General features: G+C 49.8%; 58 protein-coding genes, 1 pseudogene and 1 riboswitch. Of the genes and pseudogenes, 24 read left to right on the top strand and 35 right to left on the bottom strand.

What is annotated here, in order from left to right; translation table 11 throughout:
- The coding region (locus AC6R0L_RS03280) for a tetratricopeptide repeat protein (RefSeq protein WP_500628204.1) at positions 1-745 on the top strand (745 nt) is incomplete at its 5' end.
- Here the strand turns inward: AC6R0L_RS03280 and gloA2 are convergent.
- Positions 742-1,128 (bottom strand): SMU1112c/YaeR family gloxylase I-like metalloprotein, encoded by a 387-nt coding sequence (gene gloA2 / locus AC6R0L_RS03275; RefSeq protein ID WP_487902759.1) that lies wholly within the window; start codon positions 1,126-1,128, stop codon positions 742-744. The genes AC6R0L_RS03280 and gloA2 overlap by 4 nt on opposite strands.
- A 233-nt stretch (positions 1,129-1,361) precedes the next feature.
- Here gloA2 and AC6R0L_RS03270 point away from each other — a divergent pair, with 233 nt between their 5' ends.
- Positions 1,362-2,018 carry a nitroreductase family protein gene (locus tag AC6R0L_RS03270; RefSeq protein WP_500628203.1) on the top strand — a complete coding sequence of 219 codons (657 nt, stop codon included), beginning with the start codon at positions 1,362-1,364 and terminating at the stop codon, positions 2,016-2,018.
- 9 nt (positions 2,019-2,027) lie between these two features.
- On the top strand, positions 2,028-2,324 hold the full coding sequence (locus tag AC6R0L_RS03265) for a putative quinol monooxygenase (protein WP_500628202.1): 297 nt from the start codon (positions 2,028-2,030) through the stop codon (positions 2,322-2,324).
- A 97-nt stretch (positions 2,325-2,421) separates the two neighbouring features.
- Here AC6R0L_RS03265 and AC6R0L_RS03260 read toward each other — a convergent pair whose 3' ends face one another.
- Both AC6R0L_RS03260 and AC6R0L_RS03255 read right to left on the bottom strand, forming a co-directional pair.
- Positions 2,422-4,128, bottom strand: coding sequence for a solute:sodium symporter family transporter (locus tag AC6R0L_RS03260; RefSeq protein ID WP_500628201.1), 1,707 nt, complete (start codon positions 4,126-4,128; stop codon positions 2,422-2,424).
- A 142-nt stretch (positions 4,129-4,270) separates the two neighbouring features.
- Positions 4,271-6,376, bottom strand: coding sequence for an alpha-galactosidase (locus tag AC6R0L_RS03255; RefSeq protein ID WP_500628200.1), 2,106 nt, complete (start codon positions 6,374-6,376; stop codon positions 4,271-4,273).
- Positions 6,377-6,575: 199 nt separating this feature from the next.
- Here AC6R0L_RS03255 and AC6R0L_RS03250 point away from each other — a divergent pair, with 199 nt between their 5' ends.
- The gene (locus AC6R0L_RS03250) at positions 6,576-7,637 is read left to right on the top strand and encodes a LacI family DNA-binding transcriptional regulator (protein WP_500628199.1); all 1,062 of its coding nucleotides are present in this window, start codon (positions 6,576-6,578) and stop codon (positions 7,635-7,637) included.
- A 167-nt stretch (positions 7,638-7,804) separates the two neighbouring features.
- On the opposite strand, the gene manA is transcribed toward AC6R0L_RS03250, so the two are convergent.
- The 3 genes and pseudogenes from manA to AC6R0L_RS03235 all read right to left on the bottom strand — a co-directional run.
- On the bottom strand, positions 7,805-8,992 hold the full coding sequence (manA, locus tag AC6R0L_RS03245; RefSeq protein WP_500628198.1) for a mannose-6-phosphate isomerase, class I: 1,188 nt from the start codon (positions 8,990-8,992) through the stop codon (positions 7,805-7,807).
- A gap of 65 nt (positions 8,993-9,057) precedes the next feature.
- Positions 9,058-11,703, bottom strand: coding sequence for a mannosylglycerate hydrolase (gene mngB, locus AC6R0L_RS03240; RefSeq protein ID WP_500628197.1), 2,646 nt, complete (start codon positions 11,701-11,703; stop codon positions 9,058-9,060).
- A 154-nt stretch (positions 11,704-11,857) separates the two neighbouring features.
- Positions 11,858-12,334: pseudogene (locus AC6R0L_RS03235) on the bottom strand (fructose PTS transporter subunit IIA); the annotation flags it as partial.
- Positions 12,335-12,753: 419 nt separating this feature from the next.
- Here AC6R0L_RS03235 and AC6R0L_RS03230 point away from each other — a divergent pair.
- From AC6R0L_RS03230 to AC6R0L_RS03220, 3 genes are all read left to right on the top strand, one after another.
- On the top strand, positions 12,754-14,373 hold the full coding sequence (locus AC6R0L_RS03230; RefSeq protein WP_500628196.1) for a PTS fructose transporter subunit IIC: 1,620 nt from the start codon (positions 12,754-12,756) through the stop codon (positions 14,371-14,373).
- Between the two features lie 212 nt (positions 14,374-14,585).
- Positions 14,586-15,305: a GntR family transcriptional regulator gene (locus AC6R0L_RS03225; RefSeq protein ID WP_500628195.1), complete on the top strand. Its 720-nt coding sequence runs from the start codon at positions 14,586-14,588 to the stop codon at positions 15,303-15,305.
- 75 nt (positions 15,306-15,380) lie between these two features.
- Positions 15,381-15,632, top strand: a complete 252-nt coding sequence (locus AC6R0L_RS03220; protein WP_334553244.1) for a TIGR03643 family protein — start codon at positions 15,381-15,383, stop codon at positions 15,630-15,632.
- Between the two features lie 102 nt (positions 15,633-15,734).
- On the opposite strand, the gene AC6R0L_RS03215 is transcribed toward AC6R0L_RS03220, so the two are convergent.
- Entirely contained in the window at positions 15,735-16,226 is a 492-nt protein-coding gene (locus AC6R0L_RS03215; RefSeq protein ID WP_500628194.1) for a VOC family protein, read from the bottom strand.
- Positions 16,227-16,615: 389 nt separating this feature from the next.
- Here AC6R0L_RS03215 and AC6R0L_RS03210 point away from each other — a divergent pair, with 389 nt between their 5' ends.
- Complete coding sequence (locus AC6R0L_RS03210; RefSeq protein ID WP_487902769.1) at positions 16,616-16,981, top strand: winged helix-turn-helix transcriptional regulator; 366 nt, start codon at positions 16,616-16,618, stop codon at positions 16,979-16,981.
- Between the two features lie 103 nt (positions 16,982-17,084).
- On the opposite strand, the gene AC6R0L_RS03205 is transcribed toward AC6R0L_RS03210, so the two are convergent.
- From AC6R0L_RS03205 to AC6R0L_RS03195, 3 genes are all read right to left on the bottom strand, one after another.
- The gene (locus AC6R0L_RS03205) at positions 17,085-17,624 is read right to left on the bottom strand and encodes a peroxiredoxin family protein (protein ID WP_487902770.1); all 540 of its coding nucleotides are present in this window, start codon (positions 17,622-17,624) and stop codon (positions 17,085-17,087) included.
- Between the two features lie 87 nt (positions 17,625-17,711).
- Positions 17,712-18,368: a DsbA family oxidoreductase gene (locus AC6R0L_RS03200; RefSeq protein ID WP_500628193.1), complete on the bottom strand. Its 657-nt coding sequence runs from the start codon at positions 18,366-18,368 to the stop codon at positions 17,712-17,714.
- 41 nt (positions 18,369-18,409) lie between these two features.
- Entirely contained in the window at positions 18,410-18,994 is a 585-nt protein-coding gene (locus AC6R0L_RS03195; RefSeq protein WP_500628192.1) for an NAD(P)H-dependent oxidoreductase, read from the bottom strand.
- A gap of 652 nt (positions 18,995-19,646) precedes the next feature.
- On the opposite strand from AC6R0L_RS03195, the gene AC6R0L_RS03190 reads away from it, so the two are divergent.
- The 3 genes from AC6R0L_RS03190 to AC6R0L_RS03180 all read left to right on the top strand — a co-directional run bounded on the left by AC6R0L_RS03190 (position 19,647) and on the right by AC6R0L_RS03180 (position 21,169).
- Complete coding sequence (locus tag AC6R0L_RS03190) at positions 19,647-19,964, top strand: hypothetical protein (protein ID WP_500628191.1); 318 nt, start codon at positions 19,647-19,649, stop codon at positions 19,962-19,964.
- Positions 19,965-20,621: 657 nt separating this feature from the next.
- Complete coding sequence (locus tag AC6R0L_RS03185; protein WP_005448240.1) at positions 20,622-20,879, top strand: type II toxin-antitoxin system Phd/YefM family antitoxin; 258 nt, start codon at positions 20,622-20,624, stop codon at positions 20,877-20,879.
- A complete protein-coding gene (locus AC6R0L_RS03180) occupies positions 20,867-21,169 on the top strand; it encodes a type II toxin-antitoxin system RelE/ParE family toxin (RefSeq protein ID WP_487903015.1) in 303 nt (100 codons plus the stop codon). Before AC6R0L_RS03185 ends, AC6R0L_RS03180 begins: the two co-directional genes overlap by 13 nt.
- Before the next feature lie 182 nt (positions 21,170-21,351).
- Here the strand turns inward: AC6R0L_RS03180 and AC6R0L_RS03175 are convergent, their stop codons facing one another.
- From AC6R0L_RS03175 to AC6R0L_RS03140, 8 genes are all read right to left on the bottom strand, one after another.
- The gene (locus tag AC6R0L_RS03175; protein WP_500628190.1) at positions 21,352-21,690 is read right to left on the bottom strand and encodes a cytosolic protein; all 339 of its coding nucleotides are present in this window, start codon (positions 21,688-21,690) and stop codon (positions 21,352-21,354) included.
- A 165-nt stretch (positions 21,691-21,855) separates the two neighbouring features.
- Positions 21,856-22,710, bottom strand: coding sequence for a DMT family transporter (locus AC6R0L_RS03170; RefSeq protein WP_487903013.1), 855 nt, complete (start codon positions 22,708-22,710; stop codon positions 21,856-21,858).
- A gap of 120 nt (positions 22,711-22,830) precedes the next feature.
- Positions 22,831-24,588 carry a bifunctional lysophospholipid acyltransferase family protein/GNAT family N-acetyltransferase gene (locus AC6R0L_RS03165; protein ID WP_500628189.1) on the bottom strand — a complete coding sequence of 586 codons (1,758 nt, stop codon included), beginning with the start codon at positions 24,586-24,588 and terminating at the stop codon, positions 22,831-22,833.
- Positions 24,589-24,637: 49 nt separating this feature from the next.
- On the bottom strand, positions 24,638-25,078 hold the full coding sequence (locus AC6R0L_RS03160) for a YHS domain-containing (seleno)protein (protein WP_500628188.1): 441 nt from the start codon (positions 25,076-25,078) through the stop codon (positions 24,638-24,640).
- A gap of 1 nt (position 25,079) precedes the next feature.
- The gene (locus AC6R0L_RS03155) at positions 25,080-25,838 is read right to left on the bottom strand and encodes an NRDE family protein (protein ID WP_500628187.1); all 759 of its coding nucleotides are present in this window, start codon (positions 25,836-25,838) and stop codon (positions 25,080-25,082) included.
- A gap of 1 nt (position 25,839) precedes the next feature.
- Positions 25,840-26,448 (bottom strand): hypothetical protein, encoded by a 609-nt coding sequence (locus AC6R0L_RS03150; protein ID WP_500628210.1) that lies wholly within the window; start codon positions 26,446-26,448, stop codon positions 25,840-25,842.
- 14 nt (positions 26,449-26,462) lie between these two features.
- The gene (locus AC6R0L_RS03145; RefSeq protein WP_500628186.1) at positions 26,463-27,590 is read right to left on the bottom strand and encodes a D-alanine--D-alanine ligase; all 1,128 of its coding nucleotides are present in this window, start codon (positions 27,588-27,590) and stop codon (positions 26,463-26,465) included.
- A complete protein-coding gene (locus tag AC6R0L_RS03140) occupies positions 27,577-28,173 on the bottom strand; it encodes a DedA family protein (RefSeq protein WP_500628185.1) in 597 nt (198 codons plus the stop codon). The genes AC6R0L_RS03145 and AC6R0L_RS03140 overlap by 14 nt, the downstream gene beginning before the upstream one ends.
- Positions 28,174-28,419: 246 nt before the next feature.
- Here AC6R0L_RS03140 and AC6R0L_RS03135 point away from each other — a divergent pair, with 246 nt between their 5' ends.
- On the top strand, positions 28,420-28,749 hold the full coding sequence (locus AC6R0L_RS03135; RefSeq protein WP_334553205.1) for a DMT family transporter: 330 nt from the start codon (positions 28,420-28,422) through the stop codon (positions 28,747-28,749).
- 104 nt (positions 28,750-28,853) lie between these two features.
- Here AC6R0L_RS03135 and ribB read toward each other — a convergent pair whose 3' ends face one another.
- Positions 28,854-29,510 (bottom strand): 3,4-dihydroxy-2-butanone-4-phosphate synthase, encoded by a 657-nt coding sequence (gene ribB / locus AC6R0L_RS03130; protein WP_500628184.1) that lies wholly within the window; start codon positions 29,508-29,510, stop codon positions 28,854-28,856.
- 95 nt (positions 29,511-29,605) lie between these two features.
- A riboswitch (FMN riboswitch) is annotated at positions 29,606-29,746 on the bottom strand.
- 110 nt (positions 29,747-29,856) lie between these two features.
- On the opposite strand from ribB, the gene AC6R0L_RS03125 reads away from it, so the two are divergent.
- Positions 29,857-30,213 (top strand): VOC family protein, encoded by a 357-nt coding sequence (locus AC6R0L_RS03125; protein ID WP_500628183.1) that lies wholly within the window; start codon positions 29,857-29,859, stop codon positions 30,211-30,213.
- A 49-nt stretch (positions 30,214-30,262) separates the two neighbouring features.
- On the opposite strand, the gene AC6R0L_RS03120 is transcribed toward AC6R0L_RS03125, so the two are convergent.
- Positions 30,263-31,432, bottom strand: coding sequence for an OmpP1/FadL family transporter (locus AC6R0L_RS03120; protein WP_500628209.1), 1,170 nt, complete (start codon positions 31,430-31,432; stop codon positions 30,263-30,265).
- 214 nt (positions 31,433-31,646) lie between these two features.
- On the opposite strand from AC6R0L_RS03120, the gene AC6R0L_RS03115 reads away from it, so the two are divergent.
- Positions 31,647-32,351 carry a DUF445 domain-containing protein gene (locus AC6R0L_RS03115; protein ID WP_500628208.1) on the top strand — a complete coding sequence of 235 codons (705 nt, stop codon included), beginning with the start codon at positions 31,647-31,649 and terminating at the stop codon, positions 32,349-32,351.
- Between the two features lie 105 nt (positions 32,352-32,456).
- Here AC6R0L_RS03115 and AC6R0L_RS03110 read toward each other — a convergent pair whose 3' ends face one another.
- Complete coding sequence (locus AC6R0L_RS03110; protein ID WP_500628182.1) at positions 32,457-33,371, bottom strand: DMT family transporter; 915 nt, start codon at positions 33,369-33,371, stop codon at positions 32,457-32,459.
- 85 nt (positions 33,372-33,456) lie between these two features.
- On the opposite strand from AC6R0L_RS03110, the gene AC6R0L_RS03105 reads away from it, so the two are divergent.
- From AC6R0L_RS03105 to AC6R0L_RS03095, 3 genes are all read left to right on the top strand, one after another.
- A complete protein-coding gene (locus AC6R0L_RS03105; protein WP_500628181.1) occupies positions 33,457-34,368 on the top strand; it encodes a LysR family transcriptional regulator in 912 nt (303 codons plus the stop codon).
- Between the two features lie 179 nt (positions 34,369-34,547).
- Entirely contained in the window at positions 34,548-36,503 is a 1,956-nt protein-coding gene (locus AC6R0L_RS03100; protein ID WP_500628180.1) for an alkyl/aryl-sulfatase, read from the top strand.
- Between the two features lie 9 nt (positions 36,504-36,512).
- A complete protein-coding gene (locus AC6R0L_RS03095) occupies positions 36,513-36,968 on the top strand; it encodes a hypothetical protein (protein ID WP_487903001.1) in 456 nt (151 codons plus the stop codon).
- Positions 36,969-37,159: 191 nt separating this feature from the next.
- On the opposite strand, the gene AC6R0L_RS03090 is transcribed toward AC6R0L_RS03095, so the two are convergent.
- Entirely contained in the window at positions 37,160-38,008 is an 849-nt protein-coding gene (locus tag AC6R0L_RS03090) for a pirin family protein (protein WP_500628179.1), read from the bottom strand.
- 176 nt (positions 38,009-38,184) lie between these two features.
- On the opposite strand from AC6R0L_RS03090, the gene AC6R0L_RS03085 reads away from it, so the two are divergent.
- Complete coding sequence (locus tag AC6R0L_RS03085) at positions 38,185-38,424, top strand: hypothetical protein (protein WP_500628178.1); 240 nt, start codon at positions 38,185-38,187, stop codon at positions 38,422-38,424.
- 38 nt (positions 38,425-38,462) lie between these two features.
- Positions 38,463-38,876, top strand: a complete 414-nt coding sequence (gene arfB / locus AC6R0L_RS03080) for an alternative ribosome rescue aminoacyl-tRNA hydrolase ArfB (protein ID WP_500625438.1) — start codon at positions 38,463-38,465, stop codon at positions 38,874-38,876.
- A gap of 149 nt (positions 38,877-39,025) precedes the next feature.
- Here arfB and AC6R0L_RS03075 read toward each other — a convergent pair whose 3' ends face one another.
- On the bottom strand, positions 39,026-39,262 hold the full coding sequence (locus tag AC6R0L_RS03075; RefSeq protein WP_334553188.1) for an HP1242/YdcH family protein: 237 nt from the start codon (positions 39,260-39,262) through the stop codon (positions 39,026-39,028).
- A gap of 143 nt (positions 39,263-39,405) precedes the next feature.
- Positions 39,406-39,711, bottom strand: a complete 306-nt coding sequence (locus AC6R0L_RS03070; RefSeq protein WP_487902996.1) for a DUF6482 family protein — start codon at positions 39,709-39,711, stop codon at positions 39,406-39,408.
- Between the two features lie 179 nt (positions 39,712-39,890).
- Between AC6R0L_RS03070 and AC6R0L_RS03065 the strand changes: the two genes are divergently transcribed.
- Together AC6R0L_RS03065 and AC6R0L_RS03060 are read left to right on the top strand one after the other, a co-directional pair.
- Entirely contained in the window at positions 39,891-40,370 is a 480-nt protein-coding gene (locus AC6R0L_RS03065) for a fasciclin domain-containing protein (RefSeq protein ID WP_500628207.1), read from the top strand.
- Between the two features lie 202 nt (positions 40,371-40,572).
- Positions 40,573-41,382, top strand: coding sequence for an SDR family NAD(P)-dependent oxidoreductase (locus AC6R0L_RS03060; RefSeq protein WP_500625436.1), 810 nt, complete (start codon positions 40,573-40,575; stop codon positions 41,380-41,382).
- 3 nt (positions 41,383-41,385) lie between these two features.
- On the opposite strand, the gene AC6R0L_RS03055 is transcribed toward AC6R0L_RS03060, so the two are convergent.
- From AC6R0L_RS03055 to yegS, 6 genes are all read right to left on the bottom strand, one after another.
- Entirely contained in the window at positions 41,386-42,342 is a 957-nt protein-coding gene (locus AC6R0L_RS03055; RefSeq protein WP_487902994.1) for a LysR family transcriptional regulator, read from the bottom strand.
- Positions 42,343-42,406: 64 nt separating this feature from the next.
- On the bottom strand, positions 42,407-42,880 hold the full coding sequence (locus tag AC6R0L_RS03050) for a YaiI/YqxD family protein (protein ID WP_500625434.1): 474 nt from the start codon (positions 42,878-42,880) through the stop codon (positions 42,407-42,409).
- Between the two features lie 53 nt (positions 42,881-42,933).
- A complete protein-coding gene (locus AC6R0L_RS03045; protein ID WP_334553164.1) occupies positions 42,934-43,257 on the bottom strand; it encodes a heavy metal-binding domain-containing protein in 324 nt (107 codons plus the stop codon).
- A gap of 55 nt (positions 43,258-43,312) precedes the next feature.
- Positions 43,313-44,194: a LysR family transcriptional regulator gene (locus AC6R0L_RS03040; RefSeq protein WP_334553162.1), complete on the bottom strand. Its 882-nt coding sequence runs from the start codon at positions 44,192-44,194 to the stop codon at positions 43,313-43,315.
- A gap of 96 nt (positions 44,195-44,290) precedes the next feature.
- On the bottom strand, positions 44,291-46,417 hold the full coding sequence (locus AC6R0L_RS03035; RefSeq protein WP_500628206.1) for an alpha-galactosidase: 2,127 nt from the start codon (positions 46,415-46,417) through the stop codon (positions 44,291-44,293).
- A 117-nt stretch (positions 46,418-46,534) separates the two neighbouring features.
- The gene (gene yegS, locus AC6R0L_RS03030; RefSeq protein ID WP_500628177.1) at positions 46,535-47,452 is read right to left on the bottom strand and encodes a lipid kinase YegS; all 918 of its coding nucleotides are present in this window, start codon (positions 47,450-47,452) and stop codon (positions 46,535-46,537) included.
- A gap of 218 nt (positions 47,453-47,670) precedes the next feature.
- Between yegS and AC6R0L_RS03025 the strand changes: the two genes are divergently transcribed.
- Positions 47,671-48,846 carry an MFS transporter gene (locus AC6R0L_RS03025; protein WP_500628205.1) on the top strand — a complete coding sequence of 392 codons (1,176 nt, stop codon included), beginning with the start codon at positions 47,671-47,673 and terminating at the stop codon, positions 48,844-48,846.
- A gap of 94 nt (positions 48,847-48,940) precedes the next feature.
- Here the strand turns inward: AC6R0L_RS03025 and AC6R0L_RS03020 are convergent, their stop codons facing one another.
- Complete coding sequence (locus AC6R0L_RS03020; protein ID WP_334553157.1) at positions 48,941-49,219, bottom strand: hypothetical protein; 279 nt, start codon at positions 49,217-49,219, stop codon at positions 48,941-48,943.
- A 14-nt stretch (positions 49,220-49,233) separates the two neighbouring features.
- Positions 49,234-49,857, bottom strand: coding sequence for a LysE family translocator (locus AC6R0L_RS03015; RefSeq protein WP_500625560.1), 624 nt, complete (start codon positions 49,855-49,857; stop codon positions 49,234-49,236).
- 432 nt (positions 49,858-50,289) lie between these two features.
- On the opposite strand from AC6R0L_RS03015, the gene AC6R0L_RS03010 reads away from it, so the two are divergent.
- Together AC6R0L_RS03010 and nhaD are read left to right on the top strand one after the other, a co-directional pair.
- Entirely contained in the window at positions 50,290-51,594 is a 1,305-nt protein-coding gene (locus tag AC6R0L_RS03010) for a dicarboxylate/amino acid:cation symporter (protein ID WP_500628176.1), read from the top strand.
- Positions 51,595-51,819: 225 nt separating this feature from the next.
- Complete coding sequence (gene nhaD / locus AC6R0L_RS03005) at positions 51,820-53,250, top strand: sodium:proton antiporter NhaD (protein WP_500625430.1); 1,431 nt, start codon at positions 51,820-51,822, stop codon at positions 53,248-53,250.
- Between the two features lie 43 nt (positions 53,251-53,293).
- Here the strand turns inward: nhaD and AC6R0L_RS03000 are convergent, their stop codons facing one another.
- The 3 genes from AC6R0L_RS03000 to AC6R0L_RS02990 all read right to left on the bottom strand — a co-directional run.
- Positions 53,294-53,689 (bottom strand): hypothetical protein, encoded by a 396-nt coding sequence (locus tag AC6R0L_RS03000; RefSeq protein WP_500628175.1) that lies wholly within the window; start codon positions 53,687-53,689, stop codon positions 53,294-53,296.
- Positions 53,690-53,693: 4 nt separating this feature from the next.
- The gene (locus tag AC6R0L_RS02995; protein WP_500628174.1) at positions 53,694-54,191 is read right to left on the bottom strand and encodes a methylated-DNA--[protein]-cysteine S-methyltransferase; all 498 of its coding nucleotides are present in this window, start codon (positions 54,189-54,191) and stop codon (positions 53,694-53,696) included.
- A partial coding sequence (locus AC6R0L_RS02990) for a DNA-3-methyladenine glycosylase family protein (protein WP_500628173.1) occupies positions 54,188-54,942 on the bottom strand: 755 nt, incomplete at its 5' end. The genes AC6R0L_RS02995 and AC6R0L_RS02990, both read right to left, overlap by 4 nt.

Raw genomic sequence — 54,942 nt, 5'->3', positions numbered from 1 at the left:
AATGGAGCGCTATATCCTCGATGAGCTCAAAGCTCTGCGCCAAGACCAACAAGATTTAGAGCGCCGCTTGGTGGTTCAAATTACCGACCGAGAACTCGAAGTGGCCGACAAATCCCTCAACTACGCCAACGTCACCGTGACCTACTTTTTCTACATCATCGCCGGTGTCGCGTCGTTGATTGCCTTTGTTGGTTGGCAATCTCTGCGAGAGTTCAAGCACAACACCAAAGACATGGCCGACAAGCGACTCGATGCGATTGCCAAAGAGTACGAGAAGAAATTCAGTGCATTGGAACGCGATCTAAAACGTAAGACGCGCGTGATCAGTGAAAACAACAAAGAGATTGAAAAGATTAATGAAATCCACAACTTATGGCTAAGGGCGCAAAGTATGCCGACCGCCGAGCAGCGAATTGATGTGTATGATGAGATCTTGACCATGCGACCAGGCGATCTTGAAGCGCTGACCTACAAGGCGGATGCAGCGATGGAAATTCGCGAGTACCACTGGGCGTTGAGTCTATGTAATCGTGTCCTTAACCTCGACAACAATAATGGCCCTGCACTCTATCAGCGTGCTTGTGCCTACTCTCGTTTGGGGATTGAAGAGCAGGCGATTCTGGATTTGGAATTGGCGATTGAATCAAGTCCGTCGATTCGAGAGTTGATCAATACGGAGCCGGATCTAGAGGGGCTACATGGCAACCCACGATTTGATGCCCTGCTCCTCGATGAGCACCACTAAGCTTGATAGATTTCCAGCGGTAAACCATCGGGATCTTGAAAGAATGTGAAGGCTCTACCTGTGAACTCATCCACTCGGATGGGTTCCACCTCCACCCCTTGCTCTGTTAAATATTGCCCATACGCCTCAACGTCATCCACGACAAAGGCTAAATGACGCAATCCACGCGCTTCAGGTCGGGTTGGTCTTTCAGGCGGTGATGGAAAGGAAAAGAGCTCAATTTGACCACCACCAGGCAAAGCCAAATCCAGTTTGTAGGAGGCTCTTTCCGCTCGATAGTTTTCCGCGATCACTTCAAATCCTAACACCTGTGTGTAGAACGCTTTCGACGTCGAATAGTCAGAGCAGATAATGGCGACATGGTGGAACCCTTTGATAGACATCAGTCATTTTTCCTTATTTTTTCAGTGTCCTAGAAAGATTATGGACGATTGCGTCCAAAGTGATTGGACAGGATGACACTTTTTCCATTCCTAGACCGCGCTTATAGTAACGCCATCGCTTCGCTGCCTCAACGCAGCGCAGAAAACCTTTTGATAAGCGGGCCAAGTGATGGTTGACCATTGTGAACATCAGCCCTAGTCATCAGTACAACATAGACAATTTAGGAGCCAACATGACTCACCCAATCATTCAAGATTTGAACTCTCGTTACACCGCGAAAAAATACGACCCGAGCAAACGTATCTCGGCAGAAGATATGGCGGTGATCAAAGAAGCATTGCGTTTATCGGCCTCGTCAATCAACTCTCAACCTTGGAAGTTCATCATTGTTGAGTCTGACGAAGCGAAGCAGCGTTTTCATAATACGTTCGCGAACATGCACCAATTCAACCAACCGCATGCGACCGCGGCCTCACACACCATCTTGTTTGCTTACGATCCTAAGTTCACCAAGGAGAAGTTCGCCAAACGTGTTGACGCTGAAGTCACCTCGGGCCACCTACCTGCTGACATGTACGATGCATTTATGGGTGCCTATGCGTTTGCTGACATGAACACCGATGAGACCGGCTTCAATGGTCACTGGACCAAAGCCCAAGTCTACCTAGCCCTGGGCAATATTCTTCACACCTTAGCTCGCCTTGGCATTGATTCTACGCCAATGGAAGGAGTGGACCCGGCATTGATTGGTGAAGAGTTTAAACAAGAGCTCGACGGTCACGTGGTAGAGGTCGCACTTGCGATGGGTTACCACCTAGACGGTGAAGACTATAACCACGGCTTGCCTAAAGCGCGCTTGGCGCTAGACGATGTAATCACGACGTTGTAAGGCATCAAAATGACTGAACAACCCGTTACTGTCGTCGCCAATGTGATCGCCAAAGCGAACGATATTGAACAAGTAGAAGGCGCTCTGACCAAGTTAGTGACGCAAACTCGCAAAGAAGTAGGGTGTATTTGCTACGATTTACACAAAAACAACGACAATCCTGCTCATTTCGTTGTGTATGAAATCTGGCAATCCGCGCAAGCACTGCAAGCGCACGCCGCCAGCGCGCACTTTCAAGCCTACGGCGCCGAAGTTGAGGGCATGGTGGAGCGTTTCTCCGTCGATAAGATGACGAAAATCGCTTAAGTCGCGCCCAACAAGCAGGCAAATTCAGATAGTAAATACCCCCGCCTATCCATTGATAGGTGGGGGTTTTTATTATTTGCTAACAGTGACGAGGCGGTTACTCTGTTTGAGTGGTTAGCAGCGTCGATTTACGGCGCTTGGCGACTCTCAAAGCGATACCGACCAGCATCACCAAACCACAGACACCGTACACCTGCATTACCGTCGGGTCATTTGAGACAAAACCCACATTCGAGAACATCACATACGCACCCAACACCATGTATAAGATGATCGCTGACGCTTCAAAGCGGAATGCCCACGGTGTCACGTCCATTGACTCGTTGATGGGCATCTCGTACTCGGTGTCACGAGGAGCAAAACGGCCAATGATGAACATCAACGCCGTACAAACAACAAATAGAATGGCCAGTTGGTGCAGGAAGTGAATCGGCGTATCGAACACCAACTGCATGGCCGCGTAGGATGAAACAAACACCACCAATGCCACTTTCGCCGCCAGTGCAGGCACACGTTTAGAGATGTAACCGACAAACACGATAGTAAAGATCGGCACACTAAAGAAGCCCGCAACCATCTGCAAGTATTGGAACAAACCTTCCGGTGCGTACATGATAAATGGCGCGATGCAAACCGAGACGATAGCAATCAACACACCAAATATGCGTCCTTTGCCCACCAGTTCCTCGTCGCTTTTACCTCTGCCAAATAAAGGCTTATAAACGTTTAGTGCAAAAAGCGTGGTTGAGCTATTGAGAACCCCGTTAAAGGTACTCAATATCGCACCAAACATCACCGCAACAAAGAAGCCCACCAATGGCTTAGGCAACACTTCATTGACAAGGCGCGTGTACATTGAGTCTGGATTGCCCGCATCGGCGCCAAACATGTGAAACGCAATGATACCGGGGATGATCAAAAACAGCGGCGAAATGACCTTAATCGCACCGGCCAAAATCACACCTTTTTGACCCTCTTTGAGGTTTTTTGCACCCAATGCACGTTGAATGATCGATTGATCCGTTCCCCAGTAGTAGAGGTTCACCAGCAACAAACCCGTAAATAGGGTTGAGAACGGCAGTGGATCGCTTTCGGTACCGACCGATTGCAGCTTCTCTGGCGCCGCCGTTAGTAGAATATCCAACCCTTCGGCAAAGCTGCCACCACCAAGCACCATCAAGCCAAACACTGGGATCATCAATCCCCCAATAATCAGCCCAACACCATTGATAGTATCGGCAATCACCACCGCTTTCAGGCCACCATAAATGGCATAGAAAAACCCGAGTACACCTATGGTCGCGGAGATTAACGCAATCGAACCAAACTCAGAAATACCGAGCAAGCCTTGCACATCAAATATCTCACCCAATACCACTGCGCCAGCGTACAAGGTGGTCGGGAGAATGTTAATCACATATTGGCAGAGGAAGAGTAAGGTAACGAACTTTTTCACCGACATGTCATAGCGGCTTTCGAGAAAGTCCGGAATGGTGGTAATACCTTGTTTAAGGTATCGCGGGACCAGCAGTAGCGCGATGATCACCAAGGTGACACCGGACGCGACTTCCCACCCCATCACACTCATATTGTGGGTATAGGATTGGGCACTCATGCCGACAAAACTGGTGGCGCTGAGGTTAGTTAAAATCAGTGAGCTAGCAATCAACCCACCGGTAAGGCTTCGTCCACCGAGGAAGAAACCTTCTTCAGAATTGTTCTTATCGTTACGCACTTTGTTGTAGGTAAATACCACCACAAAGCCCGTAAACAGCAAAAACGACAGCAGTACGGTTATAGACATCTTGTTTCCTTCATTATTGAAATATTCTAATTAGCGCTTGGGGATCGCTTTTTCGTTATGTAGGGGATCACGCTAAACCGTGCCGGGGGTCTGCTCAGAAGCTCAGCAGTGCAAAGTCTAGCGTGATGGTAAACTTGTAACGTTAATGGGTCTTTTTCAGATGGACAATCAACGCCGATTCCGGATCTAAAATGGGTAAAGTCACACCAATTTCTTTGAGGTTGTCGCCGCTTAATTTCAGCGTCTTATCCAACCATTTCGGTCTTTGTTTCATCAGTTGGAAGCTGGTTTGCGGCATTTCGACGATCGTCACTTCATAACGCGCGTGTTCATCCACACAACTGACACGCAGCGGCGAAGGTAGCGCGTGATTCGGCATCGCCAATTGACACACCGTCAGCAGCATTTCGTCGCCGTTTTCCACGCCATAGATGTGCTGGCGATCATCAGCAGGGTCGATGCGAAATGATCGGCCGTGATGCAACAAATGGCGATAGCGTTTATGCAAGGCGATATAGTGCGCAAAGGCGGCTTTTTCTTCTTTGCTGACCGACACGGGATCAAGTTCAACCCCCATATGTCCACCCAAAGCAGTCACACCGCGCATATTGATGCTGTGACGACGGTTGGTTGAGTGACACTCAGCCGGGCCAATGTGCGCCCCCATCACCTCCGGTGGGAAAAAGTAGCTCATGCCACGCTGAATGGTTTGACGCTCCAACGCATCGTTGCAGTCTGACGCCCAGAAACGATGGGTTCGTTTTAAGACCTCAAAATCAATTCGTCCACCGCCCGATGAACAAGACTCAATCTCCACCGTTGGATGTGCCTCAAGTAACTTATCCACCAAACGATAAAGCGCCTTGGTTTGACCATGCACCGCCGGTTTGCCTTGATGGCCAGGTTGAACCAATTCACGGTTCATATCCCACTTAAGATAGGTGATATTATAGCGGCTTAACAGATCGTTAAGCCTGTGGTAGAGGTACTCAAAACAGAGCGGATTTTGCAGATCTAGCACATACTGCCAGCGACCTGACGGCTGATGATAGCCTTGTAAGCCCAGAACCCAATCAGGGTGTGCGCGGTAGAGATTGGAATCTTGGCTCACCATTTCAGGCTCCACCCACAAACCAAACTCCATGCCCTTATCATTAACGTGTGCAATCACTGGCTCGAGCCCATCGGGGTATTTGTTTTCGTCCAGATACCAGTCTCCGAGGGCGCTTCGCTCACCGTCGCGGCCCACAAACCAACCATCATCAATAATGAATCGCTCCACGCCCATTTCTGCCGCTTCGCTGGCCATCTGCATGATGTACTCCGGCTTGTGGTCAAAATAGATGCCCTCCCACGTATTCAGATGCACTGGACGAGGCTTGGTTTGAGGGAAACGCACAATATGAGAGCGCACGAACTGATGGAAGCGCTCAGAAATACCGTTGAGACCGGTTTGGCTGTACACGCCATAGAGCCAAGGTGATTGGTAAACGTCGCCGGGCGATAAGCGCATTTCACCAGAGAGCAGCAACTCACCCGCTTGAACAAAACGGCGTCCGTCACTTCGCACATCAGCGCGCATTTGATGGTTGCCACTCCAACCGAGGTGAACACCCCACACCTGACCTTGCTGCTCACTAAAGCCATTGGTTCCGACGAACAAGCCTGGGAAATTCTCGTGAGAGGTGCGTCCACGGCGATTCTCTTGCATAAAACCACCATGTTCAAAGCGCTGACGCTGAGTTTGGAATTCATGACACCAACGGCCGTGGAAGGTCATCAGTTCATTCGCGTGATTCGGCAAGGGTAGGGTCGACGAGAGCTTGCCAAGGTAATAGGTTGATGCGCCAACATTTTTTACCGCAACACGTTTTTGCAGCACATCGCTGACAGGATCCAGTTGCAACTCAATCGTGAGCGCGAGCCCTGCCACATCATCACTGAGCTCAAAGGTTGCGCTGTGATCGCTATGAGAGACTCTCGTCACCTGGAAAACCGGTGCCCAGTCCTCTCCATCACGATGCCCTTCTATACCCGGTGCATTAAAGTGCCCACTACCGAGTTCAGGACACAAGGACAAAGGCACATCGACATCCAGTCGAGCTTGAGATATCGGTCGCTCGGTAGAGAGCAGTAAATCCTCATCGATTTGAGCAATCTTCGCTCCCCAATGAAGAATCTCAGGAACGCGATCTACTTTAATGATCACGCTGTGTTGTTGACTTGATAAATGAATAAATTGGCTCATACACCCTCTTGATGTTTTCGCAAACATAATGAATAGATTCATTGTGCTAATTTTCACTAGCGATACGACAACACCCGCCTATAAATGTGATCAATATTAAGCTAGCACTGACAATACTGTGCACCACTTCAATTTGTTTTCGAAAACAAAATTGTCGTGTTATGATCACATTAAGTTCGTGATATTGGAGTGGTGTTTTATGTCCGTCACCTTTAAAGATGTCGCAAAATTGGCCGGTGTATCAACGCAGACTGTCTCACGTGTCACCAATGGTGCTGACAGTGTCTCCCCTGCCACACGCGATAAAGTCAACGCAGCGATCAAGGCGTTGGGCTACGTGCCCAACAAGGGCGCACAAATGCTCAGCCGAGCGAAAAGTCATATGGTGGGCGTGGTGTCATTGGATCTCTCGTTGCATGGCGTGGCACTGATTGACAGTGGCATTCGCCAACAGGCGCAACAGTTGGGTTATGGCACCGCACTCTCTGTGGTCAGCCAGACAGACATGGACGCGATGAAAAGCGCCATTCGTGAGCTGATGGCGCAGCAAGTGGACGCCATCATTATCAATGCCCCATTAGATAGTGGCCAAGCGGTGCACTTGGTCGACAAGTTCTCGCAGCTTCGCTTAGTCTTTATCGACGTTCCGCCCGATACGCCAGCCCACTCGGTGTGCGCCGCTCACTATGAGGGTGCAAGTCTTGCGGCCCAGCATTTGATTCACTGTGGTCGCGAGCGTTTTGTGCTGATCTCAGGTCCACAAGAGTCCACGGCATCCTCCCTACGCTTACAAGGCTGGCAAGAGACCCTCTCAAATCATCAAGCGCAAGTGGTGCTGTGTGAAACTGGGAACTGGCAGGCTGAGAGCGGCTATTTGGCCATCAAAACCGCCCTTGCAAGGCGTCTCTCATTCGATGCGGTCTTAGTGGCCAGTGACCAAATGGCGCTGGGCGTTCTCTGCGCCCTCAATGAACATGGTATTCGAGTACCCGATAACGTTTCGGTGGTGGGCTTTGATGGTCAACAGGACAGCGCCTATTTCACCCCTGCCCTCACCACTATCGAGCAAGACTTTTTCACCATTGGTCAACAAGCGGTCAAGATCGCGATTGAGAGTGACAACAGAGACCCTCACCAGCGCGCCCAGATCACCGTACCTGTTACCCTCCTCCAACGAGAGAGTAGCGCGATGAAAGTCGCCCAGCCCTTGGACAAGAATGCGATTGTTGCCAAGTTGGAAGAGATAAAAGCGCTGCTTTGAACGCGGAGAATGACCGGAATCCAACACGTAAAAAAACCGCCTTGCGGCGGCATGGTCAAACTGCGTTCGACAGAGTTGTGAGCGACCATCAAACCAATACTGAGCCTAAATAGAACCTATCCGTTTAGGCTCTGGTACCTTTATTACTGACAACCGTCCGGGGGGCACTAGTTGTAAGCACGAGCCAAGATACCGTTCCCTTGATATTGGTAAACGTTAGAATTATGGCTGACAAACACCGACTCTCCTGGACGCAGAGTGACGTGTTCATCATTGGCACTGATGACCGCTTCACCCTCAACACAAAATAAGATTTCTGCGCTGCGCAGGTAGATGGATTTCACTTCATCCGTCGCAGACAGAACATCAAAACCGAAATCATCGACAGGAATCGGATAACTCAACTTGCCCTCTTTAAGTACAGGGTCTAGCTTAATGTGGCGAGGATCAATAGGCTCAAAACGCGTGTTATCTATCAGCTCTGGCACATCAATGTATTTCGGCGTCAGCCCCGCGCGTAGAACGTTATCAGAGTTTGCCATGATCTCCAGCCCTGTCCCTTGTACATAGGCGTGAGGTGTTTCCGCATGTAAGAACATCGCCTCTCCAGGCGCCAACTCAACCGTGTTCAACAACAAGGGTGAGAACAAGCCAATGTCATCTTTATAGTGTTGTTTAAAATCCGCAACGTACTGAAATGCTTCACGTGACATAGCGGTTTTTGCAGGGCGCTCGATCGCGGCATACAGCTCTTCAAGCGCGAACTGCTTCGCAGCGCCCTCGAGTGACATAATCGCGCTAAAAAAGCACTTGAGCGAATCGCTATTGGGTTGCTGCTTAAGCTGCGCCAACTCTTGGCTTAGTGACGATATGTTGGCTTCGTTAAACAGCGCGATGATCTCTGCGATAGGACGAAAACCATTCATGGCTTTGTAGAAGGTTAACGCATACACCAACTCCGGCTTGTGATTCGGATCTTTGTAGTTACGGTTTGGCGCATCTAGGGCAATACCCAAGGCGTTTTCTCTCTCAAAGCCCTGTTGTGCTTTCTCTTTGCTCGGGTGGACCTGTATCGACAACGGCGTTTCTGCCGCCAGTACCTTAAACAGATAGGGCAACTCACCAAAACGAGCAGCCGTATAATCTCCAAACATACCTTTGCTGTCTTTCGCGATCACCTCTGACAACAACTCTCCCGTAGCGGCAATTTTAGAACAGCCATTTGGGTGCGCACCCATCCAAAGTTCCGCTTGCGGCTCATCGTTAGGGTTCTGAATACCAAACAACTTGGAGATGGCATGTTTACTTCCCCAAGCGTAGTTTTGAATGACGTTTTCTAGTTTAAAAATCGACATGATGCTTCTCACAACAGCTTAACAAGAGCCTGCGAGAACGCAGGCTCATTGGGTTCACGACGGAGTTAAAATTTCACTTGGAACGATTTGGCTTGGCAGGCTTGAAGCGTTGCGAATGATTGCATTTCGACTTCGCCCTCTTTCACTTGCTCATCCAAGCCTGTTTCACGCCATGAACGGACTGGACGCGTGAATGACACGCAGTCTTCTATCTCACCGCTCTCTGCTGGGTTATAGACACGCAGAATTAAGGCATCCTCGTCTTCCGCTTTTTTCAACACACTGAGCACCGCACCTTGTTGAGACTTGCTCAGTAGTGAGTAAGTTAACGGCTTGTCTTGCTCACCCACATTCAACTTCATTGCGTTGTAAGGAATCTTGTTGTAGCACTCAATCGGTGTGACGTTATCGCGTGCATGCGCCATGATGTTGGCGTCAATGTGATTGCCCGCAAATCCATACAGCGCGAAATGGCACTCCAACGGTCCACGGGTTTGGGAGTCTGGCGTAGGAATTTTAATGCCTGATGGACGACCAGGACGCAGCAACAGCTCTTCTTTACCCAATACACCCACACCACGAAGCAAGGTGAGCGCGAAAGTGTCACGCTGATCGTCACCTTGGCTTGCGATCACTTCAAACTCGCGCAAACCGTTAGTCATGATGGCCATACCGCCCGCCTGATTTTCCACGGCAGCGAAGTTCATCAATTGATAGACAGGAACAGGCGCTTCCTTCCAACCTTCTTGCTCCCACACCGCCATCGCTGGGTCATTCGTTGGACGAGTAATCAAACCAAACTGGTTGTCAGCCACAACGTGCTCTGAAACAAATGGCGTTGGAATCAACACGCGAACTCGATGGTCGTCGGCTTGATTGTCCACCAGCATGTGCACATCAATACGGCGAGAGCCCTGCGCAAGCACCACTTGGCACTGGACATGCACATAGCCATTTTGACCGCTACGAGCCTCTCGTTCTGTCAAATCTGCGGGTATCGCCATGCGAGTTTCGATGGTTGCAACCGACTGGAATCCTTCATGTTTTACCGACGTGCTGGCATCAAACTCATCAGAATAGAGTAACCACTCTTTGCGCGACGGCGAATAATCGTATTCATCACCATCGTCCGAACCATCTTCAATGCGCAGCACTTGATCAAACGTCATCTGCGTTTCTTTATCAAAAATAGTCAGTGTTCCGTTGGCGTTGACTTGGATGCGGTAAAACTCGTTTTCCATCACCTGCGCCTGATCTGGGGTATCCACACCTTTTTGTGTGCCGGTTTGGTTGGCTTCAATATGCAATGTCGTGTAACCCATTGCAGGAACGGCGTGTTTGATTTGAATGTCATATTCGATGAACGGATCGTAGTTGCCGTAATGAACGATTTGACGGTCAATCTTGCCAGGGTCAATCACACGCTGATCTTGGATGTAGTACTCAACCGGTTTGCCTTGGTCATCAAACAAGTTAAACGCATCGGCACGAATCGTAATCGTGGTGTTGATCACTTCATCGCGCTCATAGGGCGACAAGTTGAATAGCGCAAGCTTGTCACACCCTTCGCGCTCAGGCATGTGATCAACGATTTTGCGCTTGTAGAAGTTGATGAGGTTCGACGCCATATCATCCGCGAGAATATAACGGTTGAGGATTTCCGCATGCACCTTGTCAGAACAACAGCAGCCGATCGAGTCGTGTGCATGGTTCTTCATGCTCTCTTTCCACATCTTTTCAATCAGACCGTGGTGATACTCAAAACCGAGTGTCCATGCGATAGAAGCTAAGGGCTCAAGAATGTTCACAATCTTGTTCTCAACCTGAGCGTGGATCAGTTTGATGTCCATACGCGTCGAAGAAATGGTGCGATGAACACGCATGTACTTTCCATCGTTAAACTCGCCTTTGACGGTATCTAGGTTGTCGCGTTCCTCACGAATGCGGTCAAACACCTCCTCAAAGCGGCTCATCATAAATTCGCGCTCAGGGTAGATCTCACGCAGCTTGTCCATCACCTCAAAGATGTCTTTTTGGATCGGCATCTGGTCATGGCCATTGGGTAACAAAATATCTTTGGTAACTGATGGCTTTTCCAATACCGGGAAGTATTTATCAAGACGCGCACGCAAACCTGCTTCATCTTGAGGTAAGTATTTACCAATCGCGTAACCTAATGGCAGCACTTGTGCCAGAACTTCAGAACCGTCGTTAGACTGCCATACAAACTCAGTCTTGTTGGTCCCATGACGCTCAGAACAACCACGCCAGAACATGGCGGTGTCAATTCCGAAGCCGTTGTAAATCATAGGCAGTTGTGAGCTCATGGAGAATGAATCGGGCAAGTAGCCAATCTTCATTGGCTCCCCTAACGCCAGACAATCACGCATGCCATACAGCATGTTACGAACGATCGATTCACCCGATACTTGCATCGTGTCGGTTTGCGAATACCAAGGACCAATAATCAGTTTGCCCGCTTCTACAAGAGATTGAACGCGCTGTTTGTTCTCCGGCTTGATTGCGAAGTAGTCTTCCAGTACGGCGGTCTGGCCATCCAGTACGTAATACTTATACTCGGGATCGCTCTCCAGACGTTGCATGATTTCTTCCATATTGTTGATCAGAAGAATGCGTGACTCTTCGGTGGTGAAATACCACTCGCGATCCCAGTGCATGTGAGGAGTAATATGAACGCGTGATGTAGTCATTGTGAATGTGCCTTAACCTTAAATAGTGTCGTTGAAGAAGTTCTAACTGAGTGTGTAGCTCTTAAGCGCGTCCAAAAATCTTGGAGACAAATTTGGAAAGCCCTTTTGGCTCCTCTTGCTTAGGCGGCTGTGCATCAGTTGCACGTACAGCATCACTGTCTTCAGCCTGAACCGGTTCTTCATCGCCAAGTAAACGCATAATGTCGTCAACGGTCGTCGCCGCAAGGACGGCTTCTCTGACATCATCATCCACTAAGGTGCTCGTCAGCTCCGTTAGTAGTTGCATGTGAGTGGAACCCGCTTCAGCGTTCGGGATAGCAATAAGGAAGATGAGATTGACATCCTCCTCTTCATCAATACCTTGCCATTTCAAATCGTGCTTTAGGGTAGCAACGGCAAACGCTGCCTCTTTAACCGCATCTGTTTTTCCATGAGGAACAGCCAGTCCTTCGCCCAACGCCGTCGCGCCATGCGCTTCACGATCAAATACCGCTTTCAAATACTCGTCTTTGTCATGAAGTTTGCCCTGCTGATTGAGTTGCTCAGCAAGTACCTCGATCGCCTGATCACGACTTGCAAACGTCGTCTGCAGATTAATGAGAGATGGATTAGTTAGAGTAGTTAAGTTCATAGTCATGCTTCCGTTATCTGTTCATTGGCCATAACTCTGACCAATCGATACATTTATAATACCTATATAATACAAAAAAATGTTGATCCATATCTCATTTAAGAGATTACCTACATATCAGAGCACTATTTGTATTAAAAATCCCTTAATAAACAAAAGTATAAACATCAAAAAAATCACAACACATTGTTTTTATTGAACTTAAATATCAATCAAACAAGCCAAACCAAGAAAATCACGAAGAAAACACTACAACAATACAACTTAAATACATATTTGACATATATGTGAGAAGAATCACAGATGACTGGTTTAATCTAAGCAATAATAAATTCATCGAGCAAATACCATTCAGCTCTAGGCAAACAACAACATTACCAATCCAATAAATGTAGACACGAAGCAAAAAGGGACTACAGATGAAAATCTTAGCGATTACAGCATGTACTGCAGGTGTGGCCCACACCTACATGGCTGCTAAAAACCTAGAAAAGAAAGCCGCCGCTCGCGGTTGGCAAATCAAGGTTGAAAAACAGGGCGCAAACGGCCTTGATGGGCGCATAACAGCACAAGATGTGGCGGAAGCAGACGGAATCATTTTCGCGACAGACGTGGGCGTGGCTGAAGCCGAACGCTTCGAAGGCCTCCCCTCAATCCATGGAAAGGTAAAAGATGGCATCAAAAAAGCGGATGAAATGCTTGATGCTCTCGAGCAAAAGGTGAAGTCCGAGGGCTCAGGTTCAAAAACAAATCAAAGTGCCTTCTCAGAAGAAGCGCAGCAAGTGAGTAATGACAATGTCGTTGTTAAGTTCTTGAAAGATTGGTACAAAGGTGCTCTTTCTGGCGTCTCTCACATCATCCCTTTAGTTATAATCGGCGGCCTTTGCGTAGGTCTATTAAACCTATTTTTTGGCTACGATTACACACACCTTTATGATGAGGCGATACTGGTAGAGTACGCGGGTAAAACCTACGCGGACCTTGGCATAATCAATGCTGCAGAAGGACTCACAAATAGTGACATCGGCGCGATAAAGAAAGAGGTCTACGCGGCCATTGCTGAACCCGAGGCCAAAGCTCAATTTGAGTCCTCACTTCAAGGCATTGTTCACTTTCTCTATTACAGTACCCTAAAAGCGTTCAATCCTTTGCTCGTCTGTGTACTAGCAGCGTTCACCGCTTACGGCATGGTGGGTAAGCCGGGCTTAGCACCGGGCTTTGTAGGTGGCTACGTTGCGATGGGTGGTGGATTTGGCAACATTTCTGTCATGACTGGTGGCTTTCTTGGCGGACTCGTCGCCGGTGCAGCCGCTGCGCTTTTCGTAATGCTGATACGCCAAATCAAAGTACCCGCTGTACTTGAGTCGGTTAAAATGATCATCATTACGCCATTACTCGCTGGTATTTGTACGCTGTTGTTCATGTACGTCGGACCCGGTAAGTTTTTTGCTGAATTAAACTCTGGTCTGGTAGAGTGGCTCACCTCAATGGGCACAAGCAACCTGATGATTCTTGGTTTTATCCTTGGTGCTATGGCCTGTTTCGATATGGGTGGTCCAGTTAACAAAGCCGCATATATGTTCTGTATCGGTGTGGGTACAAGTGGTGATTTTGCTGGAGATGCTTCTATCTTCTACGCAGCGTTTACCGCAGCAAAATGTATCCCTGGTATGTCTTTGGGCATCATGTCTGTATTATTCAAACGCTACTTTGATGAGGAAGACCGTTTAGCTGGCCCATCAACTGCCATCCTCGGTTTCTGTGGTATTACTGAGGGCGCAATCCCCTACGCAGTGAAAGATCCAATGCGGATTATTCCTGCCCATATGATTGGTGGTGGTGTCGCAGCAGGTCTTATTTTATCATCGAAAATTACCATAGGTACGGTTGCTGGCGGCGCGGTATTCATGCTTCCAGTTATCGGCGACCCAACGGCTTGGCTTCTCTATTTCTTGGTGGGCATTGCGGTATCGATTGGATTAACCATTGCATTGAAAGCAGTGGGGAAACGAAATAACCTAGTAACAACAAAAGCGTAATAGTAAGCTTCGTCGATATAAGGCTCTAGTGAAAACTAGAGCCTTATTTGATCTTGTCGACAAAGTCATCTTTCTGCAAATCAATACCATCGAGAAGATAGCGACATTTTCTCAACCGGAAGACAATCATATTGCATTCAATTTGTATTATTTGATGTTAATTCGTATTATAATTGTTTGTCTTTCTTGAAATATTTAACGTAGAGGTATTCATGGCTAGACTGCCGATGTATCGCAAAATTGCTGATGAGATACGTAGTAAAATAAGCAATGGTGAATACAAAGTGGGAGAAGCCCTTCCTACTGAAGCTCAACTACGTCAAGAATTCGACGTCAGTCGAGTAACAGTTCGACAAGCCCTCAAGTTATTGATAGAAAACGAAGAACTTGAGAGTATTCAAGGAAGTGGGACTTACGTTAAAGAGCGTAAAGTAAACTACGACATCTACCAACAGAGTAGCTTCGCAGAAAAGTGGGCGCATTTAGATGGGGTCACTCACAGTGATGTGTTGTCTTTTGAAATTCAAGCCGCATCGCTGACGATGGCTGAACACCTCGACATCAAAGAAGGAGAGCGCATTTTTTATATCAAGCGCGTTCGCTTTCTTGACAACAACCCCATTACCGTCGAAGAGACCTGGATGCCTACCGCCATGTTCCCTGATCTGACCTACCAAGTGATGCAAGGGTCAAAATACGACTATATTGAAAAGCAGAAAGGATTGGTCATTGATCGCAGCGAACAAGAGATCATTCCCGTTTTACCTCCGCAAGATATTGCCGAACTACTGGGCATAAACCCAGCCGACCCCATCATAGAAAAGCGCACACGAGGCTACCTGCTTGGTGATGTCGTGTTTGAGTACAGCCGAAACTACTTTAAGTCGAGTGACTACAAATTTACCTTAGTCGCCAAACGCCATAAAGGTTAAAGCGTTTCACTCGCCAGACTTGAACCAAGGTCCATCTCAACGCGTAGAAGGTCAAAAACCCTCTGCGAGTGATTAATGAATCTATCTCAAGAAATGCAATCCCGAGTCATCGAAATGGCTTGGGAAGACCGAACCCCGTTTGAGGCTATTGAGTGGCAATTTGGTCTCAATGAATCCGCTGTTATTCAGTTGATGCGTCTCCACCTCAAACCACGCAGTTTTAAGCTTTGGAGAGCAAGAGTCAGCGGACGGGCGACCAAACACCTCCAACGCCGAGATCCACGCGTTTCACGGGCCTATTGTCCCACGCAATACAAGCTGCGTTAGCCCAGGCGACACAGACAAGCACCAAACTCATATAGATAAAAAATACCCACTAGAGCAAATCTCTAGTGGGTACGAATATCATCGCTTTAGCAAGTAAACGAATTACTCGTAATCAGACGCGTAAGTGTCTTCATAAGAGTGCGAGTAGAACTCAAATAAGTTACCAAACGGGTCTTCTAGGTACACCATTTGCGCTTGCTTAGAATCATCTTCTGGATGGTAACGGTGAATATCCATTCGCACTTTACCGCCGAATTCTTCTACGCGCTTGATCGCTGGATCAAATTGCTCTTTAGGGAGTTGAAGACAGAAGTGGAAGATACCTAGGCGAGAGAAATCAACCTTGTGGCGCTCTTCACGGTCAACCATTTCAAACAGCTCAACACCGATCCCATCGGTTGTCACTAAGTGAGCAATGTTAAACCCTTTAAATCCTTCACCAAAGACAGCAATACACATACGACCGATCGCAGATTCGCGCTCTTCGATCACTTTGGTGTTGTTCATCACAATGCGAAGACCGAGTGCTTTCGTGTAGAACTCGACCGCTTTGTCCATATCGCCCACCATGATACCAACGTGGTTCATTTTCATAACTTTCTCCAAAAACTGATTTATTTATTGCGTGTTTTGTTTCGATAGGGAGAAGTATATGGATGACAAAAATAAATGAAAAATTATCGATAATTATAAAAATAATAACGAAAGTTTATATATCTGTATTGTCACGAGAAAAGTGAATCGAAATGGCCGAAGAAAAACGCACTCTATAGCCTTCTTATGCAGATTTTCATGTCAGTGGTTACCGCTCGTCATGCACCAGGTTACTAAAAGTATACTGATTGCATTCAATCTCTAGGTAACTAATATATACCGGAATAGACTTACAATTAGGTGCCCACTCGTTCACCTATTCGATGTGGGTCTTCAATCACTATGAGTGACGTTTTTATTATCATTGCTGATAAATGACGCGGGGCTGTATGAAAGCAAAAGTTGAAGTTGACCCAAAAGGGCGTAAGAGCGTTGTTGATGCCTGTACCGAACCTTGTGCGATCGAAAAAGGTATGAGGATTTTGGGCTCCAAATGGAAAGGCTCCATCATCTACCATCTCAAAGATGGCCCAGTGAGGTTTAATGATCTTTCCAGAATGCTGGGCGGCGCAAGTAAGAAGATGGTCGATCAGCGTCTAAAAGAGCTAGAAAGTGAAAACATGGTAATACGTCGTGTGCTCAATGAAAAACCCCTGGCAGTCAGCTACGAACTTACTGAGTTTGGGCGCAGTGCGTTATCGATTCTTGATGAATTGAGAAAATGGTCTGAAAGCAACAATGTGCAACTCAAATAATGAATGTTCCGCTGAAATAGCGAGAGTAACCTTCATCGCTTCCCCTTTATAACGTAGCAAGGCAACCTAAACAGGTTGCCTTGTCGTATCTCGAACTGACGGCTCAGTCGTCTAGCGTGCCACGGATAGGGTAATGGTTATCTGGATTGCGAATCCATGCCAAACCTCGAGTCAGTGCTCCAAGTTCTGGCCTTACAAACGGGTTATTGGATAGATCAACCACGTGTAGGTTGCCGTGTTCATTGACAACAAACAACCCCGGCTCTGCAAAGTTATGGTCGGTTTCAGCTTCGGAGCGTGGTAGCGATATGTAAAGCCCTAATGTCTTCATTTGTTGCTCAGTAAGACCGTAGGCGATTGGGAAACTGATATCGAGCTTGTCTAGGTGTTGCTCCAATTGTTGCTTCGAGTCAGCAGAGACAGCCAGAATATCAACGCCCGCCTCACTAAAGGCTTGTTTATAGGTCTCAATTTCATTCAGATACTTAGTGCAAAGTGGGCAATGTTTACCACGATAGACAAACACCGCTTGCCATGTTGCATCACCTTGAGGCTGGCCTAGCTTGACTGTGGTTCCATCCAGCTTTGTTGCCTCTAATGTAGGAAAAGCGTCACCCGCTTTGAGTTTTTGTGAGTAAGTCATCTCGGCTCCTGGGATTGAAGTCATTACTAACTAGAAAAAACGATAAGATACCAATAGACCAGTTGCAACCAGTATACTTTTAGTAACCTAGCTTTGATTCGTCTGAGCCATTAACTCAGTTAAGATCTGTTTGTAACCTTCCACTGGATGCGCACCAGACACCGCATGTTCTCTGTTGAAAATTACCGTTGGCACACTCGATATGCCCAGTTCTTGCCATTGTTTCTCAGTACTGCGGATTGAGTTACGTCGCTGAACATCATCTAGCCAGCGCATCCCTTCTTCAGGATCTAGGCCTACAGTGATGAGCTCTTGCTTGAGAATCTCACGGTCAGAGACATCTTTCTGTTCACTGAAAAATGCGCTAAATAAACGTATTTTTAGCTCAGTCTGCTTGCCTAAGCTCTTGGCGTAATCGAGTAAAAGGTGTGCATCAAACGTATTTACCATCTTCATGTCATCAAAGTAGTTAAACTTGAAGCCATGTTCAGCGCCAATGCTGGCGATACGAATGCGCGCGTTGTGACTTTCCTCTGCGGTACTGCCATATTTACGAGCAAGGTGATCTCGAAGGTTTTCACCGTCAGCAGGCATATCCGGGTTCAACTCAAAAGGCTGCCACTCGATCTCGATGCGATCTTCAATGCCGAGTTGTTTGATCGCCGCTGTTAAATGGTTGTATCCGATGATGCACCACGGACAGACAACATCACTAACAATATCGAGCTTAATTGTATTATTCATATGGGTCCCCTACTTAAAGCACTGTGCTCAAAACAATCTTCTCAAAAGTGTGCGTCTAAGTGTGCTTCAAAGCGAGCAAAATCGTTCTCAATGTCGGCGTTTTTCATCACGTCGTAGCAAGCAAAGGTTGGCAGTGCAGACATACCAAAGAAACGGAAGTTTGCGTGCATGTGGAACATCAAGTCATCCACACTACGACCTTGGAACAAGTACTCGCTATCATCATTAAATGACTCTTCTGGTGCATTGAATGTGAAAGAGAGCATGTATTTTGTATTGGTACGAGTGCCGCCTGTTCCATAATTTTTCTTTGGCTCTTCCGGCGTTCGACCATCAAAGGCACACAGCGAACCGCCCATCCCCGCCGTGAAGACATCATCCATGTATTTTTTGAAAGACCACGGAATCGTCATCCAGTTGACAGGCGATTGGAGTATTACTCGGTCTGCCCACTCAAAGTTCGCCAGTTGTTCATCCACTACGATGTCATCTTGCATTGTGACAACGCGAACGTCATGACCCTTTGATTCTAACTGGGTGCGAGCTTTCTCTACTAAAGCCGCATTGAGTTTGCCTTCAGAAAATGGAGATGGCTCGTGTGCGTTAATGATTAGAACGTTACTCATGATATTAACCCTTCAATAATTGGCTGTATGACAAAGCGAGCAATAATCTCGCTGTGTTGCGGTTTATTATGGTTACCTACATTGCGAGTGCAATTAGTTAACTTTTAGTAACCACCCTGACGGTTGATAAAAATTACATTAACTACATGTTTAATATGACTTAATTTTTTTGCATTGGAGCAGACATATGAGGGGAAAGGCGACTCTAGGTTATCTCAAGTAGACGAGCTGAAATTATTGGTGGGTTACCGCGGGTTTAGCATCAGGAGATAAAAGCACTGCTAAAAGAGAGAATAGAAAGAAATGAGTAGTCTGTTATCTTGTGACCAGATGTTCCCCCCGCTTTTAATGATTTATGAGCTGCAACTGTGCAATTTTTCGTCGCTCATTGTTGCCTCGCTCCTTCTCAGGACCTGCGAACAGAATACCTGATCAGCACACCAATAGGCCAAGTCAATCTAATCCGTATTTTGATCTCTTATACTACGAAATTTTCCGTAGCTCGCCCCCAAAATTACAAGTCGATTCACACAACAGGCTGATATCAGTTAAGTTTCATAACAAATGGCAGAAAAATATACGGAATTCAAAGGCTGAAAAAGTCCGTCTATAAAGCGTTAGCTGACACCTACATAATTGAGATAGGAGTATTATGAAAGAGGATTTGAGAATATATGCCAAAGGCTTGGCATTTACTGGAGGTAGTTTTAGCCTGCGCTCTCTCGATGTACTTATTTCAAATTATCGAAAAATTCTAGATCAACTCATAGCTGTTAGTTTAGGAAAGTCTAAAGCGGATAGACATATACGTGAACAAATTGACTATCAAGTAGAAATTAAAGAAGGTTCTATTGAGCTGTTGGTTGATTTCGTTATGAACAACAAGGAGCTTTTGCGCCTCTTGCCGCCGACGGTGGTTATCAACTATCCAATACAATTGTTTCATTGTACAAAGACGCTATTGCGTTAAGGGATGCTGTTGCAAAAATCGCGGACAAAGGATTACAAGTAAAAATTAATATATCTAACTGCTTTAATATTGCCAGTATTAATCACAGTAGTAATGTCAGTTGCAACCTGAATGATGGTTCGATCTTAATTGGTGACCCGAAGATTTTACTAGCTGCGCAAACGACCAAATCTGCCGTTGATAATGTCATAAAATCTATAGATGGCTTAAATGTAGAATATGTCGACTTTGGTTCGGGTGTAAATGATCTTCGATTAACTGAAAAAAAATAAGAACTTACTAGGTCGTCGCAAAGAGGAAATACCCACGACACTCAATATTATCGGTCGATTGGATATGATTTCCGTCAGCAGTCACCGAGGTGCAATCGTATCGGATTGTCAGCGTTTTAATGTCACTTGGGATGAAGAGCTTAGGGACAAACTATTGAAAGTTGTTGATGTTGAGGCAACTCAGTTTAAAGCTAGACCCGTAATTGATCATAAATCATTAAGTGACAAAGAAATTGGTTTCCATATCGTCGACTGTTCGCAGTTGCAAATTGACTTAAACGTTTAAGTTAATCAGCTAACAAGTTACTCAAGTGGCCGTCATGGAGCTTGCTATACTCAAAGTGATAGAATAGTATCACTTTTGTATTCCTTTGGAGCAGCTCTCATGAAAGTAGAACTAGTTACATCACTCAAGCGTCAAGCAACTAAGATCCTCGCAGATCTCCACGACACAAAAGAACCAGTGTTAATTACTGAACATGGTAAGCCATCCGCGTATTTAGTTGATGTTGATGATTACGAGTTTATGCAAAATCGTTTGGCTATTCTGGAGGGTATTGCGCGAGGTGAGCGCGCACTAGCTGACGGCAAAGTGGTGAGTCATGATGAAGCCAAGGACAAAATGTCAAAATGGCTGAAATAATCTGGACTGAGCCAGCGTTATCTGACCTCAATGATATCGCTGAATACATAGCACTTGAAAATGTCTTAGCGGCAAAGCAGTTAGTACAAACGATTTTCTCTAAAGTCGAACGCCTAGAAACTTTCCCTGAATCAGGTCGTATTCCGCCAGAATTAGAACATTTAAGTTATCGTGAAGTTGTCGTTAATCCATGTCGTGTTTTCTATAAACAGGACAGTGACAAAGTCTATATTCTGTTTGTTATGCGTGCTGAGCGAGATTTGCGTAAGTTCCTGTTGAGTAAGCAATAACCTTTGGGGATGAGCGCCATACAAGTGTTTAAGGATACAAGATACTTTTCCTCATCTGACCTGATAGCTTTGGGCCGATGAGCTAAGAAGGTTTTGTCCAAATACGCGTTAGCCCAATACAACCCGGCATTGAGATAACCGCAGTGATGGAAAGTCAGTGATGTCAGTGCCCTGATCAAGGCTCAATCTATCCGAGTAATAAACGTCTGCTCGTCATCCACAAACGCGACAAAGCCGCCGTGATAGATAAACACTCGGCCACGTCCCTCTACTAAACAAGCGAGCTGTGGGTTCAGATCTTCTTGGTTGCCTTGGCTTTGAAAAGTCCCGGTGTCGGTGATAACGCCACTGAGCCTAGGCAAATAACCGTACGTGCGCTTAGCTTGATCAATCAAACTCAATTCGCTGGCGGTAGAAAAGCAACGGGGTATCTCACCTGCGTCTTCAATGAATAACGTTTTAAATTCTTCAAAAGCGGTAATCACCAGCCAGTCGATACCGTTTACATGATGGATGAACATAGTGTTTCTCGTTGATTTTGACGCGCGGATCTTATCACTATCAGGGGCAGCAACTCTATAAATAGGTGTTCTTGTTTCAGATGGAGCGTACGCGTGACTCTGATGACATGGCTTTCGAACCAAGAAGAGTCGAACATCGACATCTGCAAATAGTCTTCATCACTTTCACTCCGCCTTCGCCACAAAAATCACCGCAATCCCGCCGAGCACCAAAGCCGAAGCCAATACAGCGCTAAAGGTGATGGACTCACCAAGCCCAATAGAGCCGGCGAGAAAGGCGATCACCGGAACGGCGAGTTGTGCGATGGAGGCCTTGAGCACGGTGATCTGCTTGAGCACTTGATACCAAAGGATATAACCCAATCCTGAGGCGGCGATACCCGAGGCAAGCGCCCACATCACGCCCGAAGAGGTTAGGGTGACATCCATAAGCAGCACCGGGCTGGCGAGCAGTGCGAGGAGGCTGGCGAGAATAAATCCGTGGGTAATCGCAACGGATGCGACACCGCTTTTTTTGCCAAGCACGGTAAACATCGCCCATGCAACGCCAGAGGCCAACATCAAACTCGCTGCGCCAAGGCTCGGTGATTGCGCGGATGGCAGCATTAGAACCACAAAACCTGTCACCGAAGCCAAAATACCGACTTTCTCCAGCCTACTCAGCGCATTGCCTGACGCCACGTGATAGGCAATTAACGTCATTTGCACCATACCAAACAGCAGTAGCGCGCCCGTCCCTGTGCTGAGTTCGGTATAGGCGTACGAGAAACACACCGCATACACAAACAGAGCGATAGCAGACCACCAACTAAGCGACGATCGGAGAAAACCGAGCGACGCCTTACCGTGAAAGTGGCCGCGCATAAACAGCAAAAGGGCCAAAGTGACCGCACCAGAGAAGAGACGCAGCAAGGTGAAGCTGCCCGGGTCAATCGCGCCGCTTGCCAAGGCAAGACGACAAAAAAAGGAGTTGGCGGCAAAGGCGATAAGCGCCAAGCACAAGGTCATCATGTGGGGCATAATGCGAGAAAATCCAATCTAAGAGGGTATGAGCGTCCGTTACGAGAAGCGCCAGTATACCCCAGCACTTAGTGCGCGCGAGCCAATAAGCCCGCGCGGTTTAGTCGAATCGTTTATGACTCATGCCTTTCGGTTATGGTGGCTTAAATACGCCTGCGCGCACTCTCTGCCCATGTACTTGCTCAAGGTTCTGGCGGGTAATGACGTTAGATCAACCACAATCAAACCATCTAAGGCAAAATGAAAAGCAGGGTCAACATTGAAGCAGACTAATTTGCCATTTAACCCCAGATATTGCCGCAACAGGACCGGCACCCCTACCCCACGCTCTAAGCGCTGCAACACTTTAGACAGTAACGGCAGTTCGGCCAATGAACTGAGCATGTCGGGTCGCCAGAAGGTGTTGCCGCTCTCTTTCAGTGGCGTGGTGGGTCGAACCAGTTTCGCCTTGTCTTGATCGTAATGATGCACCGTCATCACCGATGCGATGAGCTGGCGCGCCACTGGGCTGTAATCGTTGCTAATGCTGACAGGCCCAAACAAATGGGTATAGCGGGGGTGGCGCGCCACAAACGCCGCAATCCCTTTCCAAAGGAGCAGCAAGGAGTGCAGATTTTTTTGGTATTGCTCGGCGACCACTGAGCGGCCAAGTTCGATGGATTGCCCCAACTGGCCAACAAACGCGTGATCGTACTCAAACAGGCTGCGAGAATAGAGCGCCTCAATGCCGCCTTGCGCGGTGAGCTCATCCACCAAACCGAGTCGATAAGCGCCCACCAACGCGCGATCGCTGCGATGCCACACAAAGAGTTGATGGTATTTGGGGTCGAAATCGTCGACATCACAGCCGCGTCCTGAGCCTTCACCGACGGCGCGAAAACTCTCCTCTCGTACTCGCCCGATCTCTTGCATCATGCGCGGCATCCTTGCGGTGGGCACGCAGTAGACCACAAACTCGCCCTGTTCGAGCAGTTGAAACTCGCCGAGCGTCGCCATCTCTTGCTCGAGTTCTGCCACGGTCATCGGTGCGATGATCGGCTGCTGGGCACTTTCAGGAGGTCGCCGAGTTGCCGTATTCTCCTCTCGACTGCCCATCAAATAGGTATTCAGCCGCAGATAATGCGTCAGTTGCTGATCATCATCGAAATGTTGCAGTTCAGAAAACGGGATCGGCGCTCCGACCGAAACAGAAATGGTCTGCCCGGATTTATTGAGCAGTTCACGCCCAAGCATGGCCGTTCTCAATAGCGGATGCACACGACCGGCTTGATAGAACCATTTGCTGTTCATGCCTTGAATAAAAATAGGTACGGTTGTCGCCTCGGCATGGCGGACAAACTTCGCCACCGACTGGCTCCACGCTTTATCGGTGATTTGCTTCGCATCGGCTTGCCATGCCGACACTTCTCCCGCAGGAAAGAGAATCAACACTCCGCCCTCTTTTAAGTGCTGATTGGCCTCAGCAATCGCGCGCCGATTGGTGGTTCTTGCCCGCTCACCGCCGAACACATCCACGCCGATGAACAGTGAATCGAGCTCTGGTATCCGCTTAAGCAGCTCATTAGCCAGCACTTTGACATCTTTGCGCACTTGCGCCACCAGCGAGGCTAAAATAATGCCCTCAATACCGCCAAATGGATGATTCGCGACAATCACCACAGGGCCTTCCTGTGGAATGGACGACACACTGCCGTGATCAACTGAATACTGAGTGCCGATTCTCGCCAGCGCTTCATGCATAAACTCAAAACTGTCTTTTGGCAGCGCCGCTTGTTGATACAAGGCATCCAACTGCGACAAACCGGTCGCCCATTCAAGCGCTCTTTCGCCAACACCGAATGGGGTTTTACGTGGTAAACGAAATGGACTGGCGTACATAATCACATCCTCTTGATGAACAAACGTGGCGCGTCAACTCGCCGCTGGTCTATTGAGCAATCAAACCTGGCCAGTTTTGGTCAGCTTGTTGAATGTGCAGAGTGCGCGCGCTGTCCCAGCGCCCTTTGATGTCCGCGTTGTAATTGAGGTACAACTTGCCGTCGACAATTGCCCACTGCTCAGGATCGGAAGGGGCAAAATCGCTCTTCTCAGACACCGCCCAAGCACAATAGCCACCATACTGCGGAGCGTACTTTTCCGGCTCTGCTTCAAACATAGCTAAGTGCTCAGCGGATGAGAACAGCCACTGCGCGCCTTGGTATTCTGTTGTCCATTGGCTGTCACCTTTGACCGCTTGGCCTTGAGTGAAATACGCCACGGTATCGTAGCCGCTGACCGCCTTATTACTGAAAAATGAGGTGGAGATAAGATCCGCCGCGTTGGCGGAGACGCTAACCAAAAGCAGCGCAAATAAACGTAGTAGTTTCATGTCATGACTCCTTGATACTGGTGGGTAGGTCAATACTGGTTGGCACGCGGTAGTGGCGTGCATTTGGGGATACATCGGCCAAAGGGCCTGCGTCGATCGCTTGATAGCCCATGATTTTGTCGGTAGGACTGACATGGACGGTCGTAATACTGACGGTGCGCGCGTCTTCTCTGGCCATCAATGGCGAGAGATGAGGCCGCTGGGTATCGTGTCGGGTATGAAAACGCTCACCGAGCGTGTCATCATTCGACTGAGAGGCCAAGTCAGCAAACAGGCTAGTGCGGTAGTCGAGCGCGTCATAAAAGAACCGACCGGACGAGACAATCGGCGCCACCGCACGATGATGGCTGAGCGCTTGACCATCCCACGTCCACATCACGGTTTCATTCGCGTTGCGACGAGTATCGAACGAGACCACAGTAAACGGGGCATAGTGACTCAAGTTCAGTGCCAGCATTCTTCTGTCCACTTCTTGACTCGATACACTGCTGGCAAGCTGCTTAACGATTTGCCCGCGACTTGTCAGTGGTCCTTGGGGCATCTGCCCTTGGTAGAAGTTGAGCAGACACACAGTCACGCCATACTCATTGGTCGCGATCCAACTGCCACCGCCTTCTGGATCAAGTGGCATTAGGCAGTTAACCTCCTCCAACTGCATGGCTTGTGGCTCAGTGGCGGGCTGACGAGTTCGCTGCTCATCGCGGTTGAAGTAGACGCGGTAATGACTCACGCCGTGATAGGTCCAAGATAAGGTGCACATGTTATTGAGCCCTCTGATAAGTCGCGGTCGCCGGAGCCATGCCAAAACCCGATTCCACCTCGATGCCGCGCAGTGACGCCACCACTTTCGCCATCGCAAAGTGATGAGTGGCGTGCAACGCAGCAAAGGTAATCTCGCGTGCCAAGGTGGATTCCACCTCTTCGACTTGACGCTGAGACATCATCACTTCCGATTCCACACTCACTCGCGCTTCCAGTGCATCTGGCGGCAGTTGGCATAGCCAATCCACCAGCTGCGCTATCTCTCGCTCTGCCACGCGGCAATCTCGCTCGACGGGATGGCCGCGCCGACGCACGTTGTAATCGATTTTGCTCATGTCGCTGTTTGGTGTTGCTTGGTCTTGCCCCTCTGCATGGCGAATGGCATGAAACAGATCCAACCAATGGCGAAAATGCTCACCAATCGAGCTCGATACATGGGGCGCGGCTAACGCAACGTAGTCGTCATTGCTGAGCACACTGAGAAACCGTTGACCTTGGTGCAAGGTTTCAATGCCGCCTAGCACCGCGCCAGAGAGGGTCGCCCTATGTTTGTCGCTGAGCGTCGCTCTCGCGGTGAGAGCGGGTGAAGAGGTCATCGCTTTTTTCATCATCATTCCTTTGATCAATCCGTCATGGGGTAGCGCTGCGTTAAGGCTTTTTCCTCTCGCCAAGCGTTGAATAACGCCACCAGAGAAGGTGTGTTCACCCCGCGTTGCTTATGCTGAGAGCCAATTCGGTACAACAAGCGGTACTGTGTCAGTAAGGTGCTGAAGATGTGCAGCAATGGGGTATCGCTATCCCAGATGTGCGCGGCTTCACTGCTCGCACCATTGATTTCCAAAATATCAAAGCGCTTGCCCTGCATCAGCGCGGTGATGGTGTCGAACTTGACGTCAAGACGGCCGTAGTGAAACCCTTCAAACTCACCCAGCACGTCATCGAGCGTCGCTTCCAACTCCGGTGTGATAAAGGCGTTGCCGTTGCGAAAAATCGCGCCGCGAGAATGACTGCCCGCAAACGCCAACGGAAACTCTTCGCCCTGTTCCACCACGCTCTCTAACTTGGCCTCATGACGCGGCAAATAGAGATGTTGCAGTCGCCCAGCGCGCGGGCAGCGGGCGATCAATTCTCTAAGCGTCGAAACACCATCGCCTTCCACAAAGGGGGAGTATTTGAGTGTCATCGAGATGACTTTACCGCGCTTCTCTCCTGGCTGGCGAACGTAAAACAGCCCTGCTTCTGCGCGGTAACGGGATTTTTGTTGCAAAAGAAAACGGCCACAGGCAGGAAAATGCGCTAAGTAACGCGCCAAATCGTCTGAGCCGTTGATGAGTTTGACCCCAGCGCCGCGACAACCCAAATCAGGCTTGGCCACCAGCGGGAAATCTAGCCCGGCGTCATGCAGCGCCATCATCGCGTTATTGAGATCTTCGGAGTTTGACGAGTCACCCACTTCGACAGTGATGTAGGGCAAAATCCACTGGCGGGTTTTCCCTCCAGCACTGGCGAAAATGTCGCTTTTTGACTCGCCCACCATGCCGCTTAACTTGATGGCAGGGTTAGCGATAAGTGGCAATGCCCAATCTCGGTGCCTTGCGCTGAGGAGCGCGCTTTGCACCACAACCGGCGCATAAAAAAACCACGCAGGCAGAAACTCAAACGGCGAAATCACTCTTTTTGGCTTGCTCAATACGGGCATCCCTGCATTGACCTTCCCTTGCGGGATCACTTCCACATCACGATTGTGCATTCTGTTCACTTCTCCAATACTGTTGCGCTGCGCGGTTTAATGCCCACAGCGCGAGCAATCCTACAGGTATCATCAACCAGCGAGTCCAGGCATCCTCACTGCCTATCCAACCGCCCACTTGATAGAAAGAGGTAAAGATCAGTGCCGTCCACATGGCAGTGGCGATAAAAACGGCCAAAAGAAACACCGGCAACGCTATGCCTAGAAACCCACTGACGGTGTAACTCACGCTGCGCATTCCCGGTACAAAGCGGACGATGAACAAGGTTACAAAAGCATTGGCATTGAGCGTTTTACACAGCCGACGGGCTCTATGATGTCGAAAACAGCGAACCTTCAACCAACTGATGCGCTGTGCTAATCGCCCGAGGCCATAGAGCGCCAAATCGCCGCTGGCAATACCAATAAAGATCGCCAGCAGCGCCCACTCCACCGCCATCACTTGATTAACCGACAAGGTCGCTGCCGTCACCAAAGCGAGATCTTCAAGTAAATAGGAAAGGAGGATCAGCGCGATCATCATCCACCCCAGTGAATGGGGATGAGACAAAATCCAAGCGTTGAGTGTGTGTGCCATATCCATCTGCCTTCTCTGCTCCCTGATAACCACCGCCACTAACGGGGGAGAATCACAGTGAAAAGGACTGTAAACCCCGCGATGCAGCGATGCCTTATTGAACAAGATAGGGAATGGACGGAGAAAATTTCATGACAGGGTAGATTTGTGTCGGACAAGAAGCATCGACCTCTTAGTCAGACTTGCCGCCATCGATAGGAAATGGCACCATCCCTTGCGGTTTACAGGCGTTCGTAAAGTAGAGGAATGAGTATGGGTTATTGGTATCTAACCATTGCGATTGTGGCAGAAGTGATCGCGACGGGCGCGCTGAAAGCTTCAGACGGGTTTTCCAAGCTCACGCCCAGTCTCTTGGTCGTGGTGGGGTACGGCGTGGCATTCTATTTTCTCGCCATGGTATTGAAGACCATTCCCGTAGGCATTGCGTATGCGATTTGGTCGGGGCTCGGCATTGTGTTGATCACCGCTGTCGGTGCGGTGGCGTTCGGTCAAAAGCTCGATTGGGCGGCAGTGATTGGCATGTTATTGATCATCAGTGGCGTGATTGTGATGAACGTCTTTTCTCAATCGGTCAGTCATTAAAGGGTAGTGATTGACTCAGTCAGGCAAAAATAGAAAGGTGTGGTTTTGAGGCCACACCTTTTTGCTTATCTATTGGTATTCTAGCTTCGCTTATCGCAGGCGAATTACGCCAGTTTCAACTCGTGTTGCTGGCGATAGAGCACCATATCTTCAATGGTCAGAACTGGCATCGAGTGCAGTTTCCCAAACGCGACAATCTCCGGCGTTTTACACATGGTGCCATCTGGGTTCATCACCTCACACAATACGCCAGCAGGTTGCAAACCCGCCATTTGCATTAAGTCGATGGTGCCTTCAGTATGACCACGACGGGTCATCACCCCACCTTTGCGCGCGCGCAGCGGAAATACGTGTCCTGGGCGCGCTAAATCGTCAGGCTTCGCGTTAGGGTTTGCAGCGGTTTTGATGGTGGTGACGCGATCTTGCGCCGACACGCCCGTCGTCACGCCCACTTTGGCCTCAATAGAGACGGTAAACGCGGTTTGATTGGCGCTGTTATTGTTTTCAACCATCGGTGGCAAGGCCAATTTGTCAGCTTGCTCTTCGGTCAAGCACAAGCAAACAATACCGCTGCATTCGCGGATCATCAGCGCCATCTGCGCATCCGTTAAGTGCTCAACCGAGTAAATGATATCCCCTTCGTTTTCACGATCTTCATCATCGATTAGCAGCACACCTCGACCTTCACGTAAAGCCGTCAATGCGCGTTCAACGCGGGTAATTGGGTCGCCGAATTCGGCAAGTAGTGATGACTGATTCATGGTTAACTCCTAAATTTCACCAGAATCAGGGCATAGAAGAGTTCTAGCGTCAGCGCCAGATAAACGAAATCGCCCCCACGACGGTGGCGGCTTGGTTTCATTCTCTCTCATCCGGACTGTAACCGTCGGCTCTGGCTTCTCACCAGATCTGCTGACCTCGACGTATCGAGCGCTCGCGGGCTCACCCTTTCGGGCATACCGCCGGTGGGGAATTTCGCCCCGCCCTGAGAATAAAGTAATCGCTGCTTGTGCAGCGCGCTGATTGTAGCGCGGCAATTGATAAATGCCAACGCTCCACACAGGGTTTGCGCTAAGATAACGTCATACACCCTGCAAGGAGCACAGCATGCCTCAACACGAGAAACTCAATTACGTCGAATTAGCCGCCCACGATCTTGAAGCCACCAAAGCCTTTTTTAGCCAAGCGTTTGATTGGCGCTTCACCGATTACGGCCCCGACTACACGGCGTTTGCCGACCAAGGGCTCGACGGCGGGTTCTTCCGAGCCGACGCCAAGAGCCAGACCGCATCCGGCGGCGCACTGTTGGTGTTCTATAGCCAAGACATCGAAGCAACACTGGCCAAAGTGATCGCCAGTGGCGGCGATGTCATCAAACCCATTTTCGATTTCCCCGGGGGCTGTCGATTCCACTTTCTAGAGCCCAGCGGCAATGAGTTTGCGGTGTGGTCTGAGGGCCGATAAACAGCAAAGCCCTCACGAGGAGGGCTTTGTCATCAATCACACTGGCGGATTAGAACGTCACGTTTAGACCAATAAAGTGAATACGGCCGTCGAAGGTACCTTTGATACCTACACGTTCAATGTCTACTTCACCTAAATCAGCGTATTCGTAGAACATGTCAAACGTGTACCCATTCCACTCGGTTGCTGCACCCACTGAGTAACGCCATTGCTCGCCTACTGGCACGTCAACCCATTGTAGTGAGGCGTCGTTTTGCGGTGAACTTTCGTAAGAGATACCCGCTTTTAGACGCCAGTCCGCGTTGAGGCGGTAATCTGCGCCCAATGCTAGTTTCCAAACGTCGCTCCAATCGCGTTCAATTGAAGCATCAAGTGGATTACCTCCAACCGTTAAATCCAGTGGTAGCTCCTTCCAATCGCTCCATCGATGCCATTGTGCGCTGGCCAACAGGTTTAAGTCCGAATTAACGCCCCAACGAGCACTGAGGTCATAAATAGCAGGGAGCGATACTTCCGTAGACGCACTAGTAATTCGGTCACCATTTAGAGCACCATTAACTCTAGCATCTAGCTTATGCTTTACTTTTGAGCGGTAGCTAAAGCCAAAATCCAGGTCGTCATTGTGACGGTACATTGCACCAAACGTCAGGCCCATCGCCCAATCCGTTTCTTCCTCGATAGACATAATTAGCGTGTCTTGCTCAAACGACACATAGTTGATTTGAGCGCCTGCACCCACAGACCACTGCTCATCAATTTGGTAAGAGAGCGTTGGGTTAATCTGAAGTAGCATCAATGTAGTGCTTTCTAGAAACGGAGCACCTGCCCATTGCTTACCGTAGTCAAGGCTTGAGCCACCTGCAGCGCCAAAACCAATACCAAAGTGCATCTCATCTGTGATTTGACGAGCGTGGAAAACTGCCAGTGCAGGTTGCGTAGTCTGAGAAGAACCATCAAAAGCAGAATGACGATCAGAGTTGTAATTCAACTTAAGATCAAACCCCATCGCATTCACTGTCGTCTTGCTCTCGCCCATAAATGACATCGTCGCTGGGTTGGTCCACATTGCCGCAGCAGAACCGGTGTAAACACCATCACCTGCACCTGTAGTACCTGCATTCGCCACCACGGCTTCTTGAAGTAGAATACCGCTGGCACTTGCCATCGCAGAGGACAACGCCACTGCCGTCATAAATGGCCATTTCATTGAACGAGCAATTGAGTTGGGTTTGAACATAAAAAAGTCTCACTGAAAGTGTGCAATTTAAAAACTGCTACTAGTGTAGAGAGAGTTCCCCTTTTTTTCGGAATACCGATTATTCCAACCCTTGCTGTGACGCTTATCACGCACTGGTTGATTGAATCCGCCTTGGTGTATACTGCGCTTCACCCATTAACACCTTGATCGTTATCATCTTATGAACAAGCAACCTATCAACAAAAGTCTACTCACCAACCTCATCGCCCTTGCACTACTTGCTGGCGGGATTCAATCCGGTCATCAGATCGCGTTTTATGCGGGTCTGTTTGCCTTTTCAGGCGCCATTACCAACTGGTTAGCTGTCCACATGTTGTTTGAAAAGGTGCCGGGGCTGTATGGCTCGGGTGTAATACCTGCGCGTTTTGAAGAGTTTAAAGCCGCCATCAAGCAGCTGATGATGAGTCAATTTTTTACCGATGAAAATATCGACAAGTTCCTCAACAAAGAGATGGCCGGTGAGCACTCGCTCAATCTGCAACCTGTGATAGAAACCATCGACTTTAACCCCACATTCGATTCTTTGGTTGAGGTGATCGCCAATTCATCCTTCGGCGGCATGTTGGCGATGTTTGGTGGCAGTGACGCGCTGGCACCACTTAAGCAGCCTTTCGTTGAAAAAATGCAGCAATCGGTGATTGAAATCAGCCAGAGCGATAACGTCAAGCAAGCGATCAAAGCGCAGCTTGAAGCGCCTGCCATGATGGATGAGATAAAACAGAACATTGAACAAATCATCGATCAACGCTTGAATGAATTGACACCTGCGCTAGTCAAAGAGATGGTGCAAACCATGATCAAACAGCACCTAGGCTGGTTGGTGGTGTGGGGCGGTGTATTTGGCGGCTTGATTGGTGTGGTGTCGTCGTTTTTTGCCTAACTGACACGCCTTTCTACTCCCTATATTGAGCGCCAGCAACACTGGCGCTTTTTTGATCCTCAGTTATTTTGCGTGGAGGCTTGGGCTGGATTTGAAGCGCCAACGCTAGTGCTGCCCAGACTCCCTTCGCAGCGAAGTCAGCATCACACTGAGCAAAATTAACCCCGCGCCGAGACTTTGCGCGAAGGTAAACGTCTCTTGCAGCCACAACATGGCAAACAGAGCGCCGAAAAGTGGCTCGCTGCCCATCAACAGCGCGACACGAGTGGGAGAGGTGCGGCGCACCGCGTAATTCTGAACATAGAAAGCAAAGAGAGTGCAAAACGCGACCAAATACAGCAGCGTCACCCAGAAGGTGGACTCAGTGGGCAGGTGCCATTGAGATTGGGGCAACGTGCTCAAGACCAAGATAGCGGCAACGCCAGCAACAACCGCTGATTGAATCGCGGTGAGTGTGGTGGTGGTCACGGCGCGACCGAGACTGAATCGCTTGGTGGTGGTCACCATCAGTGCCCGTAGCAGCGCCGCAAGTAGAATCAGATAATCACCCAGTGTGAAATCGACACGCGCCCCATCGCTACCGGTGAGCAGCAGTACGCCAACCACGCTGGCGACACACAACAATACCAAAGACCAGGCGACCTTCTTGCGGTTCACCAACACTTCAGCCAGCGCAGTGAATAATACGCAAAGACTGATTAAAAACGCCGCGTTCGACGCTGTGGTATGCGCAACGCCAAACACTTCACACAGGAAAATAGCACTTAAAATTGCTCCGGTTGGCAGCGCAACCACCCAATCTTTGTTGAGCCCTGCTTTGAAATCTCTCACCACCAATGGCAACAACACCAAGGCGGTGATGGAAAAACGTAACGTAATGAACATTAACGCCGAGGTGTAAAACAGCGCACTTTTAGTTAACCCATAGCTGGTGCCCCAAAAGATCGCCACCAGCAGCAGTAATCCTTCGGTAATGGGTAGCCGCTGTGCGAGCGGCAGAGTTTGCGTTCCTTGCATCATTTTCTCCCAGAGTGGTTGACCCTTCCAGTATCCACAAGTAACTTAACTGAAACAATTGGTCGATTTTGCAAAGGATAATTGCACCATGGACATGAATAAACTTATCCCCTTACTGGCTGAAATGGCGGTGTTTGTTACTGTGGTGGAAGAAGGAAGCTTCGCCAATGCGGCGGTGAAATTGGGCGTGGCGCCCTCATCGGTCAGCCGCTCACTGCGGCGCCTTGAGACAGCGCTGAAAGAGCAGCTCTTGGAGCGCACCACGCGTCAGATGCGATTAACCGCCACAGGGCAAGAGGTGTTCCACCTTTGTCAAACCATGCTAGGGCAAGCCAAACTTGCGGTGAGCGCAGCACACGCCAACAAAGAGGCGATCGCAGGGCCGCTTCGCGTTGCCGTACCGAAAGCGCTTGCCAAGCAAGTGCTTATGTCACCCATATTGACGTTTGCTAAGCAGTACCCCAACGTCAATCTGACCCTTAAAGTGGAAGACCGCTATCTCGATCCCATTCATGACGATGTCGATGTGGTCATCCACATCACACCGAATCCTGTGGAAGGTTTAGTCGCGGTAACGCTTGCCCCTTGCCAACTGTTACTGTGCGCCAGTCCAGAGTATCTAGCGAAGCATGGTACGCCCGCACACCCCAATGATCTGCGCCATCATCAATGTCTCTGTTTGGGTGAATCCCCCAAAGATCGCATCTGGCGGATGACTCAAGGAACACAAACGGTGGCTGTCCCTGTCAGCGGTCATCTTGCCGTGAATCACAGTGAGATCCGTCGCCAAGCCGTACTCGAAGGGCTGGGCATTTCGCTGTTCCCTGAATTTGTGGTCAAAAATGAGTGCCAACAAGGCGTTTTACAACCTATTTTGAGCGACTGGCAATTAGCTGGCAGCTACCAAGGTCATATCGTCGCCCAATATCCACAATCGCCCTTTATCCCTTCTCAGGTCAAAGCGTTCGTCGCGCACCTGAAATCAGCGCTCGCGCTCTGATCAGCGAGTCAATCATAAGGTAAAGGTGAAATACCATTCCAAAAATTAAGGATATAGAGGTTCACAAATGTGAGATCTTCACAGAAATTTCACATTAAGGTGGCATTTGTAGTGTGAATTGTATCACTCTTCACGTATGCTTAACTTGCTCATAAAAGTGCATATACAAGGAGAGTGCTATGAAGCGAATGGGAGTATTAGCCATGGCGATACTAGTGGCCACCAATGCCACTGCGTCAGAGCCCAAACCCGCGACACAGGCAACGATTGATGCGAATAACCAACTCAAGCAAAGTCTGCCATTCAGTGACACCAAAGATTTCGATGACGCGCAAAAAGGGCTTATCGCGACTCAGGATGTCGTTACCATTAAAAACCAAAACGGCGATGTTGTTTGGGATTTAGAAGCCTACAAAAAATACATCGGCCTTGATAAGCCATCACCCGATACCGTCAACCCAAGTTTGTGGCGTAATGCGCAATTAAACATGATCAACGGCCTGTTTAAGGTCACCGATGGTATTTACCAAGTTCGCGGCTACGATTTGTCGAACATCACCTTTATTCAAGGGGATACAGGCTGGATCGTATTCGACCCACTCATCTCTCAAGAAACCGCAAAAGCGGCACTCGACTTCATTAACAGTGAACTCGGCGAGCGTCCTGTTGTGGGTGTCTTCTACAGCCACAGCCACATTGACCACTTTGGTGGGGTGCGCGGTATCGTCGATGAGCAAGATGTCATCGACGGAAAAGTGACCATTATGGCCTCCCCTGGCTTTACCGAGCATGCCGTATCTGAAAACGTGATTGCAGGTAATGCGATGGGTCGACGCGCAGTGTACATGTATGGCGCCCTGCTTCCACGTAACGAAAAAGGCGGCGTCAACGGTGGCTTGGGTCAAACCACGTCAACCGGTCTTGCGACCATGATTGCCCCAACCGACACCATTGAGAAAACCGGTGACGAACGCGTGGTCGATGGCGTGAAAATGGTCTTCCAATACACGCCAGGCACAGAAGCACCGACTGAGATGAACGTCTGGTTCCCTCAGAAAAAAGCGTTGTGGATGGCGGAAAACACCACCAACACCATGCACAACATCCTTACACTCCGTGGCGCTCAAGTTCGTGATGCGCTGAAATGGTCAAGCTACTTGCAAGAGACCATTGAACTATGGGGTGATGATGTCGAAGTGAAATTCCAAAGCCACCACTGGCCAATGTGGGGCCAAGGCGACATCGTCAAATACTTCAAGAAACAGCGTGATATGTACAAGTACACGCATGACCAAACGGTCCGTTTGATGAACCAAGGTTATGTGGGTTCTGAGATTTCTGAAATTATCCAATTCCCAGAGGAAATCGACAAGACCTGGAGCAACCGCGGTTACTACGGCACCCTACGCCATAACAGCCGTGCGGTTTATCAACGTTACATGGGCTGGTACACCGGTAACCCATCAGATCTGAACAACCTGCCGCCAACCAACGCTGCTGTGAAGTACGTTGAGTACATGGGCGGCGAGCGCGAAGCGATCAAAAAAGCACAAGCCGACTTTAACGCGGGTAACTATCGCTGGGTCGCGGAAGTGATGAAACACGTGGTGTTTGCTAATCCACAGAGCAAAAACGGTAAAGCACTCCTTGCTGATGCCTATGAGCAGTTGGGTTACCAAGCGGAATCTGGCCCTTGGCGTTCTGTCTACTTGCAAGGCGCTTACGAGCTGCGTAACGGCACACCAAGTGCGGGCGGTACCAACACTGCATCGCCAGATATTATCAAGAACATGCCACCAGAAATGCTGTTTGATTATCTCGCGGTACGTTTGTTACCAGAAAAAGCGGCTGGGAAGAACTACGCCATCAACATTAACTTCACTGACCTAGATGAGAAGTACACCTTGTACGTTGAGAACTCTGTGCTCAATCACACTCATAAGCAAGCAGAGAAGCCGGATGTGGCGTTGACGCTGACCAAAGCGACACTGGATGACGTCCAATTGGGTAACATCACTCTTGAGCAAGCCATTGCTGATGGTTCTATCACGCTCGACGGTGACGGCGATGTGTTCAAAGACTTTGTCGGTATGCTCGATACCTTCAACTTCTGGTTCAACATTGTGACACCTTAAGGAGGCGTTATGATGAAACAGGTCGCGACGTTGCTCACCTGCTCAGTCATCACGCTGGCAAGCCCAATCAGTTGGGCTTGCTCTTACGATGGGTTGTTCAGCAACCCATTTAGTGAGAGCTATCCTGGGGCACTGGATGTCTCCATCGCCACGCAAAAAGCGTTACGTGCACAGTCTATCCAATTGCCTGAAAAGCTTGATGGCGCCCAAGGCCTAAGACGCGCCAGTTGGTGGCTCAATCTGATGGTCGACATCTACCCAGAGTTACCGTCTGGTACGTATGTGTATCTGGTCGACAGACAGTTGTGGTCGCAGCGCAGTGAGCAAAGCATGGTCGTCCATGTCACGCCACCACCGCAGGGTGTTAACGTTGTCCAGTTAAGCGAGGCCGCTTTGCATAACTTGATTTCTAACCAGATCTCACTTGAGCAGGCGCGTGAATTAGGCTTGCTGACCGAAAGCTAAGCAACGCATTATCAAAAATAAAAAGCCACACCCTAGGGTGTGGCACAAACAAAAAGTAAGGCAGTGGATTATTCACTTTTTGCACTGACCAGTCGCCAATTCGGCAACCGAAATTCTTCGATTCATTTCGACTCGATTTTGCCTAGCAGGCGCCATTTCTGCCCCTCTCAGCCATGAGCTTTACGACCTAATCAATAGGTCTCAAATACACCCTGATTGTAGTCGCGCACTGCTTGTTCAATCTCTGCCATGCTGTTCATCACAAAGGGGCCATAATGCACGACCGGTTCATTGATGGGCTCACCGACAAACAACAAAACGCCAGACTCTTTGTTGGCGCTCAAGGAAGCCGACTCGCCAAGAGTCAACAGAGCCATTTCACCTTGGTTTACGCGTTGGCCACCCAATTGGATCTCTCCTTGATAGACAAACAGCATCATATTGTGATGTGCCGGTGTGCCAATGGTGACCTGCTGACCAGCTTGAGAGCACCAGTCTGTCACGGACAGGGGCACACCCGTATCGGTCAGTGGCCCTTGCTGCTGCTCATCGTCAATCTCGATCTCACCCGCTAAGATACGAAACACACCTGAATCCTTGCCGACGTACTCGGTAATGGTTTCTGGCTGAAAATCAAAGTACTTGGCGGGCTGCATTTTGTTTTTGGCGGGCTGGTTGATCCAGATTTGAAAACCATGCAGATCGCCCTCTTCCATAATCGGCATCTCACTGTGGATCACACCACGACCTGCGGCCATCCACTGAGCACCACCACTGCGTAGCTCTCCAACGTTGCCCATGTGGTCACGGTGCTGGAAGTGCCCTTTCATCATATAAGTCAGGGTTTCAATACCACGGTGAGGATGAGGTGGAAACCCACCGACATAATCAGCTTTTTGATCAGATTTCAGTTCATCTATCATCAAAAATGGAGAAAATGCCGTGTTGTTAAATCCAGCGACACGCTGAATTTTCACACCATCGCCGTCAGAGGTGGCGTGGGCAGGGATCAGTTGGCGAATTTGTCGTTGGGTGGTCATCACAGGTCTCCTGTTAGGCGATGAAAACAGTGTATCGCCTCTTATCACTAAAGAAGACTCGGTCAGGTTGAGCTAGATATTCGAAATTTTTGAATAATGAGAGACCTCTCGCCACTGCCATCGCAATAAGTCGTTACTATCCAGCCAGTTAGCATAGGGAATAAGGAGCGCCGGATATGAGTCTTCGATTCTGCCCGCAATGTCAGTGTGAAACCGAGCACAAAGAGTGCATCAAGCAAAAGCCCTCGCCGTATGGAAAAAGCCGAAAAGAAACCGTAAAAGCCTTTTTCTCTGGCTTTTTTAGCGGTATGGTCGTGGGCCAAGCGTTGGCCTCGTTAGAATTGATTGATCGCTACGAGGAGTGCCAAACGTGCGGGCATCTGACACTTGATAACCACGGAGAAGAATTTAAGTAGCCACAACAGCTTCAGCGCTGTCGGTTCACTGTATTGTCATGTTAGTTATATCCAATACCGTCACCTTGAGTGACTGGGAAATCCAATTAACCGCCATTCGCGCTCAAGGCTCTGGCGGCCAGAACGTGAATAAGGTGTCATCGGCCATTCACTTGCAGTTTGACATCCAACGCTCTACCTTGCCCGATGTCTACAAACAGCGTCTGTTAGCGCTGTCCGACTCTCGCATTTCAAAAGAGGGCGTGATTACCATTAAGGCGCAGCAGTATCGCACCCAAGAACAAAATCGTGAGGATGCCCTGACCCGCCTAGCCGACCTGATCCGCAGCGCGATGGTGGTACAAAAGAAACGCCGCCCAACCAAACCGACTCGCGCCTCCAAAGAGCGTCGTCTGAAAGCCAAAGGCATCAAGGCTAGTACCAAAGCACTACGCGGCAAGCCCTCGTTCTAGTGCACCGTAACGGCGCTTATCCAAACAGTTAATCGGAGAAAGACAGGCCTGAAGATCAAAAAAGCTCCACGCATGACATGGAGCTTAGGTCTACCCAAGTCGGAGCAACACGCAATACCATTCGCTCACGTCATCAGGGATGGGCGGCTTTATTTATGAAGTTGTTGGAATAAATCGTCTTTCATTTGCGCGCGACGCAGTTTGAGAGTGTGCATTTCTTCGTCGCTGATAGGAGAGTCTCGAAGTTCGAGGGTACGTATTTGTTTGTCGATGGCGTTGTATTCTTTCATCTGGTCGTTGAAGTTTAGGTCGGTTTCTGCGAGCGATAAAATGTCATCCTTATGCTCTGGAAACTCTTTGAGTAGAGAATGGTCTTCACCTAGCATATTTGCACCTCGTCCTGTCGGTTGTGTTGTACATTTTTTAACCTTAGCACCTCTTGCCGATCAGAAATGGGACATTCATCGATTTGTCAGGATCCGATCCATTATCACTCGGTGATAAACTCGGGTTTAACCGCAAAGACGCCTTAGTAGAGTTGATGATCTTTGAGTGGCACCTCGAGTGCATTGGTCGATCCTTTCTCAGGCCCACCCACCATTTCATCATACGCACTCTCGTGTCTGAGAACCTGCTGCGTCGCGTTGAGTTTTCGACAGCGCTTTTGCATCTCCACTAATGAGTGCGTCACTAAGCGCTTGCCAGAATTGTCCATCACAGAGTATCGCTCGCCATCCACTTCGACACTGGCCTGATAAAGTGCCAGATCCAGTGAGTGAATAATCAGTTTATCGAGATAAAAAAATTGCTCCAACTTGCTCAATGGCATCTCCATGTCCACCTCTCTTACCGACTTTACTTTTATGCGATTAAACCAGTCTTTACGTCGGTCACGAGAAAAAGTTCAACCTAGAAAAATTTAAAAAATAATCCTGATCGGTGCCAAACTGCACACGTACCAACCAGCGAATCCAACACAACACAGGGACATTCGTTATGATTCGCAAAACACTAATGACGTTCGTTATCGCCATGAGCAGCCTTTTGATGATGTCGACTGCAAACGCTAACCACCACGGCATGAAAAAAGACATTGTCGATGTCGCCGTAGAGAATGGTAGCTTCACCACACTGGTCGCCGCTGTCCAAGCAGCAGGACTGGTAGAGACATTGAAAGGGGACGGTCCTTTCACGGTACTTGCGCCCACCGACGACGCGTTCGCCAAACTGCCTGAAGGTACAGTAGAGATGCTCCTCAAGCCTGAGAACAAAGACAAACTCGTATCTATTTTGACCTACCACGTCATTCCAGCGAAAGCGATGGCTGCCGATGTCGTCAAAATGGATAAAGCCACCACCGTCCAAGGCCAAGATGTGATGATTAAAGTGATGGGCGACAAAGTGATGGTCAATAACGCTAACGTTGTCATGACTGACGTCAAGGCAAGCAACGGCGTCATTCACGTGATTGATACGGTCATTATGCCAAAGTAGGCAACCAGCAGATTTGAGTCAAAGCGGCGCTCTGCGCCGTTTTTTTGTGCCTTTTGAATCACGTAGGCCACAGCTATATTCATCACTGCTGGTTGCTCATTTTGGAACAAACTGTCCATAATGATTGGGCGCCTCGGCTAATGCATCTAACACCGCCTTTGTGCACAATAGCACTGTCATCACTTACCTTCGGAGCACAATCATGAACGAACAAAAAGTTATTCTAATCACAGGCGCGACCGATGGTATTGGTCTATTGACTGCAAGCCAACTTGTAAAGCAAGGGCATCGCGTATTGGTTCATGGCCGCAACCCTGACAAGCTCGCCAAAGTGGTTGAAACGCTTAATCAAGAACATAACACCACACTCACAGCCTTTATCGCCGATCTTTCTGTCCTCAGCGATGTGCAGCGATTGATTGAACAAGTGAGCGCCACACTGGGAGAGACACCACTTGACGTGTTGATCAACAACGCAGGTATCTTCAACGCGCCAGCGGACAAAACGCCCGATGGCCTAGATATTCGCTTTGCCGTCAATACGGTCGCACCTTATCTGCTGACCCAAGGATTGTTGCCACTCATTCCTGCCCATGGGCGCGTAGTGAACCTCTCTTCTGCAGCGCAAGCCAGTGTTAGCATTGAAGCCCTGCAAGGAAAAGGTCACTTGTCTGACAGAGAGGCTTACGCGCAAAGCAAGCTAGCGATTACCATGTGGTCTCGCGCACTGGGTGAAGCACATCGACACTCGGGGCCAATGATTGTCTCAGTTAACCCGAAATCACTGCTCGGTAGCAAAATGGTCAAAGAGGCGTTTGGTATTGCAGGTGGCGATCTCTCCCTTGGCGCCGACATTCTCGTTAGCGCCAGCCTAGATGACGCCTTCAGAGGCGCAGGCGGACGCTACTACGACAACGATATTGAAGCCTTTGCTCAGCCTCACCCGGATGCACTGGATGATAGAAAAGTGCAGGCGGTGATCGAGGCGATAGAAGGGATAGTCGAGCGTTAACAGTCACCCCTTACCAAGATACATCCCCTCAAAGCCTTCAATATGCTGCTCCCAAATCGGTGGCAGGCCGATGAAGGCTTTGACGGCTTGAATAAACTCGCGCACTAATACCGTTTGTTTGCGATGGGGATAGAGGGCATACAGCGCTGTGCCTTGGTTACATAGCCGGTAATCGGTCAGCAACGGGGTGAGGTTCATGGTTTCGACAGACTGGGTTAAATTACTGGATGAGATCATCACGTAACCGAGCCCCGCTTGCACTGCATCGAGTAGAGTGCGGACGTCGTTAACCTTGTATCGCCCTTGCATTTTGTAACTGTGCAGATCGGAGGCGTCGGACATTGCCCCTAAGCGCACTGTGTCAATGGTCACTGAGCCGTTGCTGTAGACCACAGAAGGCAGGCGCACCAACTCTTGTGGTGAGCGAGGCTCGCCATGCTGGGCAATGAAGTCATGGGAGGCGAGGATCACCGGGCGAATCTCTGCGATTTTACTGGCGATCAAGCTTGAGTCTTGCAAGATTCCGAGACGAAATGCGACATCAAAATGCTCAGAGATAATGTCTGAGCGTTTGTCGTCCATCAGCAGCGTCACTTCCACCTCTGGGTAACGGCGCATGAACGCGTTGATCACCGGTTGCAAATATTGCTGACCAATGTGCAAAGGCGCCGTAATACGAATGCGTCCTTTGGGCTCGGCATGGTAGGTGTCGGCAATCAGTTTGACGTCTTCTACCGTTTTACGCAGATTATGCGCTTGCTCTAGGATCTCCTCCCCCGCCGGCGTCAACGAAAAGGAACGTGTGGAGCGATTGAGTAACTGCACACCGAGCTCACTCTCAAGCTTTTTAATTTGCTTGGAGAGCGAGGAGTTATCCATATTGTGCAGCGCCGCCGCTTTGGTAAATGAGCCTTGCTGCACCACATCGATAAACAGCGCCAATTGATTGACCAGTGACATACCCCCTCCTCTTGATGTTGAGTAAACTGATTATTGGGTAAGCGGATTGTTGGGTAAGCAAAGCCTACTCGGGTTTTGTAGGCTTGACCGAACGTTGCCAATGGACCAGCCATTTGTCGAGATGGTTAGCAAATTGCTGCCTATCTGCCTGACTGAGTGGCGGTGGCCCGCCCATCTGGACGCCGCTGCTGCGCATGGTGTCCATAAAATCGCGCATGTTCAAGCGCGCTTTGATGTTTTCTTTGCTGTACATTTCACCGCGCGAGTTGAGCGCCTGTGCGCCTTTAGTGATCACTTCGTCGGCCAAAGGGATGTCACTGGTGATGACCAAATCGCCCGCTTGGCAACGTTTAACAATCTCATTGTCTGCCACATCAAACCCTTGCTGAACTTGCAACATGTTCACCTTTGGTGACGCTGGCGTGCGTATAAACTGGTTCGCGACGAGCGTCACTTCGACGCCAGTGCGCTGCGACGCGCGGTAAAGTACATCGCGGATCACCACAGGACACGCATCCGCATCCACCCATATTTTCATCAAATTGATTGCCTCATTAATTTACGTTATCGCGAATAAAAAGTTATCGTGCTCTATTGGCGAAATTTAACGGCGGTACCGCTAACACTGACCATCATCATACTGCCGCCGCTGCCGATCACTTCGTAATCGATGTCGATACCGACAATACCATCGGCGCCCAGAGACTGCGCGTGTTGCTCCATCTCGGCAAAAGCGATTTCTCGAGCGCGGCCCATTTCTCGCTCGTAAGCACCAGAGCGACCGCCTACAACGTCTCGAATGGCACCAAACATATCTTTGAAGATGTTAGCACCTAAAATTGCCTCTCCGACCACAACGCCAAGATAGGCGTCAACAGGTTTGCCCTCGACCACTGAGGTAGTAGTTTTGATCATACGATTCTCCTTGCCTTGCTTAAGTGCTCTTCGCTGACATCAATGGCGCTGCCGCCTAAAGTGTCAAGCGGGGTTTGATAAATTCAATGAACGCCGAAATGCGCTTGGCGACGTGGGAAGATTTGTAATACACCGCGTTGACCTGCTCGCGCGCGGTATTTTCCACTCGCCACTCCTCCAGCAAAGACACCAAGGCCCCATTCGCCAAATCTTGATTGACCATAAAACCGGAGAGACACGCAATGCCATTCCCCGCGAGTGCCAATTGACGCACCGTCTCTCCGTTCGCACTGCGAAGCATCGGCGCGATGGGTTCTAGTCCTTTCAGTGGCCAATGGTTGAGCACTTTCGGCGCCGTAAAACCAATGATCTGGTGAGAGGATAAGTGTGAGACGCGAGTGGGTGTGCCATAACGCGCGAGATAATCTGGCGACGCGACAATATAGAGTCGGCTTTTACCGAGCGGACTGGCGTGTAAAGTGGAGTCTTTAAGGTGGCCGATACGAATCGCAACGTCCGTGCGTTTTTCCAGTAAGTCGACGTAACCTTCATTGGACGTCAGTTCGAGTTCGATATCGGGATACGCGACTTTAAACGATTGAATCAACGGCACAAGTTGGTGAAACACAAACGGGCTGGCCGCATCAACGCGTAGTGGCCCTTTGGGCAACTCACCGCGAGACATCAAATCCGCTTCGGCTTGACCAATCAGCTGTAACCCTTGGCGAACCGAATCGACGAACAATTTGCCTTCTACCGTAAGCTCAACACGGCGTGTCGTGCGATTAAGGATGGACACACCAAGTTGCTGCTCGATCTTGCTCACCGCACGAGAGACACGCGCCACTTGGATGTTGAGCGCGTCAGCCGCCGCTGAAAAACCGCCGCTATCGACGACACTGAGCAATATTTGTAAATCATCGGAGCGTGTCAGCATGTCAGACCTAAAGTGGTGACTACGAATGCCCAGAGTATAGCGAAGTCCGCGCTGGCTTTACACTGTAAACCCACCACGAACTTGACACGTAGAACGCTAGTCCACCCGCGTGAGCGCAATCAAAATCGCACTTTCAGGATCCAATATCGGCATGGCTAAGCCCACTTGATGTAGCCATGCGCCAGACAGGGTACAACCTTGTTCTGTCCAAGGGGGCTGACGGCACACCATGGTGTCAAAGTTGAGGGGCTTATCAAGCAAGCTGACGTGGTATTGGGCACTGTCGTCTAGCCCTGCAAATCTTAATTGTCCGCTCAGTGCATAAGTAGGCATGGCCAGTTGCGCCACTACGGCCACCGCTTGCGATTGATCGTCTGCGACAACGCAGTAGGCTTGGTGCGCGCTATCTTCGGTGGGTAAACGCCAGTTAACGCCATGGTGAAGCAGCGGACGAAGCTGCTTATGCAGCGCCACATAACGGGCAAATCCCGCTTTCTCTTGCTCAGATTCAGAGACGGGATCAAGCTCTATCCCCATGTGACCAAACAGCGCAGTGAGGCCGCGAAACTCGATACTGTGCCTACGGCGGGTACTGTGACAGTGGCCAGAACCAATATGGCTGCCCATCACTTCTGGCGGGAACAACAAGCTCATGCCGCGTTGAATGGTTTGTCGCTCGAGCGCGTCGTTGTTGTCAGACGTCCAGAATCGATGGGTGCGCTTGAGCACTTCAAAATCAATCCGCCCACCGCCTGCAGCGCAAGATTCGATCTCCACCTGTGGATGGGCAGCGCGCACTTTATCAACCAGTTGATAATACCGCTCGACCTGCTTATGCCCAGCGGCGCGGTCGTGATGAGCCGGTTGGACCACTTCTCGGTTCATGTCCCATTTGATGTAGGCAATCGCATAGTTGGAGAGAAAATGATCCAAACGCTCAAATAGGTAATCAAACGCCTCAGGGTTTTGTAAATCAATCACATATTGATGACGGCCGGTTGGCTGATGATAGCCCTCCACCGCCAGTAACCACTCGGGGTGGCGACGATAGAGATCCGAGTCTTTGTTGATCATTTCAGGTTCAAACCAAAGACCAAACTCCATGCCTAGTTCGTTGACGTGGTTGACGATGTCCGTCAGCCCTTCGGGGTATTTACGCTCATCCAACACCCAATCGCCTAATGCGGCTTTGTCGTTGTTGCGCCCTTTGAACCAACCATCGTCAATGATGAAACGCTCAACGCCCATACGTGCCGCTTCAGTCGCCATCTGTTTGATGTATTGGGGATCATGATCGAAATAGATCCCCTCCCACGTATTGAGATGGATAGGCCGAGGCTGTTGTGTGACTGAACGGGCGACTATCTGCTCTCTCACATGGCGATGGAACTGCTGACTCATGCGGCTCAGCCCTTGCTCACTGTAGGTAGCATAGAGCCAAGGGGTGGATACCGACTCTCCTTCAGCCAGTGCGATTTCGCCCGGTAAATAGAGCGCTTCGGCCTGCATTACGCGCCGCCCATCCGCTTTGACGTCCACTCGTAGGCGGTGATTGCCACTCCATGCCAGATGAAAGCCCCACACGTCACCCGAAAGCTCAGCAAAGCCTGAAGTGCCTGCGATTAGCGCCGGGTAGTGTTCATGTGAGGTGCGCCCGCGTCGATTCTCTTGTTGGTAACCACCGTGATGGAGCGTAAGGCGCTCGGTTTGAAATTCATTAACCCAGCGACCATGAAAGGTGAGCAGTTCTTCAGCGCGCCTATCAAGTGGTAAGGTATGAGCAAAGCGCGTCACCCAATAGGGGTCCTGCGCCAAATTAGTGACCGTTTGGCGAGTTTTGAGCACGTCATCCTCACCAAGATGCACGTCAATGGTTAAACGCAGCTCAGCCTGTGCGTCTTGGTAGATGAGTGTCAGTGAATGTAAGTCATGTTCGCAGTGGGTAAGAGAGAAAACCGGCGCCCACGCTAGACCATGACGGTGTCCTTCAAGGCCAGGTGAACCAAACGATCCGCGCCCCAGTTCGGGATGCAAAGAGACCGGCACATCCTTATCAAGACGGCCAAACGGCACCGGGCGTTGCAGCGCCAAAGAGGCGTTAGGCAACCCATGCTCTGGACTTGGCAGACGTTTACCCCAGTGCAAGACTTCGGCGACCTCACCGATCTCCACCAGCAGTTGCGTGCGCGACCCGACTAATTCTATGCGTTGCGTTGGCTCCATCATGACATCCTTTGTGCGAATTGAGCCGAATATCATAACGCAACCACGCTGTGATTCTGTGAGCAGAGGCAAAAAGATGGAAACGTTTACATTCGCATCCATCCCCACCTATTTAGCCTAGGCGTTATTACGCTTTTGATGACGGCTTAATACCGGCGTGCTCTCTGGTAGTACAAGGGCGAGGGCTTGCGGTAACACTTCCATCACCACTTCGGGGCAAGAGAGTGGCTCACCATCGAGGTTGATCGGCATAACTTGATTGGAGAGCCATTCAATGCGCTTGACCTGTTTACGATGAATAAATTGCGTCTCGCCATCGCCTTGCTGTTGAAGCTCACTGAGCACGACAGGGATGTCGGCCGCGCTAAAGGCTTCAATCGATACTGCTTCGAGCAACCCATCATCAATATAGGCATTGGGTGCCAGCTCTTGGCCGCCACCGGCTAGGCGACCGTTGCACACCGCCCCCACCACGACACCGGCTTCGCGCGTATTGTCATCAAAACGAATGGTGCCTTCAAAAGGCTGAAAATTGATCGCCTGCAACAACCCCGACAGCGTGTACGCGCCGCCGCCCAAGAAGTTTTTCAGCGCCACCGGCGTATTGGCCGTCACCTGCGCGCCAAAACCCGCAGTCGCAATATTAATGAAGTGCCGCTCGTTAGCTTTGGCGGCATCCACTCGGTAACTCTCTCCACTAAGCGCCAGCTTGAGGGCTTGATACGGGGAGTCGGTAGGAATATGACAGGCCGTGGCAAAATCATTGGCCGTGCCAAGTGGTAACACCGCCACCTCCAACGCCAGTTGATGTTTGAGAATCGCGTCAACCACTTCATTCACCGTCCCATCACCGCCGCCTGCAATCACCCGGGTGACCTGCTGCTCGGCAGCTTCGCACACGAGGCGCTCAATATCTCCTGCTTCCCATGTTGGCCGTACTTCGAGCGTGTGGCCTTCTTTGCGCAGGGCCATCACCGCATCGCGAATATCTTGTTGCGCCGCTTTTTTTCCGTTGAGTAGTAGTCGAGTGGTCATGTCAGTGTCCTGTAGTTGTCTTGGCAGAGGTGACGCTATACCCGTAGGCTTATGGCTCGATTATAGAGAATAACATCGCCGACGAAAAAGCCTCACCCGTCAGTTCATCGTTAATTACCCATAATTTTGACAAAAGTCATTTGCAAAAGACGTTGTTTTTCACAAAAGAATTCAGCTCGATAATGGCCGCCACTGAACACATCATTGAGAATGAAAGTATGCCTATTGCTCTTTTTGCTCTAACCCTCAGTGCGTTTGCCATCGGCACCACTGAATTTGTCATCGTTGGGTTGATCCCAACTATGGCCGCTGACTTATCGGTCTCGCTGCCCTCAGCCGGTCTGCTGGTCAGCTTATACGCCCTTGGCGTTGCCGTCGGCGCCCCTGTGCTGACCGCGCTGACGGGAAACTGGCCCCGTAAGACGGTACTATTGACCGTCATGGCCCTGTTTGTCGCGGGTAACCTGCTGGCTTGGCAAGCGCCAGGTTACAACACCCTGGTGGCAGCTCGGATCCTAACGGGTCTTGCTCACGGCGTGTTTTTCTCGATTGGCTCGACCATCGCCACAGGTTTGGTGTCCAAAGAGAAAGCCGCCAGCGCCATCGCGATCATGTTTACTGGCCTCACGGTCGCCTTGGTGACGGGAGTGCCTCTTGGCACCTACATCGGTCAGACGTTTGGCTGGCAAGCGACCTTCTTGATCGTCGCCATCTTGGGTCTCATCGCTTGGGTAGGAAGTGCGCTCTTAATACCCAGTAATCTGAAACAGCCTCCGGCGACCAAACTCTCCGCACAACTGAGCGTACTGACTCAGCCTCGCTTACTGCTGGTCTATGCGATCACGGCACTGGGTTATGGCGGCACCTTTACCGCGTTCACCTACCTTGCGCCCATTTTGCAGGAAGTGTCCGGCTTTGAAGCCAGCTCTGTCGGCCTCATCATGTTAGTGTATGGCGTGTCTGTCGCGTTTGGCAACATTTGGGGTGGAAAGATGGCCGATACCATGGGGCCCATCAAAGCGTTGACGATCATTTTCACTGGCCTTGGCGCCGTGCTTTTGGTGTTCAACTTTGCCGCTTACGAGCCGATTGCCGCGGTGGTGACGATTCTTATCTGGGGTGCGTTTGCGTTTGGGAACGTCCCGGGGCTACAAGTGTACGTGGTGAACTTAGCCGAGCGTTATACGCCTGATGCCGTAGACGTCGCCTCCGGACTCAACATCGCGGCCTTTAACGTCGGTATCGCTCTGGGCTCTTGGGGTGGGGGTTTAGTCGTTGAACAAACTGGGCTGATGAACACACCTTGGGTCGGCGCTATTGTTGTCGCTCTGGCACTCCTGCTGACTCGCTTTAGCGGCGCGCTAGACCGCCGAACTCAATGGGCAAAAATCTAACGCCCTCTCGATAACCAAGAGGCTCCACTCTCTTGGCGAGCCATAATGACCAACCAAAAACCAATCAGGCCAGCGTTACGCTGGCCTGATTGGTTTACTTTACTCGCATCACTCGATGTTTAACGTTCGAGAGTTCTATCTCAAGCACCTGAGAGCGCTTCATCTCACTCACTCTCGCTAACTGCTCGCTAGGGTAGCCTTTACGTTTCATCCATTGCATTGGCTCGTTAAAGCTGTCTTCATTGACGATAAACGCCTCACCTTTGTTGCGCCCTGAGAACACATTCACCACCCAGACACGGGACTGGAACTCCAGCACCTCACGCAATTCGGATTTGGTCGACGTCCACCACTGACCGATTGATCCCAACATATGGCTCCTTTGTCCTAGCTCACCCATAACCAAACACCGACACCCATCATTAAGGTGCCCGCTATTCGGTTCATCAATCGGACATTATGCGATTGACCTAGCATGCGTTTCAAGCCTTTACCACCTGTGGCGTAGAGCGTCATGCAAACAAACTCAAACAGCAGAATGATCGATACCAGCACCACCAATTGCGGTGTCAGCGCCACCGATTGATCGATAAAAGGCGGCAGCAGAGAAATCATAAACGCCCAGCCTTTCGGGTTGGCAATCGCGGTCACAAAACCTTGTACCACCAAATCCCAGTCACTGTGAGGGGCTGATTCGACCGTCTCATCAAGATTTAAAGCGAGCTTGCCTCTCGAGCGCCACATCTGAATCCCTAAATAGAACAGATAGCCGCCCCCGAGTACCTTAAGCGCGGTAAATAGCCATGGGTAATTGAGCATCACCGCGGCGATACCGAGCACCGCCGCGACCGCCACCAAACCCACGCCGATCAACTCGCCCACCATCATCCACAATGTACGACGATAACCAATACTCATCCCCAGCGTCAGCGCCAATGTCATGCACATGCCGGGCGTAATAGAGACAAAAAAGAAAGTGGGAATAAACATCCCTAATAAAGCGGTATTGATCATGAAAAAAGCCTGATGATGTCATTCTATAATGGCCGAGAGTAACAAGATTTTTCTTGCGAGGCTCGACAAAAATGCACCTAAGGTCGCTGTTCACGACGATTGCGCCAACATAGGCAATAAAGTGAATAAAATATGCTTATCTATGCATTTTCCAAATCAATCAAGTGGACACATCATCTCTATTTACATGCGGTGAGAAGAAGCCAAGTATTAATGTCCGGGATTTTAACTGTTAAAAACAATAAAAATACGTCAATTAATTTACATCAAGCCGTTAACTTGGTGTTAAATACCAACAAATAGCAGTGACCCAGGTCACATCTCCTTATCGTCAGCGCTTTTTCGCTTTCTGATTTTTCATCCTGCCTGCTAACCTCCCTGCCCGCCTTAAAGTGAATTTTAGGCGCATAACTATAAGGAGTGTTCACTATGAATACCAAGAAACCCATGTCGCTAACCGGCCGAGTGATTTTCGGTATGGTTGCAGGTATCTTGACAGGATTTGCAATTCGCACCCTCTTTGCCGACAACGGATTTGTCGACACATACATCGTCAATGGACTGTTTGAAGTTGGTGGCCAAATATTTGTCGCCAGCTTAAAAATGCTTGTTGTTCCTCTCGTTTTTGTTTCACTGGTGTGTGGCACAAGCTCACTGAAAGATCTTTCTACACTGGGCCGCATGGGCGGAAAAACCTTAGGGTTTTACATTGTCACCACGGCGGTCGCCATCACGCTTGCGCTGACCATGGGTAACCTGTTCCAGCCAGGTGCAGGCGCTGACCTTACGGCAGCAAGCTCATTCCAGTCCGCCGAGGCACCGTCACTGGGTCAGGTGATCATTAACATGTTCCCGACCAACCCAATCAGCGCAATGGCAGAAGGTAAAACTCTGCAAGTGATTGTGTTTGCGGTGTTATTTGGCGTTGCTATCAGCGCGGCGGGCAAGCCAGGTGAGCGCATTGCGGCGTTTTTCTCTGATCTCAATGAAGTGATCATGAAACTGGTGGCGATTTTGATGAACTTGGCGCCGTTTGGCGTGTTCTTCTTGATGGCAAAACTGTTTACTGGGCTAGGTCTTAGCGCCATCATCAACTTGGCGGAGTACTTCCTTGTCCTGGCTGGCACCTTGATTTTGCACGGTTTAGTCACTTACAGCGTGATGCTGAAAAGCTTCACCGGTCTGAGTCCAATCACCTTCTTGAAGAAGATGGAAGACGCGGTCATGTTTGCGTTTTCGACCGCATCGTCAAATGCCACCATTCCGGTAACGATGGAAACGGTGAAAAACCGCATGGGCGTGGAAAACCGCGTCTCCTCATTCACGGTGCCGCTAGGCGCGACAGTGAACATGGATGGTACGGCCATCATGCAAGGTGTCGCGACAGCCTTTATCGCACAAGCCTTTAACATCGACCTCACCATGGGTGACTACTTGATGGTCATCATGACCGCAACGCTGGCGTCTATCGGCACAGCAGGCGTACCAGGTGTTGGTCTCGTGATGCTGGCGATGGTACTTAACCAAGTCGGTCTGCCGTTGGAAGGTATCGCCCTTATTATGGGTGTCGACCGTTTGTTGGATATGATCCGTACCGCCGTGAACATTACCGGTGACAGCGCGGTGACGGTCATCGTTGCGAAATCGGAAGGCGCACTGGATGAGACACGCTTTAACGACCCTCAAGCGGGCGTAAAAGAGGAAGAGGTTCATCTCAAGCAGGTTGAGGCCTAACCGCTCATCTCGCGGACCTTGGGCAATGAAAGTACGCCAAAAGCCTCAAACCTCGGTTTGAGGCTTTTGCTTTCTCATCTACCCATTTAGTCAAACGTCGACAATAACTCATTCAAATTCAGGCATATCCAATCTATCTCACACATCCCAATCTGATAACTCTTTAAAATAGGGACTCAACATTCTCGCTATCTTTCTATAACAACTCTTTCAAGGAGTGAAAGTATGAAATTGCATTGGTCAGCCCTATTTGCCCTTTTGTTGCTCCCTTTTCCGACCCTTGCTTCCACCGCCCATGACACACTGCCTCTTACCCAATCGACCATAGGTTACGCCGCACTACTTATCTTTGCGATGGCCTATACCTTGGTGATGCTCGAAGAGTACTTGCAACTGAGAAAGTCCAAACCTGTCTTGTTGGCTGCGGGTATCATCTGGGCCATGATTGGCTACGTCTATTCTCAGCACGATCAGATAGAAGTCGCCAAAGCCGCGCTGGAACATAACCTGCTCGAATACGCTGAGCTGTTACTGTTCTTATTGGTCGCCATGACCTACATCAGCGCGATGGAAGAGCGTCGACTGTTTGATGCGCTGCAAGCGTGGATGGTGGGCAAGGGCTTTAATTTCCGCGCGCTGTTTTGGCTGACCGGGATACTCGCCTTCTTTATCTCACCGATTGCCGATAACTTAACCACCGCACTGCTAATGTGCGCCGTTGTACTGAAAGTAGCGGGCAATAACCCTAAATTCATCAATTTAGCCTGTATTAATATCGTTATTGCCGCCAACGCAGGCGGCGCTTTTAGCCCATTTGGTGACATTACCACCCTGATGGTGTGGCAGGCGGGCCATGTCTCCTTTGCTGAGTTTATGCCGCTGTTTGTCCCTTCACTGATTAACTACATCATTCCGGCGTTCATCATGTCGCTGTTTGTACCCAATAGTAAGCCGAACGTGGTACATGAACACATTGAGCTCAAACGCGGCGCGCGCCGTATTGTCGGGCTGTTTATCCTGACGATCGCGACGGCAGTGGCCTTCCATGCCGTGCTGCACTTCCCACCAGTGATGGGCATGATGATGGGGCTCGCCTATTTGCAGTTTTTTGGCTTTTTCCTTCGAAAAACCCTCAAGACCTCGTTACACAAAAAAGCCGCGCGCGCGATTGCAAACCGTGATGATTACGCACTCAAGCGCCTCGGGTCTGTCGTCCCGTTTGATGTATTTCGCCGCGTCTCTCACGCCGAGTGGGACACCCTGCTGTTCTTCTACGGCGTCGTGATGTGTGTGGGAGGGTTAAGTCTGCTCGGCTACTTGGGCGTGATTTCTGAGGTGATGTACACCCAGTGGGATCCCATGTGGGCCAACGTCATGGTGGGGATTCTCTCTGCCATCGTCGATAACATTCCTGTGATGTTCGCGGTACTCACCATGGAGCCGAGTATGTCGATGGGTAACTGGCTACTGGTCACACTGACTGCCGGTGTCGGTGGTAGCTTACTCTCAATAGGGTCTGCGGCCGGGGTAGCCTTGATGGGGGCGGCGCACGGTAAGTACACCTTCTTTGGTCACCTCAAATGGATGCCCGTTATTGCGCTTGGTTATATCGCGAGTATCGTCTGCCACATGGCGCTCAATGGGGGCTTGTTCTAACGTTTTAACGTTCTAAACGCTCTAGCGCGCGTAACAGACAAAATTAAGGCTTCACTGGCAAAGGCTGCGCATCGCGCTTTTGCCAGATGCTCGCCAACTGATATTTCGCGCACACGCTGCACGTCAGAACTTCATTTTTGCCGTGGATACGCATCACGATGTCTTCTCGCTGCTCTTTTGAGTTATTGCGCATTTGGATGAACAACTGATTGCCCTCGACGTTAAAACTCTTTTCTAAGTTCGGTTGCCCCGCTTTAATAAAGGTCACCATCGCATTATTAAAGCGCAGCACGTCGTCGTTGTACTGGTTTTCGTAGTCACCGACAAACTCATAGGTTTGCTTGTTGAGGTAACGCTCAGCGTCATCTTCTGAACAGCCGACAAGCACCAGTGACGCCAGCAGTACCCTCACCCCCCAATTGCATTGTCGACCAAGCATAACTTTACCTCGCACTTTCCAATTTCAAGAGGGACGCCTTGCGTTCCACGCCCCCTGCATAACCCGTTAATTTACCGCTTTTACCTATTACGCGATGACAAGGCACAATGATCGAAATGGGATTTTTCCCGTTCGCCGCCCCCACCGCGCGTACCGCTTTAGGATTGCCTATGGCATCGGCGAGTTGCTGATAGCTCCACGTTTTACCAAAAGGTATCGTCGTTAGCGCTTGCCAAACTTGACGTTGAAATGGCGTGCCCTGCGCGGCGAGAGGCAGGTCAAAACTGTCACGCTGATTGGCAAAGTACTGCTCTAACTGTTTGATTGCTCTAGTCAGTATAGGATCAGAATCGCTGCGCTGGCCTAAATTTTCTGGCTGAGTGGTCTGTGTTTCAAACCACGCTCCAGTCAGCCCCTCACGAGTGGCTTGTAAAACCATTTCACCGAGAGGACTGGTCATGGTGGTGTAGACGTATTGAGTTTGCTCGTTGTGCGTGGTCATGCATGGCTCCAACAATGAAAAGTGGCGTAGCTCCCCCAAGGGGCGACGCGTGTCGAGGTGAGAGAAGGAAAGCGCGCCAACGCTTTTTTCACCACCAGATCCGTATCAAGAAAGCAGTTCGCTTGCGAGGCGCCGCGCAGTTTGGCGTAGTTGACTGTCCAAGGGCCGATGCCTTTCAAGGTCAGCCACTCATCGGGCTCTGCCTGAGGTTGTTCTAGCATAAACTGGGCAAACCGCGAGAACGTCTCTTTGCGACTTTGCGGCATTTTCAAAAATGCCAAATCGGCACTCGCCACCTCGGCCGGCGTCGGAAAGTGAGTGACGCCACCTGGTTGCAGGGTCGAGGCCAACAAATTGAGCTGTCCGATCGCCGCTTTGATGGACACTTGCTGACCCAAAATCGCCCTCACGCCGGCCTCCCAACAATCCCAGACACCGGGAATTCGCAGCCCAGAATACTTAACCAATGACGACTCTATCGCCGTCAAATGCGCTTCGACCGCGGTGATGTCGGTGTCCAAATCAAACATGCGTCTTAGCTGAGTCACTAAAGGGCGTAGCAAGCGTGTGTCCTCAAGCTCAAACTCTACCCTCATCACGCCCGGTTTATGGGGATAAATGCAAATATGAGCGTGATGATGACCGACAGTGACAACGCGCGAATAATGGCGGTCACTGACCTGCTCTAATCCCTCTATTGCTCGCAAACGATAAAAATCCAGCATTTGCGACCAATCCAGTGGGCCTTTGT

It is taken from the genome of Vibrio sp. R15-SG3-ISO1A, assembly GCF_059833955.1.
The sequence above is the reverse complement of the archived record's forward strand: the minus strand, read 5'-3'. Positions and strand labels throughout refer to the sequence as shown.

Coding starts and splice junctions, on each gene's coding strand:
- gloA2 (WP_487902759.1), bottom strand. CDS start 1,128: ATGTCTATCAAAGGGTTCCACCATGTCGCCATTATCTGCTCTGACTAT.
- AC6R0L_RS03270 (WP_500628203.1), top strand. CDS start 1,362: ATGACTCACCCAATCATTCAAGATTTGAACTCTCGTTACACCGCGAAA.
- AC6R0L_RS03265 (WP_500628202.1), top strand. CDS start 2,028: ATGACTGAACAACCCGTTACTGTCGTCGCCAATGTGATCGCCAAAGCG.
- AC6R0L_RS03260 (WP_500628201.1), bottom strand. CDS start 4,128: ATGTCTATAACCGTACTGCTGTCGTTTTTGCTGTTTACGGGCTTTGTG.
- AC6R0L_RS03255 (WP_500628200.1), bottom strand. CDS start 6,376: ATGAGCCAATTTATTCATTTATCAAGTCAACAACACAGCGTGATCATT.
- AC6R0L_RS03250 (WP_500628199.1), top strand. CDS start 6,576: ATGTCCGTCACCTTTAAAGATGTCGCAAAATTGGCCGGTGTATCAACG.
- manA (WP_500628198.1), bottom strand. CDS start 8,992: ATGTCGATTTTTAAACTAGAAAACGTCATTCAAAACTACGCTTGGGGA.
- mngB (WP_500628197.1), bottom strand. CDS start 11,703: ATGACTACATCACGCGTTCATATTACTCCTCACATGCACTGGGATCGC.
- AC6R0L_RS03230 (WP_500628196.1), top strand. CDS start 12,754: ATGAAAATCTTAGCGATTACAGCATGTACTGCAGGTGTGGCCCACACC.
- AC6R0L_RS03225 (WP_500628195.1), top strand. CDS start 14,586: ATGGCTAGACTGCCGATGTATCGCAAAATTGCTGATGAGATACGTAGT.
- AC6R0L_RS03220 (WP_334553244.1), top strand. CDS start 15,381: ATGAATCTATCTCAAGAAATGCAATCCCGAGTCATCGAAATGGCTTGG.
- AC6R0L_RS03215 (WP_500628194.1), bottom strand. CDS start 16,226: ATGAAAATGAACCACGTTGGTATCATGGTGGGCGATATGGACAAAGCG.
- AC6R0L_RS03210 (WP_487902769.1), top strand. CDS start 16,616: ATGAAAGCAAAAGTTGAAGTTGACCCAAAAGGGCGTAAGAGCGTTGTT.
- AC6R0L_RS03205 (WP_487902770.1), bottom strand. CDS start 17,624: ATGACTTACTCACAAAAACTCAAAGCGGGTGACGCTTTTCCTACATTA.
- AC6R0L_RS03200 (WP_500628193.1), bottom strand. CDS start 18,368: ATGAATAATACAATTAAGCTCGATATTGTTAGTGATGTTGTCTGTCCG.
- AC6R0L_RS03195 (WP_500628192.1), bottom strand. CDS start 18,994: ATGAGTAACGTTCTAATCATTAACGCACACGAGCCATCTCCATTTTCT.
- AC6R0L_RS03190 (WP_500628191.1), top strand. CDS start 19,647: ATGAAAGAGGATTTGAGAATATATGCCAAAGGCTTGGCATTTACTGGA.
- AC6R0L_RS03185 (WP_005448240.1), top strand. CDS start 20,622: ATGAAAGTAGAACTAGTTACATCACTCAAGCGTCAAGCAACTAAGATC.
- AC6R0L_RS03180 (WP_487903015.1), top strand. CDS start 20,867: ATGGCTGAAATAATCTGGACTGAGCCAGCGTTATCTGACCTCAATGAT.
- AC6R0L_RS03175 (WP_500628190.1), bottom strand. CDS start 21,690: ATGTTCATCCATCATGTAAACGGTATCGACTGGCTGGTGATTACCGCT.
- AC6R0L_RS03170 (WP_487903013.1), bottom strand. CDS start 22,710: ATGCCCCACATGATGACCTTGTGCTTGGCGCTTATCGCCTTTGCCGCC.
- AC6R0L_RS03165 (WP_500628189.1), bottom strand. CDS start 24,588: ATGTACGCCAGTCCATTTCGTTTACCACGTAAAACCCCATTCGGTGTT.
- AC6R0L_RS03160 (WP_500628188.1), bottom strand. CDS start 25,078: ATGAAACTACTACGTTTATTTGCGCTGCTTTTGGTTAGCGTCTCCGCC.
- AC6R0L_RS03155 (WP_500628187.1), bottom strand. CDS start 25,838: ATGTGCACCTTATCTTGGACCTATCACGGCGTGAGTCATTACCGCGTC.
- AC6R0L_RS03150 (WP_500628210.1), bottom strand. CDS start 26,448: ATGAAAAAAGCGATGACCTCTTCACCCGCTCTCACCGCGAGAGCGACG.
- AC6R0L_RS03145 (WP_500628186.1), bottom strand. CDS start 27,590: ATGCACAATCGTGATGTGGAAGTGATCCCGCAAGGGAAGGTCAATGCA.
- AC6R0L_RS03140 (WP_500628185.1), bottom strand. CDS start 28,173: ATGGATATGGCACACACACTCAACGCTTGGATTTTGTCTCATCCCCAT.
- AC6R0L_RS03135 (WP_334553205.1), top strand. CDS start 28,420: ATGGGTTATTGGTATCTAACCATTGCGATTGTGGCAGAAGTGATCGCG.
- ribB (WP_500628184.1), bottom strand. CDS start 29,510: ATGAATCAGTCATCACTACTTGCCGAATTCGGCGACCCAATTACCCGC.
- AC6R0L_RS03125 (WP_500628183.1), top strand. CDS start 29,857: ATGCCTCAACACGAGAAACTCAATTACGTCGAATTAGCCGCCCACGAT.
- AC6R0L_RS03110 (WP_500628182.1), bottom strand. CDS start 33,371: ATGATGCAAGGAACGCAAACTCTGCCGCTCGCACAGCGGCTACCCATT.
- AC6R0L_RS03105 (WP_500628181.1), top strand. CDS start 33,457: ATGGACATGAATAAACTTATCCCCTTACTGGCTGAAATGGCGGTGTTT.
- AC6R0L_RS03100 (WP_500628180.1), top strand. CDS start 34,548: ATGAAGCGAATGGGAGTATTAGCCATGGCGATACTAGTGGCCACCAAT.
- AC6R0L_RS03095 (WP_487903001.1), top strand. CDS start 36,513: ATGATGAAACAGGTCGCGACGTTGCTCACCTGCTCAGTCATCACGCTG.
- AC6R0L_RS03090 (WP_500628179.1), bottom strand. CDS start 38,008: ATGACCACCCAACGACAAATTCGCCAACTGATCCCTGCCCACGCCACC.
- AC6R0L_RS03085 (WP_500628178.1), top strand. CDS start 38,185: ATGAGTCTTCGATTCTGCCCGCAATGTCAGTGTGAAACCGAGCACAAA.
- arfB (WP_500625438.1), top strand. CDS start 38,463: ATGTTAGTTATATCCAATACCGTCACCTTGAGTGACTGGGAAATCCAA.
- AC6R0L_RS03075 (WP_334553188.1), bottom strand. CDS start 39,262: ATGCTAGGTGAAGACCATTCTCTACTCAAAGAGTTTCCAGAGCATAAG.
- AC6R0L_RS03070 (WP_487902996.1), bottom strand. CDS start 39,711: ATGGAGATGCCATTGAGCAAGTTGGAGCAATTTTTTTATCTCGATAAA.
- AC6R0L_RS03065 (WP_500628207.1), top strand. CDS start 39,891: ATGACGTTCGTTATCGCCATGAGCAGCCTTTTGATGATGTCGACTGCA.
- AC6R0L_RS03060 (WP_500625436.1), top strand. CDS start 40,573: ATGAACGAACAAAAAGTTATTCTAATCACAGGCGCGACCGATGGTATT.
- AC6R0L_RS03055 (WP_487902994.1), bottom strand. CDS start 42,342: ATGTCACTGGTCAATCAATTGGCGCTGTTTATCGATGTGGTGCAGCAA.
- AC6R0L_RS03050 (WP_500625434.1), bottom strand. CDS start 42,880: ATGAAAATATGGGTGGATGCGGATGCGTGTCCTGTGGTGATCCGCGAT.
- AC6R0L_RS03045 (WP_334553164.1), bottom strand. CDS start 43,257: ATGATCAAAACTACTACCTCAGTGGTCGAGGGCAAACCTGTTGACGCC.
- AC6R0L_RS03040 (WP_334553162.1), bottom strand. CDS start 44,194: ATGCTGACACGCTCCGATGATTTACAAATATTGCTCAGTGTCGTCGAT.
- AC6R0L_RS03035 (WP_500628206.1), bottom strand. CDS start 46,417: ATGGAGCCAACGCAACGCATAGAATTAGTCGGGTCGCGCACGCAACTG.
- yegS (WP_500628177.1), bottom strand. CDS start 47,452: ATGACCACTCGACTACTACTCAACGGAAAAAAAGCGGCGCAACAAGAT.
- AC6R0L_RS03025 (WP_500628205.1), top strand. CDS start 47,671: ATGCCTATTGCTCTTTTTGCTCTAACCCTCAGTGCGTTTGCCATCGGC.
- AC6R0L_RS03020 (WP_334553157.1), bottom strand. CDS start 49,219: ATGTTGGGATCAATCGGTCAGTGGTGGACGTCGACCAAATCCGAATTG.
- AC6R0L_RS03010 (WP_500628176.1), top strand. CDS start 50,290: ATGAATACCAAGAAACCCATGTCGCTAACCGGCCGAGTGATTTTCGGT.
- nhaD (WP_500625430.1), top strand. CDS start 51,820: ATGAAATTGCATTGGTCAGCCCTATTTGCCCTTTTGTTGCTCCCTTTT.
- AC6R0L_RS03000 (WP_500628175.1), bottom strand. CDS start 53,689: ATGCTTGGTCGACAATGCAATTGGGGGGTGAGGGTACTGCTGGCGTCA.
- AC6R0L_RS02995 (WP_500628174.1), bottom strand. CDS start 54,191: ATGACCACGCACAACGAGCAAACTCAATACGTCTACACCACCATGACC.